The organism is Streptomyces seoulensis, from assembly GCF_004328625.1.
Taxonomy (GTDB): Bacteria; Actinomycetota; Actinomycetes; order Streptomycetales; family Streptomycetaceae; genus Streptomyces; species Streptomyces seoulensis.
In genome coordinates this window covers 1-54,137 of sequence record NZ_CP032230.1, presented here as the reverse complement: position 1 = coordinate 54,137, position 54,137 = coordinate 1, and the positions used below count along the sequence as shown (strand labels likewise).

Here is a 54,137-nt window from a genome sequence, read left to right as displayed (position 1 = left end):
GCGTGAACGAACCCTGAAGCAGAACGAGATGGAGGAAGCAGCATGAGTAACGGCACCGAGATCACACTGATCGGGAACCTCGTCGACGAAGTTGAGCTGCGTTTTACGCCGGGGGGTGCGGCGGTTGCGAAGTTCCGGGTGGCGTCGACGCCGCGGAAGTTCAACCGGGACACGAACACCTGGGAAGACGACAAGGACGGCAGCCTGTTCCTGACCTGCTCGGTGTGGCGTCAGGCGGCAGAAAATTGTGCGGAGACCTTGCAGAAGGGCATGCGGGTGATCGTGCAGGGCCGTCTGAAGCAGCGGTCGTACGACGACAATCAGGGAGTCCGACGCACGGTCTACGAGGTGGATTGCGAGGAAGTCGGTCCCAGCCTTCGCAGCGCGACGGCGAAGGTGACGAAGGCGTCGGGTGGCTCCCGTGGTGGTCAGGGCGGCGGCCAGGGCCAGGGTCAGGGTGGTGGCGGCTGGTCGTCTGGTGGCCGGCAGCAGGGTGGTGGGCAGTCGGAGGACCCGTGGGCGTCGTCGGCGCCGGCTGGGGGTCAGCAGGACGGTAGTTGGGATAGTCCGCCTTTCTAGCCTGCGGTGTTGTGTGAGGGGTCTGGCCGTGTGGTCGGGCCCCTCTTGTGTGTCTGCACCCAATCCGTCTCAAGCATTGTGACCCCATGCCTAAACCGGTATGGTGGAACCTCAGGCACACCCCCACCAACCCACCGGGGACACCCATGCTCACCTGCGACTGCGACGCCACCCCCGAAGAGCGGGCGGCAGGCATCCACGGCCCCGACTGCATCCACCACACCCTCCCCGCAGACGACCCGTCCGACCACTACGGCCAGTAGACCCGCCGCCCCTTCCCCCACGGGGGCTTCCTCGGGGCCGTGCAGCACACCCCCACCGCTGCACGGCCCCACCCACACCCCGAGGAGACCTGTGACCAGCCCGCTCACCGACCAGCAGCTCGACGGCATCGAAGCCCGCGCGGACGCCGCCACCCCCGGCACCTGGACAGCCGTCGAACTCCCGCCCAACGAGCACGATCCTCGCCCCGTCTACTGGGTGAAAACCGAGTACATCGACGAAGACGGCTGCACCACCCGCCAGACCGTCGCGGATGCGCCCTGGCGAATGGCTGACGCCGAGTACATCGCCGCGATGCGCCCCGAGGTGGCGAAGATCCTTGTCACCGAAGCCCGTCGCCTCCGTGCCGAGCTGGCCGCTACTCGAACGAACTCCCTCACCACCGAGGCTGACGAACTTGTCGCGCACTGCCCCGAGCACGGGAGCCGCGACACCGTCTGGATGAACTGCCACTGCGACGTCGCCGCCGACATGCGCCGCCGTGCCCTCGTTCCGACGTCCGTCGCTTCCGAGGGTGGCGCCCTGTGACCGCCCTCACCCTGCATCCCGACGCCCTCGCCGCCAAGCACGCCACCATCAAAGCCTGGCGGGACAGCCAGAGCCAGCGACCCGAAACCCTCACCGGCTGGACCATCACCCGCGCCCAGGACGGACTGCTCCACGTGTCCGCCCAACTCTCCGGCCCCGACCCGGCAGCCGCGTTGACCGCGTTCGCGGCCCGGCAGGCTTCGTTCCTGACGATCCGTGCGAACCCGTGCGGGGAGGATCTGCTGCCCGTCCTGGACTTCACGGTGCCGGGGCGTACGGCGGCGGTGTGGCGGCTGGACGGGGTGTGGGTGGAGGTGTGGCACCCCGACCCGGCCCCGACGGCTCACGGGCCCGTACAGGCCGTGCTACGGCCGGTGTCTGTGCGGCGCCCGCTGGGTCGTCCTGGTGCCCGGCTCCCGTTCACCCGCCGCAGCCGCAAGGAGACCACCGCATGAGCCCGACCCGTATCCAGCGCCGCCGTACGGCCGGGTGGACGGCGCCCCTCGACGCTCAGGGCCGCAAGCCGGTCTACGTCGGACGTGGCAGTCAGTGGGGTAACCCCTGGGTCGTCATCAAGACGGACACCGGCACCGGGTGGGCCGTGAACTGGGCAGGCCACACGCAGCAGCAGCGACCTAAGGGACTGCGGGACTTCATTCTCGCCAACGACCAGCGTGACGCCCACACCCTGGCGGTCGAGTTGTTCGAGATCTACGTCAACCACCGCCCGCAACTGTGGGTGGCGGTCCCTAAGCAGCTCGCGGGTCGGGACCTCATGTGCTGGTGCGCCGAGTCACTGCCCTGCCACGCCGCAGTCCTGCTCGCCCTCGCCAACGAGGGGAGTAGCGAGTGACCGCACCCGTTCAGGTGGGCCCGTCGCAGTCCAGTGACGGGCCCCGCCCACACCCCGACACACTCACACCCCGACAACTCCAAGTCCTCCAACTCGCCGCCAACGGCCACTCCAACCGGCTCATCGCCCACCACCTCAACACCAGTGAAAACACCGTCAAAACCCAGATGGCCGAAGTCTTCAAACGGCTCCACGTCAACGACCGCGCCCAAGCCGTCGGTGTCGCCAGCCAGGCCGGGATCGTCACCGTCACCACCTACCGCGAACCCAGCAGCCCGGCCGGCGGGCAGCCCACGCTGGAGCAGATGTTCAACCTGATCGGCCGGGCCGAACGCAAAGGCGGCCTCGACTACAGCGAGGGCGACCGGCTGCGGGAAGGACTCCGCGGGCTGATCGCCGCTCACTTGGAGACGGAAGCGCTGCTGGACGAGGAACGCCGACAGTGCACCAACCTCCGCACGTCTAGGCAGCGGTGGAAGCAGCGCGCCTTGCAGGCCGGGACCGTGCCGGTGGATGCGGGTGGGGTGCGTCGGGTGACGGAGCTGGCGAAACGGTGGCTGCACATTCCTGCGAAGCGGGCCGCGGGCCAGCAGGTCCTTGCCGCGCTCTCCAGCGTTCCCGACAGCCCAGCCCCGCAAAGCCGGGCGTCCTGACACCGAACAACGCCCAGGAGGGCCCGTGCGAATACCCCCGCTCCTCGCCCAGAGCGTCCTCGTCGGCGTCATAGCCGTGGGTACTGCCTGGGGATGGCTGACTCTGATCGGCGCCCGTGTGTTGTCGCCGGGTGCGGTCATCGTCTGCACGATCGTCGCCGTCGCTCTCGCCATGGCTGTGGAGGCGGGATGGCGGGCTGTCCGCTACCACCGGCGCCGCCGCGCCCACGCCCGAACCGTTAAGACAAGGAAGGCACTCTGATGCTGTCGTTCGTCCTCTGGGGAATCGGTATAGCTGTCGTCGTATGCGGCCTGGCCTCGCTGTTTACCCGACGCCTTCCCTTGCACAAGATCAACGGCCTGATGTGCCTGGCTAACAGTGTCATCGCGCTAGGCGGTGTCGTGGACGGGAGTCCAGTGTCCGCATCCATGTCGGCTGGCTTCGCTGCGGTGAGCGGCTGGCTGTGGTGGAAGGGCGGGGGAGGCGATGACACGAAGCGGCGGCTCCGGACCTGGGCACGCCGCTTCCAGGGCGTCCGCCGTACCGCTCCGAGTGCCGCGTGAGTGCGGCTGGTGGGTCAGTGTCCCGGTGGGGTGAGGAGCAGCGCCAGGCCGCCCGCAGAGGCGTGTGGAGGCGTTTCCTCGCCGCCCTGGGGCTCAGCCCCGCCGCACGGCGCGCGGACGCCCACGCTGCCGCCTGTAACGCCGGGGCCGAGGGGGAGCGGCGCACCGCCGCCCTGCTCCAGCCGCTGGAGGCCGTGGGGTGGAAAGTGCTGCACGACCGGGCGATACCCGGCGCCCGCAGCGCCAACGCCGACCACGTCCTCGTCAGCCCCGGTGCCCGTGTGTTCCTGGTCGACTCGAAGCTGTGGTCCAGCCGGTACCTCGTCCACGCTGCGGGCGGCACGCTGTGGCATGGGGAGGCCGGTCACAAGCCGGCGAACCGCAGCAGGGACCTGCGGAGCGTCCTGTACGAGACGGATCTGATCGCCCGTGCTCTTGGGGTGCCGGTGCAGCCGGTCATCGCCGTGCACAACGCTCCGGTGGCCGGGTCCGGGTTCACGGTGCGGGAGGTGCCCGTCGTGCCTACCGACCGGCTGGTGGAGGTGCTGCGGGTGAACGACGGCCCGCCCGCCCGGCGGGAAGCTGCCGCCCTGGCCCGGCGCGCAACCGTAGTCCTCCCGTCGTACTGAGCGTGCTCTCGAGAGCCTGCCGTCCTGGCGTTCGTCCCAGGTGGCGGGCTCTTTTTTCACACCCATACAATCGGTCATGTGTTCGACGACCTGCCGGAGGATGTGCCCCGCCTCGAAACCCTGCGGACCTGGCACGCCATGTGGGTCACCCGGATCGACGCCAAGCTCACCCAGGCCCGCCAGCGAGAAGCCGAGCAGGCCCGCGCCGCAGCCGTACGGGAGGCAGAGCGGCCGGCGTGGCTGCTGGACTACGGGCTGAATCGTGACCGGCCGCCGGTCGGGGTGCATGTGGGGGACTGCCGGATGGCCGGGCAGCGGTCGAAGGGCATCGACGCCGACGTGGCCCGGCAGGCGTTGGCGGCGGGGGTGTCGGCGTGCACGGTGTGCCGTCCGGACACCGAGCTGGGGATGCTGGAGCAGTAGACCGGGCCGGAACGTACGTCCGCCCTGCCACGACGGGGGACGTGCGTGGCAGGGCGGAAGGCGAACACTGGCTAGCTAGGCCAGCGAAGGCCCGGTGCCGATCGGTGGGTGGCCGGGGCCACCCCCACCGGGTTGATCTCACGCCTACCTCCGGCAAGGAGGCCGGGATCAGCGCGCGTATCCAGTGTGGCATGCCGGTCTGACAACGCTCCTTGGGTTACGTGGTCTGCCGTAGGTAGTAGTTGGCGAGCATCTGCCGCAGGCCGGGTAGGTCGTACTCCGTGGTGAACCTGCCGCCGTCCGTGGCGGCCGGGACTCCACGGTTCGGTGAGCACAGGATCGGCTTGCGGCCGGCCGTGGACTTCACGCACTCGCCGTTCTCCACCACTCCGTCCTTGTCCAGGTCGGTGTTGGGGTGGTCCAAGCCGAGGATGTGCCCGAGTTCGTGGGTGACGGCGTCCTTGCGGCGGGCTTCGTTCGTGGTGACGTTCGTGGAGAACCACGTGCTGGACGTCCAGTACTCCGAGTCCATCAGGATGTGGCCGCCCCACGCGGAGCCGTCACCGGTGTTGTGGCAGGGCAGGGCCTGGCTCATGCCGCTCACGTTCATGGGCCGGTACAGGTAGTGGACGACGATGCGGTGCCGGGCCGGACAGGCGCTGGTGGGTGTGGTGTCGAGGCTGGTCGACACGGTGACGGGGACACCGACGCTGCCGGTGACCTGCGCGGCCGGCGCTGTCAGGTAGCTGGTGAGCTTGGTCCGGGCTGTGGTGTCGGCGAAGACGATCGTGTATGGGTCGGGCGAGAGGCTGAAGATGCCGCTGCCGGTCTCCGCTTTCCAGCCGGTGCCCTTGTAGACGGGTGTGGTGGTGGCGGCGCGGGTGTCGGTGGCGGAGGCGAGGAGCAGCGCGGCCGCGGTGAGGTCGGCTGCCGTGAGGGCGGTGAGGGTGCGGCGTATTCGTGCGGGTTTGGGCTGAGGCATGCCCTTCAGTGTGGGCACGAAACGCCGCCGTGTTCCCTCTGCTCAGATCGGCAGCCAGCCGCCGTTGCCATCACCACGGAGGACGACAGGGCAGCACTCGCAGATGCCAGTGCCATAGCCGGGCTTGTCCCGCAGTTCGGTGGTCTCGACGATGTTCGGGTGCGGGCACCAGTTCTCGAGGACGTGCCACACCAGTTGCCCGTCGGGAGTGATCGCGGTGCCCTTGTAGCCGGCATGGATGTAGAAGCCGAGGTGGGTGGGGATGGGCTGGCCGGTGCCGACGACTTGGAAGCTGCGCCGCATCGGGTCCATGCCGGCTGGGCGGGCCTGGTACCAGACGTCCACGACGTTGGGGCGGCGGATGGCGGTGTGGAGGATCTCGCCGGTGAGGTCGATGCCGTGGGGGCGGTCGTCGATGGGAAGTTCTATGCGGTGGATGATGGCCTGGGGCGGGGGCGTGGTCATGCCTCTACGGTGCCGCTGATCCGGCCGGTTGTTCCCTCCGCTGGATGCCGGCGCGCATGCCGCCAGGCAGCGCGCCAGGCTGGCTACCTCAGTTGGTCCAGGCGCCGTGGAGGGCGGACACGGTGAATCCTGGCCCGTACGCCACCACCAGTGCCTGCGCCCCGGCGGCGGGCGGGTCGTCGTGGGTGCGTTCCAGGACCCGGAGTACGGCTACCCCACCCAGGTTGCCTTCGGTGGTGAGGGTGTCCAGGGAGTGCCGTGCATCGTGCTCGGTCATGCCGAGCGCGGTCGCGGTGTCGAGGATGATCGGCCGGGAGCCGGGGTGGATGACGGGTGTGTCGACGGTGCGGCCGTCGAGCCAGTCGATGACGGCGGGCATCGCCTGCTTCGCGCCGCCGGAGGCTTGCTTCGTGGAGTCGAAGTGGAGGCCGGTGCTGTCGATGCGGCCGGCGTAGTAGTCCAGTGAGCCTGGCATGGCGTACTCGAACAAGCCGTCAGCGTCGACCTGGAGGCCGGGGCCGTGCGGGTCGGAGGACACGATGGTCGCGGCCGCGGAGTCCCCGAACAGGGCTTTGTAGATCATGTGCTCGATGCCGGTGTCGGCATGGTTGTAGGAGGTGGAGAGGACTTCGGCGGCGACGACGAGGACGTGGGAGCCGGGGTGCAGGAGGGCTTGCTCGGTGGCGCGGATGAGGGCGTGGGCTCCGCCGGCGCAGGCTGTGGTGGTGAGGGCGGTGCGGCGGATGGTCGGGCTGAGGCCGAGCCGGTGCACCAGGTGGACGTCCAGGTTGGGGACGGCCCAGCCGGTGGCGTGTGTGGTGATGAGCCCGGTGACGTCTGCGGGTTGGAGGCCCTGCTCGTCGAGGATGCGGCGGGCGGCCTGCTCGGCCATGGCCAGGCCGTCGGCGAACGCGCGGCGGACACGGTCGGCGATGGGGGCGGTGCCGGTGATGGTGTCCGCGGTGAGCGGCTGCGTGAAGTAGCGGGAGTCGACGCCGCAGTTGTCGATGACGCGGAGGATCGCGCCGAGCCGCGGATGGTCCGGGTGGTGGGCGCGGATGTCGTCGGCTATCTCCGCGGTCGTGACTTTGTGGGCGGCGAGGATGGTGACGGGCTGGCTGATACGGACGGGCATGGGTCCCCCCTTGGACACACGTGACCTGGTCCGGTCAAAGTACGGCAGATGGCTTGAACGTTTCCCTCTGCCGTACTGGCATGGTGCCCGACTGCCCGTCGAATCGGGGCATAGATGGGTGGACTGGCTGCTCAGGGGGCTTTCAGGAGCGGCGGCCGGTCCATGGGGGGCTGGGTGTCCGGCCGAAAAATGAGGATCATGAACCGGGCGCCGGGGGAGGCCATGGGCTGCGCCGCGCACATCGTCACCCAGCCATCGCCCTCCACGGCGTGCCGGATCGGCCGTTCATGCCCGTCCGGGTGAATCGACGCCCCACCCTTCTCGTACAGGGCTCTGGATGCCGGGTCGGCGCAGACGTCGGTTTCGATCCCGCGGAGGACCTGATCCTGGGGGCGTTGGGCGAGAGCCGCTTTGAGCTGGGGCATGACGAGCGGCGCCCACGCGCCTTCCCAGTCGATGAGTTGCTCCCTCCCAGAGACGAGCATCCACCGCATGGTGTTCGCTGGCGGCTCCCTGATGAACAGGTCCTCAAACGGCTGGTTGTGGGCGAGGACGGTCCAGGAGGCGTCGGTGACGTAGGCGGGGGCGACGACCCGGGTGACGGCGTCCTCCCAGGCCGCGGGTACGGCATAGCCGGTGGTGTCGTAGAGGGGTGTGGGCGGGTCCTCGCCGCGGGCGTACCGGCACAGCGCGGTCCACTCCTGCTCGTTGAGCTGGTAGAGGCAGGCGATGTCGCGGAGCAGGTCGACGGGCGGGTTCTTGTACCGGCCGGCTTCGAGCTTCTGGTAGGTGTTGCGGGCCCGGTTCAGGAGTTCGTCGACCTGGTCCTGGGCGAGGCCGAGGGAGCGGCGTCCCTGTCGTGCGGCGGGCCGGGTAAGGCCGAGGGATTCGGGTGCTATACCGTCGCGCCGTTCCTTGAGGAACTTTTTAAGTGCGTCCTTGTTCACTTTGCGGTATCCCCCCGATAGGCGAGTTGACTAAGAGTCAAGTGTAGGTAGTGAGCATAGGTTTACCCCTCAAAATCTTCCGTGGAAAACGGGTAGTTGTCCGGTGCATCATCGGTGTGCGCGGTCCTGGCCTGCCAGGTTGTTGGGGATCGTGTGCTGGCTCTTGTCTGGGGTTGTGGGTGCTGTGGCGGTGTTCGAATTACTGTCGGGGTGCTTCTCGGGTGGGGGTCTGCGGGTAAACCGGGTGGGTAACCGGTTTCGGTAGCCGTTTCCCTATGGGGAATCGCAGCGCGGCAATCGGACCGGCCCCCTACTGGTTGCTTCGCAACGTGTCTGACTGCGGCCGGTGTCCTCCCGCCCTACACCAGGGGCCCCGACACCGGCCGCCAGCACACCCGCGCCATCCCGGCCCGCCTGATGCCTTTCCGGCCTGCCTGCGCGTGCCGGGTAGTCTGCATGACGGTGCCCCCGCCTGTTTCCGTCAGGCGGGGGCACCGTGGTGTGTTGCCCTCAGATGAGCCTCTCGCCGCCCGATGCGATGAGGCGGAGGCGGAAGGGCTCCGGCTCTACGACCTTGCCGGGGAGCGGCCAGTCGTCCGCCCGCAGCCCGTACTTCTTGGGCGGCTCCCACCGCCTGTCATGCTTCCACTCGGCAGCCTCTCGGTAGAGCCGGGCCCACGCCTGCTCTTGCCCGTCGGTCATGAGGTAGGAGAGGTAGGCGTGCGGGTCCTCCTCGGTCGGCTCGTTCACTGCTCACGCCCGCCCGCGACAACCAGGGCGGCCATGAAGATCCAGCCCTTATGCCATGCCTGGTCCATCAGGTACCCGGCGTTCGGGTCTCGCTCTAGCCATTCTGCGTGCCCGGTGGCGGCGGCGAGGCGGACGATGCCGCGCGGCTGTTTGTCCTGCCAGTGGCCGCCCTGCCGGTCCGCGATGTAGTGCGTGACCGCGGACACGGCAAGCCCGAGGGCGGCCCGCCTCCACGACAGTCTTAATCCGGTGGCCCGGTGGATGGCGTACAGGGCGGCGGCCTGGGTGGCTGTGTAGGTGAGGACGTGCTCGGTGCAGGCGAGGGCGCCGTCACGGTTCGGTAGTCCCTTGGCGGCAGCCTGGGCGTCGACTTGAGTCCAATGGTCGCCGACTTCGTGGGCGGCGGTGAGGGCGGCGTAGGTGGCGGCGAACGCGGCAGCGGTCATGCCTTCTTCCCCTTCTTGCTGCTCTTGCCGGTCTTGTTGTTGGGGATGTAGTCGCCGGTGATGGTGACGTTGCTGACGTGCTGCCCGCCGTGGAGGACTCCGATGTTGATGTTGCGGGGGCTGTCGGTGTCACGGTTGGGGTGCTTGGCGGCCTCAGCCTTGGCCATGGCGACGATCTCGGCGATGGTCATGTCCTTGCTCATGGGGTTCTCCTTGGGTGTGTTGCTTCTACTGTCTCGGGGGTGGGGGGTTTCGTCTGGTCCGCAGGCCCACAACGGGCGTGACCGTGGTCACGTGTTGCTTTGGCTTGCTGTTCGAAGTCGGCAAGCCGGTCGATGTACGCCTGCACTTTGGCGAACGCCCATGCGAGGGCTTGGGGGGTCACAGTCGTAGTCGGCGGGGGTCATCGGAGTCCTTCCGGTCAGGGGCCGCCCCCGAGCACAAGGAGGCGGCCACAGGGGCGGGGTTAGGCGGTGGCTCCGCAGGTGCGACAGGCGAATCCGGGCGGCGGGCTGTCCATGCAGGCGTTGCAATTGGGCGTGGTGATGAGCTGCTGAACGGTGACGCCGAGGGCGGCGGCTAGGGAGACGACATCGTCAACGTAGACCGCTACGGGGGCGGCACCGGGTGCGGCGGCCTTCTCCATGCGGCAGATGGTGCTGAACCCGACTGACTTGCCTGTCTGTTCCGTGGTGCTGGCGAGCGTGCGCTGGGAGATGCCGCGCGTTCTGCGTAGTGCGGCAACGTTGGCGCCGACGGCCCGGGAGACGGCGAGGTTGTCGCTGCGGGGACCTTTCATAAGGTTTCCTATCTGTCGGAGCGCCGCGCGCTGGAGGTGTGGGTGGTCAGGCGGTGTAGCGGCGGACGGGGATGCCCGCCTTCTCGGCGAGGTCGGCGCAGTGTGTGGCGCCCCGGCTGCCGTCACGGATGAACGCCAGGCACAGGTCGGCACCGAGGCTGACCATGCGGGCGTTGCGGCGCGGGCCAGCCGCTCGGTCGAAGACACCGTTGGGTCGCCAGTCCGCAGCATGCCGCTCGATGGTGGCGCCGCACTGGCGAGCCCACAGATCGGCCATCGCGTCAGCACCACGCGGACAGTCACCGTGAACCACGACCAGCTCCCGGCCGGCGGGCACACCTTCGGCGGCTCGAGCGAGCGCCCGCTGGACGGCGCCCACATCGGTCCACGTGCGCGAGCCGGTGACGAGGACGCGGTAGGGGGTCATCGCGTCCCCTCGCTGACGCATCCGCAGCCGCAGGCCACGTCCGGCATGTCGTCGACCTGGTGCGGCCCGGTGGGGCAGTCGTCGGTCATGCACGGCCAGCAGCGGGTCGGGTGGGTGGTGACCGTGAGCGGCGTCTCCTCGCCGCCGTCTGCCGCAGGCTGGGACACGGCGGTCATCTCGTCGCCGCGCTTCAGCAGCACCTCCCTGTATTCGGGGTCGGCATCAGCGAGCTGCAGCAACGTCGGCACGCCAGTGCTGGGCGGCTCCACGCTGTAGGTGGTCGTCTCCCGGACGATCCGCCGCTGAACCGGGGTGTCGTCCGCCCACCGGGGGGCGCGCTCAGTCGCGGTGTCCCGCCGCTCGACAGCAGCCTCCCGGCACAGGAAGTGGCTCCCAGGCGCCCACTCGCCCGCATCGGGGTCATAGGTCTCGACACGCCACGACGCCTGCCGGGGCCGCGCCTCGGTGTCGGGCTGGGGTGCCTCGGCTCCGTTCAGCACGGCCCGGAGCGCGGCCAGCCCCTCGGGGGTGAGGCCGATGTCGACGGACCACACCTGGGTGTCCAGGTGCGTGATCTCCGGCAGGTGCAGGATCACACCACCATCAGTGTTGGAGGTGACAGTGGGCGCCTCCCCCGCCTCAGACTGCGGCATCGGTGTACCGGGGCAGCGGACGGGGTCCATGCCCGGCTGCACGACCCACAGGTGCGGGCCGTGGGTTGTGGCCAGGTTGCCGAGGCGATGCATCACGGCGGCGTTGCACGGCTGGCCAGGCGTGCAGGTGGGCGCCTCGGCGGCCAGACGGCGCAGCTGCTCGGCTACGTCCCGGCACGGACGGAACTTGTCCGGCTCCAGCACACCATCGGCCTTCAACTGTCGGGTCTCGGCGTCGATCGCCTCGGCTGCGTCGAGCAGGGTGGCGGCCCGGCCCGACTCGGGCAGCACCGCCAGGACCGCGTCGGCCACCATGTCGGCCTCGCCGCCAGACAGGATGATCGGTTCCCCACGCTCGGCCATAGCCAGCGCGTTCGGGCCCAGGCGCAGCGACACCGTGCGCGCAGCCGCAGCCACACGGTCTCGGAGGGGGGCGTGGTCCGGCGGCGGGGACACCAGCACAGGCGCGGCAGGCTCGTCCTGGTTCAGGATGCGCAGCAGCTCCACGGCTCGCGTCATACCGCGCCAGTAATCAGCGCTTTCCCCGGTGGACGCAGCATCCCGGTCCAACTCCAGGGCGAGGGCAGCAGCGAGAAGCGGCGGCCGGGCGGTCGGGTCGGTGTGGTTCACGTGGTCTCCAGTCGTAGGGTTTCGGCTGCCGGCTCGGCGGTGATAGCTCCACCGCCGAGCCGTGCGCGGGTCATGGGGTGCAGTCCCCGGGGCGCGACTACGCGGCGCCGTCGAAGTCGAAGAACAGCTGGTCCTGCGTGCGCTGGGGAAGCGGCACAACGTCCACCGGGCGGGCCGGGGTTGGCGGTGCGGGCCGTTCGAGGGCGGCGGCCACCTTCTCGAACTGGGCGGTGGCTTCCTTCAGGCTGGCGATGATCTCGGCAGCGATAGCGGCCGGGTCCTCGAACTCTGACTCCGTGGCCGGCGGCGTCTTGCGGGTGGGCCAGGTGGTGGGCTGCGCATCGGCCGGCCGGGTGGCGGGAATGGTGACGATGACGGTGGGCACGTCGGTGCCGGACTCCCGGAACGCGCCCTTGCCGACCGCCTCGACCGTGCCGCCTCGGGCTTCGACGAGCGTCCGGAACTTCGCGGTGGCGCGGGACTCGGTGGTCACTGTCCATGACATGACCGACACCAGCAGCCCGTCGGGCTTGAGGAACCTGAGCGCGTGCTCGACGTGCTGCATGTCGGCGCCCTTGGTGAAGGGCGGGTTCATCACCACCCGGTCGTAGGCAGCTTCGGCGGGCACGGTGAGGAAGTCGGCGGCGTGCACCTGGTGTCCGGCGTCGGCGAGGACGGCGGCGTAGCCAGGGTCGCGCTCGATGCAGTCCACGGTTGCGCCTGCCTCGGTCACGGCACCGGCTATGGCGCCCGAGCCGGCGGACGGCTCCAGCACCCGCACGCCCGGCGTGAGCTTGGCGAGGTCGATGAGCCGCTGGACGACGGGCTTCGGGGTGGGGAAGTACTGGGCGGACTGCCGCTTCTCCCGCAGGGTGACGACGCTGCCGGTGGCGTACACGGGGGCCAGGGCGGTGTCGGCGTCGGTGGGGAACAGGTGGGCGCCCTCGCTGGAGGTCCATCGGCCGCCGACGGCTTCAAGGATCTCGTTGATCTGCTGGTAGGTGCGCGGGTCCAGGCGGGGGCCGGTGAGGGTGAGCCGGTTGCCGTCGGTGTGGGCGCGGTCCTTCAGTGTGGCGAGGAGCGCGGGCGGGATCTTCACGGTTTCCTCCGGGTGTGTTGGGGTGGGGTGCGGGCGCGGAACCGCAGGTCAGGCGGCGGGGCGGGCGGGGCGTTCGTCGGTCCACTGGCCGCCGGGGGTGTCGCGGCGGAGGAGGGCTTCGGGAACGCGCCAGCCGTTGCCTTCTCGGGCTAGCAGGTCGGCGGAGAGCTGATCCCGGTACTGCTCGCTACCGCAGGTGATCACTTGGCCGTCGGTGCAGCGGATGCCGAACAGGCAGGCGTCCTCGCGGCGCTGGCGCTCCTCGTCGACGTGGGCGTTGTGGAGGTCGCAAGCGCGCTCCGGGCCGACCTGCTGGTACCAGGCGTCGATCTTCGGCTCGTGCTCCAGGTAGAAGGCGCGCAGCTTGCCGAAGTCGTTGGCGATGGCCTGGAGTTCGGGGCTTTCGAACTTGGGGCTGTACTCCTCGGCGGCGTAGGTGAAGCCTTCGTTCTCGACCTTGGAGACGAAGCCTTCGAACTCCAGGAAGTCGTAGTCGGACCAGTCGGTGGGGTTGGCGATGTCGGTCACGTGTCTGCCTTTCGGGTCTGTGCGCCTGTGTGGGGCGTGTTCACGGGGTGGGGTGGTGTCTGGGTCGGGGGTGGGGCTGTGCGGGCGTCTGCGGGTCGGTCAGGCTGACCAGAGGGTGGGCTGGTGGACGTAGAGCGGTATCTCGGTCTGGCCGGGCACGGTGTCGGGTGCGGGTGGCAGGCGCACGGGTGCTGGCCGGCGTCGGGTGATGCCTTGGCGGCGGGCGCAGACGGGCCCGAATCCGGTCGGGGACGGGCGGGACAGACGACGACCACACCCACGGCAGCGAGTCACAACGAGGGCAGGTAGTGGACCGGCAGGGCCTCGGGGTCGCGGTCAGCCCACTGCATGAGCCAGGCACACTCGGCGCCCTCGGGCTCCCACTCGAAAACGACCTCCTTCAACTTCAGCTCGACCAGTTCCTTGCCGATGGCGGTCTCGTCGAGGTCGTGTCGCTCGCGGAGGTAGGTGGCGACCGCGGCGACGGCCTTGATGCGGTCTCCGGTGATCGCGGCGATGTCACCGTCTTCGAACTCGAGGACGATGACGCCGTCGTACTCCCAGTCCATGGCGGGATGCCGTGTGCTGGGCTGGAAGCGGCCCATGGGCAGGTCGGGGATCGGGCCGACCTCGTTGAGGTAGCGGAGGCCGTCGTGGTCGGCGGGGATTGCGATGCTGGACCGGTGGCCGTCGAGGCGGACGAGGGTGAGCAGGACCCCGTTGGTGGTGGTCTCGGTTCGGGTGATGACACCGGGGTGTGTTTTGGGGTTGTTGGTGTAGTTGAGGGTGACGCGGCGGCCTTCGATGGCTTGGGTGGTGGGAGGTGTGGCGGTCATGTACGTCTCCGCGGTGTCGGGTCGTGGCGGGCTAGGCGGCGGGTTCGCGTAGGGCGGCGAGGAGCCGTTCCCGGTTGGCGCGCTGCTGGGCGGGGGAGAGCGGGGTGCGGCCGGTGGCGGGCTTCCAGTCCTTGACCCGGCCGGTCGGCAGGGCTTCGGCGTACAGCCGCTCGAGGGCGGTGGTGTCGCGGCGGGTGGGGGCGTTGGGGCGCTGGAGGCGGCGGCGTGCGGCGCCTATGGCCTGTCCGGAGAGTCCGGTGCGTTCACGGATCTCGGCGTTGTTGAAGCCTTGGTAGATGAGTTCGGCGACGTCGGCGCGGACCTTCATGGGTGGCCTCCCGGTGTGGGTGGGGGCGTTGGCTTTGATCGTGCCGTGGGGGTGTGGGTTTGTTCCCTCCGCCTGATTGCGGGTGGCCGCAGGTGGGGTTGGGTGGTGGGGGAGGGACTGCAACCATACCGCTCTAAGCATGGGGCCACAATGCCCATGCGGGGATGAGTGGGCAGGAACCCTCACCGCCCAACCACCAACACCCACCAGACAGGCCCTCACACCAGGCCAGTGAGACTCCAGACCACCAAAGTGCCGCCCTGCCCGACCCGCACACCCGTGCGCCCCACCACGCCCACTCCCACACCCCCGGCAGGCGACGCACCGTCAACCCATGGCAGACACACGCGAACGATGCCCCGGACGCGGAGACGGCACCGACTGCCCCAACGCCGAGGACGAGGTCCTCATCGACGGCGTCCGCTGCGAAGAATGCCTCCACTACTTCGAGCTGGACGCCACCGCACCCGAACGCCGGCTGCTCACAGACGACGCACTCACCCGGCCCATCGGAGACCCACGCGAAGCCGGACCAGGCACCGCGGCGTAGAGCGTGCGGGCCAGCCCGATCGCTCCGTGCCGTTCCTACTGGCCATTCCTGTCGTGGATGCCGAGGGCGAGACGCGGACCTGGGTAGCGGTCGTTGGCGACGCTCATGCGCTGGATCTGGAAGTCGACAGGGAGGCCGGTGCGCTGGCGGGCGAGTTCGGACAGGGCCGCGCACAGTAGGCCCCACCGGCCGTCAGGCTGTTCCGGATCAACGGCCGGGAACAGAGTGTCGAACTCCTCGTCGGGGAGGATGAGGCGGACGTCTACGTCGCGCCACTGCTTGCCGACGGCTGCAGTGCCGACGAGGTACGGGAGGTGCCCGAACGCGGCGTCGATCTCCCGGCCGAACGCTTCGAGGTGGAGGGCAGCCGGCATGCCGACGCCCACCATGGGGCGGCTGGTCATGGTTCGATCACCGGCCGCAGGTTGAAGGTTCCGTCTGTGGCGAAGATTGCCTTGATGTCTGCGGTGGTCATGTCGTTGAGGCTTGTCCAGCAGGAGCAGAGGGCCGTAGCGGAGCAGGTCGCTCCGCAGTCTTCGCACGTCCAGGGCGGGCAGTCGCCGCAGTGCTCGGATGGGAAAAGGTCGGTGGGAGTGCCGTCAGGTTCGGGCTTCGTAGCGCCGCAGCCCTTGCAAGCGAGGATCGGTGGGGTCATGTCCTCAGGGTCCCGCTGTTTCCGCCGGTCGTTCCCTAGGCGATGGGGGACCATGGCCTCGAGGACATGACGGTACGAAGTGGGGGACTGTCGGGTGGACTTCGTCTTCGTGTGCGGCTGGTGCGGGGAAGAGTGTGCCGTCTGGTGCGAGCCGGTGATGTCCTGGTGGACACAGAAGTATCAGGCGCCGGACACGTTCACCTGCTGGTTCTGTGGTGGGGAAAGCACCAGCCCCGCACCGCCGTGGACGCCGGCCGACTGAACTGTGCCTCGAACAAACGAAGGACCCCGGCTGCCGAGGGGGACGGCGGCCGGGGCCGGATCGGGGGGTGTGGGGGTCAGTGCTGCGGCGTGATGATGCTGGACGGAACGGTGCGGGTGTCACCCGCCTTCAAGTACAGGCCGCTGTCCTGGACGCGTACGACGGCGTGGGTGCCGTCGTCGGTGAGGACGGTGACGGGGAGAGTGCGGCCGATGCCGCCTCGCTGCACTGCGTCGGTCTCGTGGATGCGGCCGGTGCTCATGGCGGGTTCCTTTCGGCTAGCGGAGTTGCCGGATGGTTGCGAGGAGGGCGAGTGCTTCGGTGACGGTGGTGAAGGCTGGCGGGTGGATCAGACCCACTGAAGGTCATCGACAGCCGCGTAGTCGGCATGGCACAGGATCAGGAGTTGCTTCGCAGTCAGGCCCTTCTTGACGGCGCCTTCCCACACGAGCTGCGGGGAGACGGCGCCGGCGAGGATCTGGACGACGTCCTGGCACAGTCCGGCCATGAGGGCATCGCCGGGGGCGTGAGTGGCGCCCTTGGCGCGGCACGTCTTGAGGGCGGCAGCATAGGCGCCAGTGGGGGCGGGCCGCGCGATCTGAGGCTCCGGTGTGGCGGCTTGCGGCGAGGATGCGGTCGAGACGGTGGCGGGGGTCTCGGGGAACTCGTAGACGGTGCCTTGATCGGCCGTGGTGGCGATGACGACGTGTAGGGGGATGCCATCACGGTCGGTGGTGTCGTACTCGTGGATGGTGGCGCCACGGCGGAAGTGCTTGACGACGGCGTCTCCGGCCTCGTCTGCTTCGAGTCGCTGGGTCGGGGCTTGGTTCTTGATGTCGTAGGCGAGGCACGGGATTTCCGTGGCCTGCGTCTGTTCGTGAACCGTGGTGTGCATTTCCGACTCCCCTTCCGGCGGGACCTGCAACACTGACCATACCCGTGTAGGCATGGGGCCGCAATGCTTACGACGGGGTGAGTTGCAGACCGGCACCCCCAGACCGGAGTGCAGGGGCGCCGCGAGGGCGGTCAGGTCTGCGTCATGTCCACGAAGCGCGAGTAGTGGAGCTGCGCAGCCACGGTGACACAGGCAGTGGGCCCGAACCTGTTCTTCTCGACCACCAGGTCGACTTCGCCGGCCCGCGCTGACTCCGGCTCGTCCGCGTCCGGCCGCTCGACCTTGATGACAACCGAGGCATCGTTCTTGATCGCCCGAGACTCGCGCATCAAGCCGTCGTCGTTGAGCTGCGACAGGGCGATGACGTGGCAGCCCAGCTCCACCGACAGGTTCTTCAGACCGCGGGACACGGACGCCACGGCCTGCTCGCGGGTGATGCTGCGGGACTGCTCGACCTCGACGAGCTGGAGGTAGTCCACGACGAGGAGTTCCAGGCCGCCGTCGCGGGCGCAGGCCCGTGCCGCTGAAGCGATGTCGCCAAGGGACGCGCCGTCGGGCCGGTAGACCCGCAACGGCAGCGTCTGGAACAGCTCCGGACCAAGACGCCTCACCGTCTCCCAGCCCTCGGCTGTAAGCCCGCCCTGGTGCGTCAGGTGGTGCAGGGCGATCTTCCCCTCCGCGGCGGCGATCTTCTGCATGAGTTCGGTGCTGCTCATTTCCAGCGAGGAGAACATCACCCGCGCGCCTGTCTTTGCGGCGGCGACCGCGGCGTTCAGGGCGAACGTGGACTTGCCCACGCCGGACTGTGCCGCCACCACGCTCACGTTGCCCGGCCGCATGCCCGAGGTCAGGGTGTCCAGGTCCTCGAAGCCGTAGGGCAGGCCGATCTGCTGCCCGTTCTGGATGTCCTCGAGGTCAGACACGAAGTCGAGGTAGAGGTCACCGACGGTGGGGGGCGCCTCGTGCAGTCCGGAGATGCCCGAGATGATTTCGGTGAGCTGCCGCTCGACCAGGTCCCGGACTTCGTTCTCGTCGCCTTCCTCGCTGTACGCGTACTCCAGGACGCGCTGCGCCGCGTCGATGACCGCCCGCCGGTACGCCTTGGCCCGGACGATCTCGGCGTAGTACGGGCCGTTGGCGACCGTCGGAGCGGCCTGCACGCAGGCATGCAGGTAGGCACGCCCGCCGGCACGGGTGATCTCGCCGCGTTCGGTGAGCTTGTCGGCGACCGTGACCGGGTCCACGGCCTCGCCGGCCTGGTGGAGGTCACAGATCGCGCGGTGGATGGTCTGGTGCGCGGGCCGGTAGTACTCCTCGGCAACGAGACCGGTCTCGAGGACCTCGGCAAAGTACCGGGACGACGCGCTGCCGGGGCTCCCGGACAGCAGCAGGGACCCGAGGACGGACTGCTCGGCGTCCAGGTCTCGCGGGGGCGTACGGCTCCATCCGTCGGGCTTGGCGTCCCACGGTTCGGTGTCATCGGCAGGGTCGTGTTGCTGTGCGGGGATGCTGGGGGACACTGGAGGTCTCCTGTTCGGTCAAAGAGGCAGGGGTAACGCGGGCCGCTCCCCGGCATGGGAGCGGCCCGCACTGTGCTGTCAGACGGGCACAGCCATGGCGCAGATGACACAGCTGACCCGGTAGCGGCTGGGATGCTCCGGGCAGCGCTCACGGCCGTCAGAGCCCGGCTCAGCGCCCTTCCGGGCCCGCACGCGGTCGTAGAGCCTCAGGTCTTCGATCCATCCGGGAAGACACTTCACCCAGGACCGTGCGCCACCGGTGTTGCGGAAGATCTCCGCCTCGAGCTTGGAGCGCGCCTCATCATCCAAGTCGGCCAGCGCCGGCCACCCCTGAGTGCGCATCACCCGCAGCAGCCGCGGCGCGCACTTCCGGGCGGTCGCAGCTCCTGCTTGCCAGCGCTTCATCTGCTGCAGGAAGACCTCGGCTTGCCGGATCTCTTCTGGGAGGAACTCCGGCCCCTCCTCCGTCTGTGGCGGATGGGGCCGCGAGACCGTAGTGAGGGGGTAGGGGGAGGAGGTATCCACCTCCTCCGGGGGGTGTGGGGGGTGAACGCCGAAACCGGCGATTTCCCGATCCCGGCTCTGACCTGCATCAACGTGCGAATCGGCCGATCGGGATTTCCCGAAGTCGGGGATTCCCCGATTCCGGCTCTGACCTTGCGAAACAGGGGGTTCCCCGACTTCCCTCGGGCCCTGCTCATGCGAAACCGGGTTTTCCCCTACTTCGCCACTGACCTGTGACAACGCGGCAGTGCCTGCCGTGACGTACCCAGGGTTGTTCGCCGGGTTCCGGTACGCCCAGTACCGCCACTGAGGGCGCTTCGAGGACTGGTCGTACACCGACTTGCGGTGCAGGTGGCCAGCAGCCATCAGTCGCTTCGAGATCACTTCGAACCGGTCGACGCTCATCTTCCAGCCGAGTGCGCGCATTCCGGCCGCAAGTTCCTTGCCGGCAGTCAACTGGCCGGGAGGGAGGAGAAGCAGATGGATGAGTACACCCAGGTCCTCTGGCTGAAGTCCGTGGGTCTCAGCAATGCCGCGACCAACGATGACCTCCTCAGGAGCCTCGTCGCCACGCCCAAAAGCAGCACCGCTGAACTGATCGCTCATGCTTCCCCCAGCGTCCGAGTGGCCGGGGGAGTGCTTGCTACACCAACAACCTTGGGTACCCTCACTGCGAGGACCCTTTCGCTAGGTGGGACTCGGAGAACCAGCGGGGTGCAACCCGCTGTGACTTACTAGGACGGCCGGCTAGGGGTTGCTGCGACCCTGATGACCCGGCCGTTCTGCGTTTCCGGGCTGAGGCTGCTATCTCAGGAACCGGTAACGCGGTCATTCTTCCGCCTTCGTCCGCATGTGTTGCCCCTCGTTCGGACCTCGGCCGCCGCGCGTCGGCCCTGATGCGAAGTACCTCATGAACGCCTTCGTCTCCATGGTTCGGGCGTTGCCGACCTTCACGTACGGACGCTGGCTGGCTTTGTCGCCGAACGGCCAGTCCTTCGCGGTGCGGGCGATGTACCTGAGGCCATCGGGGGTGATGCTCTCGACCAAGCCCTTGTCGATCAGGAGTTGTGCGCCTGTCGTGAAGGTGACAAAAGGGGGTTCGTTGCGTGTCATCGGGCATCACCGAAGACCGTGAACTTCGATGTTCTCGGAGTTGTCGCTAGGGTGGGCAACGTATGGATCCTTCCTTAAGCAGGGGGTTCTGTGCGGGGCCGCTTTGTCTTCGCAGGGCAGCGGCTCAGGACGGTCGGCCGGTCTAGACCACCGGTCGGCCGTTCGTAAATTCAGGCGGATCCTCCCTCGTCGTCACGGATCTCCAGCGAGATCGAACTGCGCAGTGGCGCCGTGGTCACGGTTGCGTAGGCGACCTGCCCATCACCCCTGATCCCGCGAGACACGATCCGCAAGCAGGGCGTTCCTTCGGGCAGAGTCAGCGCTACTGCAGCGGCGCCTGACACCGGCGACGTGCAGATGTCGTAGACGACACGCTCCACCCCCATGCCGAGCCACTTGGCAATGCTCATACCGTCAGGCGGGATGACATCGCCCGGACTCATCATCGGCGGAAGTCCCGTCCAGCCCTGCGGAGTCAGCGTGGCTGCCTCGACGGTCACCAGGGTCCGCTTGTGCTGCATCGGGGCGCCGTCCGCAGCGAATCGCGTGCGCGCTCGCTCAACAACCTCCGTCCCGGCCGGGATACCAGTGTCGACATCGGCGTCCGTAGAGATGGTCTGACTGACCTGAGTCGGTCCCTCCTTAGCGCCTTCGCCAGCGTCCCTCGCCCAGGCGGTCATTCCTGTCGGCACCGTGCGGTTGGCGGACCGGTACGTGCCCAGCTTGATGTGCCCGCGCCGACCCGTGATGACCTTCGTACCGGCGCCGCGCTGCACCTGCACCATGCCCATGCCGGCCATGACCGCGAGCGCCGAGGCCACCGTCTGCTGGCTGGTGCCGTACTCGTCAGCCAGCTTCCTGGTGGACGGCAAGCTGTCGCCGTACTTGTAGATGCCTGAGTCGATCGCGTCGGTGAGCGCCTTGATGATCTCTGCCTGAGGCATCGCATCCTTCCTCTCTGATGTTCCGTCAAGTAGAGCCTATCTCATTTGCAAGTTACTTGACACGTCCAAGAGGTACCTAATAACGTGTCAGTTGTCGGAGATGACGGCGGCTCAGGAAGCCGAAGAGGCCCAGGTGTCCTACCACCCAGGCCTCTCGGGGGCCCCGAAGGACCCGGCAGATCGCTACCAGCCTCAACCAGGAGCGACCCATGGAAAACCGTAGCGGACTCGCGGCCACCAGCCGCACCGACACCAACCCGGCCGACGAGGCCCTGCGCCGGGTCACCGCGCAGCAGATCGGCCCGCGCAGGCCGGGCACGGTGTACGACAACGCGACCGGCCTGTTCCAGGTCATCGCCGTCGTCACCGACCCCTCCGAAGCCCGCCGCATCCTCCGCCGCAACGCCGCCCGGTTCGCGGTCCTCGTCCAGGACCTGCACACCAACGCCACCCACTACACCGGCGCCACCTGGACCGGCAGTGACCGCGTCCTCAAGACGGTGAACGTGTGATGGCCCGCGACCTGACCGCCGTCGTGAACACGGTCGGCTACCACCTCACCGACATCGTCCGCGCCTGGGCTGCCCGCAAGAACCGGATGCAGGAGCAGCCGGTCATCCGGGTCACGTTCACCCGCCTGGACGGCAACGAGCGGCTCGGGCACGTCGACTTGGGTCTGGCTGGGCTGCGTGCCCTGCGGGACCTGGTCCGCAACGACACCGCCCCCGCCCCCGTCGCGCCCGCCGGCCGTCCGGCTCTGCACGTGGTCGGAGGTGACCGGTGATGGACCAGCCCCAGTTCGAGGAGATCCCGTCGGGGGAGTGGTCGGCCGCCGCGGTCGCGCAGAACGACCCAGAGCTGTACGCCGACCTGGTCGACCTGCTGGACAGCGTCGACCCCGAGCCCCTGCTCCACGCCGAGATCGACGCCATGTACGCGGGCATCGACCCGCTCTCCTACCTGGACGACGTCCTTACCGCCGTCGACCCGGAAGGCGCGGCCGCCGCCTACGAGCAGATGGTCACCGGCGAGTGGGACGGGGACCTCTGATGGCCGCCACCGACCGCCTCGACGGCACCGAGCTCGGGGACTGCCTCGCCGACCTCACCACCGGCAGCAACATCCACCCCGGCGTCCGCACCATCGCCGCCGGCATCCGCACCATCGCCGAAGACCCCACCCTCACCCCCACCGACGTCCAACTCCTCCTCGCCCAGCTCGCGGCCAGCCCCGACGCCTGCGACACCGTCGGAGCCATCGCCGCCCTCATCGAACACCTCACCACCGCCACCCAGCCCGCCCTCAACCCGCTGCCCGCCCCTCTTAGGAAGGACATCCAGCACCAGGGCGAACTCGCCGCATGGCAGCTCCGCGACCCCGACCTCCGCACCCACCCCGCCACCGCCTGCGCCGCCCTCGACACCCCGGCCGCCAACTCCGGCCAGTGCTCCGTCTGTGGCGGCACGTTCCCCGACTGGAACGGCGGCGTGTGCGACGCCTGCAGGAACCAGTAACCCACCAGCCGCTGCCGCGCGGTCGCCCCCCAGTCCGCGCGGCAGCACCCCACCCGCCCAACCGAAAGGACACACCCGGCATGAGCGCCCTCCCGGCCCTCCTCACCCCCTACACCGACGACATCGCCACCGCCGCCGGCACCCGCCCGGCCGCGTCCAGCGCCGAGTTCGTCACCCAGCTCGGCCACGCCGCCGACAACCTCGACCAGGCCGGGATCACGGGCGCCGACAGCCTCAACACCGCCGCCACCCTCATCGCCGAAGCCGGCGACGACACCCACAACGACCACACCGCACTCCTCCAGCGGGCAGCCCGCCACCTGAACGAGGTGCCGTACATGGTCGACGAGTACCGCCTCATGGTCTGACCCCCGACCCCCTCCGCCCCCCCCTGCCGAACAGGACCTCGATGAACCGACAGCAGCTCCTCATCTGGGCCATCGCCCTCCTCGCCGTCAGCCACCCCATCTACTCCGCCATCCGCCACCACATGCCCGTCCTCGACATCGCCGCCATCACCCTCCTCTCCCTGTACGCCGCCAAGGCCGGCGCCGAACACGTCGTCACCACCTGGCACCGCACCCAGAACAGGAGCACCAACCGATGAACCGACCGATGACCGGACCCGAGTTCGCCGCCGCCCACGGCAACGACTCCAGCACCTGGACCACCGCCGACTTCGAGGCCGAGCAGAACCTCGCCGAGATCGACGCCCACACCACCCCGCCCACCACCGACAACCACGACCTCGCCGCCTGAACCCCCGAAAGGACACCGATCCCCGTGATGGACACCCCCGAACTCATCCGCCGCGCCGAGAGGGCCCTCGACGGCAAGCACCCCAAGCACGACTTCCCCATCCCCGACGCCCCCCAGGCCGCCATGCCCTACCTGCTGATGGCCCTCGTCAAGGAACAGCGCGCCACCAACTGGCACCTCACTGGCATCGCCGACAGCCTCTCCCGGATCGCCAAGGCCCTGGAACAGCAGCCCGAACCCGCCCAGGCGCCCCAGACCGAGCCACAGCCGAAGCGTCGCCTCTGGCTCCCCAACCGGCGCAACACCTGACCCCACCCCCTGAACCCCCGAAAGGACACCGAACCCCATGACCACCGTCCAGGCCACCAAGAAGCGGCTCAGCCCGCTCCTCTACCCGGCAGGACTCCTGTCCCTGGCCTCCCTGGCCTGGACCACCTGGAGCCTCGTCGACCTCCTCGGCACCGGACCCATCGGCGTCACCGTCGCCGCCGGCGCCGACATCATCTGGGGCAGCGTCATCATCGCCGAAGCCCGCGGCCTCCGAATCGCCGGCCGCACCTGGATCGTCCCCACCCTCGGCTGGGCCACCCTCCTCATCGTCGCCACCTTCCTCGCCATGCACGGCATGGCCCGCGAATCCCTCGCCATGGCCGCCGCCGGCCCCTTCCTCCCCCTCGGCGCCAAAGCCGTCTGGGCCCTCGCCCTCGCCGACATGCGCGACCCCGCCGCACTCACCCACGACGAACTCCACACCCTCGCCGCCATGGAACGCGGCATGGTCTTCGAAGAGGCGCAGCACCGCATCGAGATGAGGCGCCGCACGATGCACGCCGACCTCGTGATGCGCGAAGTGTCCACCGACTTCGACATCGAAGTGATGCGGCAGGACCGCGCCCGCGAGCTGCACCGGATGCGGCCCCTGGCCCTGACCGCCGCACCCGAACTCCCGGCCCGCAACGATGCGGCCGGTGAAACCGCTGATGAGCAGCGTGATGCGCCCCTGTCGCGCGTGACACCCGCCCCCACCGGCGCGCCGCGCATCACCCGCGATGCGGCACCGCAGCACCTCGGTGAGGCGCTGCGCAGCGAGGGCCTGTCGAAGGCCGCCGCAGTGCGCATCGTCCGTGACGCGGAGCCGACCGCATCAGCGCCGCAGATCGTGGAGCGCCTCGCGCATCACGGCATCGAAGCGGACGCCGCATACGTGCGCACCGTCCTGTCCCGCATCAGCAAGCAGCGCGCCACCACCGACGGCGGCTACCTCTAAACACGAAGGAGACCAGAACGATGGACATCGAAGCCCTGATGACGCAGAAGGGCATGCGGGACTTCACCGACGAGCAGCGGCAGACGTTCACCACCGACGCCACCCAGCTCCGTCAGCTCGCCCAGATCATCCAGGCCCGCCTCGCCCACACCCAGATCGACGGCGACCGCACCGGCTCCGCTGGCCGCCGCGCCCGCAAGGTCGCCCGCCGCCTCACCAAGGTCGCCCGCCTCGTCGAGAAGGCGGCCGCCGAAACCGAAGCCGTCAACGCCGTCTACCTGCGGGAAGTCGTCGAACTCCCCGCCCGCAGGGCCCGCGAACTCGAGAAGAAGAACGACCGCAGGCAGCGCCTCGGGATTGCCGCGGCCAGCGTCCACGACAAGGTCGGCAAGTCCCTCACCACCAGCACGAACACCCTCACCGGCGTGCAGCCGACCATGCCGGCCCAGCCCCCGACGGTCGGGCAGCCGGCCGTGCAGTACGTGAACCCGCAGCCGTTCCAGTTCCCCGGCCAGCCCAGCAGTACGGCCGCCCCGGTCCCGCACATCGGTGACTTCTTCGGCCAGCAGGAGGCGCTGTGAACGCCGCGCAGAAGGCCGAGCAGGCCCGCCGCGCCAACCAGGCCGAGCACTACAACGCGGCGCAGGCGAGGGCCGCCGCGGCCGGGCCGATGCACCTCGTCACGTTCTGGACGAACGTGTGCCGCAAGCTCGCCAAGGACGCTCTCGAGAGCGGTGACCCGAAGGTCGCCAACGGGCTTGCGGCACACCTCAACGACTTCTACCGCGCTCACAGCCAGTGACGGAATTCATCATCATCACCCGCCGGAAACGAGGGTGACGAGCCGTCCAATGCGCACGCGCAACGCGCACGCGCGAGGATCGCCCACCGACTACAGCCTGTCAACCCCTGAAAGGAGGCGACATGACCGACGACAACGTGATCAGCTTCCCGCGGATCGGGTTCACCCTCACCCCCGGCAACACCCCCGACGGGCCCGCCACCACGGCCACGGACACCCCCACCCCTGCCTCCCTCACCACCCCCGCCGGGAGCCGGCGCAGCCCCCTCGACCTCCTCACCGCACTGCCCTCCCCGGCCCTCCTGCAGCCCGCCATCCCCACCCCCGACCTGGCCGGCGACACCGTCCCCGCGACGTTCCGCAGCGACGGCTACACCCCCCACGACGACGACCTGATCGGCCCCCGGCTCGGCGCCCTGTCGCTCGCCGCGATCCTCGCCGTCGCCGTCGCCGCGCTCCGCGGTGCGCACACCGTCGGCGCCTCCTGGTGGGACCGCCGGCAGGCCCGCCTCACCGAAGCCGACCCGATCCGCGAGGCCCGGCTCAAGCACCAGCTCGCCATGCAGGGCATCCAGGACAAGGCCGCCCAGCAGCGCGCCAAGCAGATCCCGTCGAGCCAGGAGTACGGCCGTAAGACCCTGAACCGGTCCAAGTCCGGAGGGTCCGGCAGTGGGGGAGCGGGCGGCGGTCAGGGCGGCAAGAAGCCGTCCACCGGCAACACCTCAGGCCCCCGCAGTACCAGGCCCGCCGGGGGCAAGACCCGTCCCGCGGACCGTAAGCCCACCCCCACCCGCACTCCCAAGACGCCCAAGCCGGGCAGCACCACCCCCCGGAAGAACAACGGCAGCGGCGCCAAGCAGCCCGCACACCCCAAGGCGCCGCACCGCAAGCACCAGGGCGCCGCCAACACCCTGAACAAGCACAAGCCCCGCCCCACCAACGACCACGCAGGCGGCAAGCACACCCCCCACAAGCCCGGCAGCAAGAACAAGAAGCACCGCCCCGGCCACGCCGACTCCGTCGGCGCCGCAGTGCACAAGAACGCCGCCCGCCGGCTCAAGAAGCGCCGCAAGAACACCAGCGACAAGCCCCCCGTCTGGACCGACCCCAAGAACGCCAACACCAGCTCGAAGAAGCGCAAGAACCGCAAGGACGCACCCCCGGCCAAGCACACCGACAAGAAGACCAAGCCCACCGAACGGGACCAGGAGATGTGGAGGAAGCTCAAGCAGGCCGCCGCCCGCCGCTGGAAGCAGCGCACCCACCGCCCACCCCACGCCACGCACGGCCCGGCACCCAAGCCCAAGACCCCCCGCAACACCAGCACAGGCGGCGGCACCGGCCCGAAGGCGCGCCGCGACAACACCCGCGGCCCCCACAACCGGAGCAAGCACAACAGCAACTGGTGGACGAACACCCGCGCCCGCGCCTGGAAGTACGCCCAAACCCACCGCCCCACCGGAACCACCGGACCGACTACAGGACCCACCGGAACCTCCGGAACCTCCGGAACCTCCGGAAGCCGGCGCAGCCCCTTCGAGAACGCCGCCCACACCGAAGGCACCACCTGGACCGTCGTCAGCGAACACGTCCCCGGCAGCAGCAGGCGTCAGCAGACCGCGGCCGCCGTCACCACCGGCATCACCGCCCTCCCGGCCGCCCCCACCCCGCACACCCCGCGCCCCGGAACCAGCCGCCCCCAGGAGCCCAGCCCCATGCCCCCCAGCACCACCGGCCCGGACCCCCGCATCGTCAAAGCCCGCCACCAAGCCGCCCGCACCGCCAGCCAGGCCGTCGCCCACGGCATGGACGCCCAGCACGCCACCGAGATCACCCTCGACGACGCCTGCGACGGCCTCGACCAACTCACCACCGACGCGTTCGCCACCCACGACGAATCCCAGCGCCTCGCCACCAAAGCCCGCAGCCTCCGCGACACCTGCCTGACGTTCGCCGACTACCTGGCCGTCAACCACAACCTCATCGGCCCCCTGTTCACCGCCGCACTCGCCCGCTTCGCCGAATCCATGGACCTCGTCGCCCGCATGGCCGACGAGATGGAGACCTCCAGCCTCGAAGCCGCAGAGAAGACCGAGACGGCCAGCAACGAAATGAACGACGCCTACCGGCCCTACAACACGGCCACCGCCGACGCCGGCCTCACCACCCCGTCCGCGCCCATCCACAACGAGGAATGACCGCCATGAGCAGCGAAATCGAACCCGCCGACCCCACCCCGCCCGCACCGCCCGCCAGCCAGACCGACGGCAGCCAGCCGGCCGCCCCCCGCAAAACGTTCGGCGGACTCCTCTTCGGCATCCTCAACTTCGTCACCCTCACCGCACGCTTCATGGCCCTCGCCACTGCCGCGATGTGGCTCAAGGAGAACCTGCACCTCCTCAAGGACCGCATGCACCGCGACGCCGAACAGGCCCGACGCATCTCCGAAATGTGCGGTCAAGCAGGCGTCGACCCCTACTTCCAGGGCCTCGCCATCGAAGCCTCCCAAGCTCTCGACCGAGTCGCGGAAGCCTCCGGGGAACTCGCCGGCGCCGCCGACGGCATGGAAGCCAACGCCCGCGCCGTCGGCGACGCCCACGAAACCGAATACCGCGGCATCTACGAAGTCCGCCAGGCATCCCCCTACGCGCAGCCAAAGCCCGGCTTCAATACCGTCCGCTAACCCGCCCACCCCACGACAGCCAGCGAAGGAGGACCACCTGTGGCCACCGACCAGACCCCCGCTATCGAAGCCGCCACCGACGGCCCCCGGCTCGTACCCGCACACAGTCTGCGCCGTCGAATCCAGCTCGAGCGCCTCACCTACGGCGCCGCCACCCTCGGCATCACCATCGCCCCCACCCAGCCCGACTGGACGGCAGCCCACCTCACCGCAGGCGGGATCGCCGTCGGCGCGTTCTGCTGGCTGTGGAAGAAACTCGACCGCCGCGACGACGACACCACCGGTCACACCCTCGGCTTCCTCCAGGCCACCCAGCGCGCCCTGCCCTGGCTGACCGGCGCCAGCGTCTACCTCACCGACCTCCTCCACCCCGGCACCACCTGGTGGGAGTACCTCGCGCCCGCCGCCTGGGGCATCACCATGGCCGGCACCACCCCCATCACCCACTCCCTGAACCTCAAGGCCATCCTCCCCACCCCGACCACAGAGACGCCCACCCCCGACACCACCCCCGCCCAGCAGACCCCGCCCGCCCTGCCCGCCCCCCGCACCTACGAGGAATACCGGGCCTGGGAATGGGTCACCGCCCGAACCACCGGCAACACCCTCCTCACCAACGTCACCCCCTACCAGGACAACGCCCCCGACTTCTGGGGCATCGTCGTCGCCCCCCAAGGCGAAGCCGTCCCCGACCTCAACCCCACCACCCTCGCCGCCGTCTTCGACCTCCCCGCCGGCACCGTCACCCTCCAGCCCATGGACGGCTCCGGACCCGGCCGGAAAGTCCTCATCGCCCGCCCCACCCTCGACACCGCCGCCCAGGCCGAACAGGACCCCATCCACCGCATCTGGAACGAGAAGATCACCCACCCGCGCGGCGCCGCCCCCGGCATGCTCCTCACCGACTACCGCATCGAAGACAACCGGATCGCGCTACGCACCACCGCCCCCGACGGACACCTCATCCAGCTCAATCAGAAGATGCTCGCCCGCGCCTTCGACATCGCCGACGCCACCCTCCTCATGGTCGAAACCGACGGACTCGGAGAGGGCCTCATCAGCATCTACAAAACCCACCCGCTGATGAACGTCCGCGAAGCCACCATCGAAGACCTCACCATGCAGCCCGACGGCACCATCGCCCTCGGCCAACGCCCCGACGGCCGCACCGGCCGCGTCCCCCTCTACGACCCCCAGATGGGAGCCATCACCGACCTGTACGTCGGAGCCCCCGGCGCAGGCAAGTCCGTCACCCTGCTCCACGTCATCGCCGGCGAACGCATCAGCGGCATCGTCTCCATTGCCGCCGACGCCCAGGACGGCATGTCCCTGCCCGAGGTCGACGGCCGCGTCTACCACTTCGGCAAGGGCATCGCCGCCACCGCCGCCACTCTCGCCGCCGCCAACGACCTCAGTAAGTACCGCGAACAGGTCAGCGCCCAGAACGGCTGGGGCTCCTTCGACATCGGCAACCCCTGGCCACTGGTCAACGTCACCCTCGACGAACTCAACCGCATCCTCTCCGCCGACGCCGTCGTCCCCCGCCCCTTCCGCAAGTGGGTCACCGGCCTGGTCGGCGACACCCAGTCAACCGGCCGCAAGCTCGGCCTCGGCATCCGCTTCGCCGCCCAGTCCATCCACCTCGCCGACCTCGGCGACAAAGACCGCATCCGCGCCAACGCCAAGAACGGCACCGTCTGGCTCGGCCGCACCAACTCCTCCACCACCCAGAGCATGGCCCGCGACGGCGTCCTCCCGCCCGGCGTCCAGATCGAACCCATCCCCCGCTACTTCAACACCAGCGACGGCAGCAGTATCGACGCAGCCTTCCACGGCCTCGAAGCCCCCAAGGGGCCCATCACCGCCGGCATGGCCAACATCATCAACGGCGGAAGCCTCTTCCTGAACCGCACCTGGTACGCCCACAAGGAGAACAAGACCTACCCCGGCCTTATCACCCTCATGGAATCCGCGCCCATCCCACGCCTCACCCCCGACGAGGACCGCGTCTTCCAGGAGTCCTACGCCCGCTGGCTCGACCACGCCGAAGCCCTCCTCGCCGGAGAATGCGACGACGACACACCCGAAACCGGCCAGCAGGCATCCAACACGCAGGTCGTCCTCGACGACGAAGACGACCAGCCGAGCGCCGGCAGCATCAAGGACCGCATCCTCGACCTCCTCACCGACGGCCCCATGGCCCTCAAGGACGTCCGCCGCCACCTCTCCGACGTCGCCGCCGGCAGCGTCAACAACGCCATGGCCGAACTCCGCGACGCCGGCCACGTCACCGCCATCAGCCGCGGCACCTACCAGCTCACCGACTAACCCACCCCGACAGGAGACCGATCCCCGTGAACCGACTGCCCGAGCCCCCCGGACGGCAGCCCCACGCCACCCAGGCCGGGCAGCCCACCACCAACACCGCCGCCCAGGCATTCCTCGCCGACCTCGAATCCGCCTTCACCACCACCAACACCGCGAAGACCACGCCCACCGCCTACCGCGACGACACCCTCCCCGCCACCTACACCACCGGGCCGACCGCCCCCGTGCCCCAGCCCGGACGGCCCCCCATGAGCCAGCGCGCCGTCGACCTCAACACCACAATCCTCTGCACCGGCATCGCCTCACTCCCCATCGGCGGCATGACCAGCCTCGTCGTCTACACCCTCGGCCAAGTCGACCCGGCCGCCCTGGCCATCGCAGCGGCCGCGCCCGCCACCATCGCGCTGCCGATCCTCGCCCTCGCCCGCTTCCTCCGCCGCGCCCGCCAGGTCGTGGAAGCCGCACCGCCCGTCATCCACCAGCACTACACCGGCACCGTCCACCAGGACACCCGCACCGTGAACAGCACCAACCGCGGCCTGTGGGCCAGCAACCGCAACCAACTCCCCGCAGGCGACTAACCCGCAGGGGGAAGGCACCTCTGACAAACCCCGCCCCATACGCCACCATGAACTAGCACGGTCCCTGGGGGCGGCTTAGCACCCCCGCGCCAAGGCGAACTCAGGGACCGTGCCACAAGACCCGGCCCCGCCCCCGAAAACCCCCACGGAGGCGGGGCCGCCCCATACCCTCAACCCTCCGGATGCTCCCGGAACCACGCCACCATCCGCTGCAACGGCAACGACACCGCGAGGCTGTTGCCCTTCGCCCCCAAATTGCTCCGCCCGTAGTGGTCCGCCTGCCGTTCCGCCTCGTCCACAGCACCGATCGGCTCCGCGTACACGGCCGAGTCCTTCGCCTGCATCGCCTCCCGCACCTTCACCGCGGCCGCCAGCTTCCGCGTCATGAACGCCTGACAGTCATCCGCATCAGTGCACCCGGCCGCAGTCACCCCCTGATACACCTCAAACGCCGACCGCGGCTCCACCACCCGCGACGACGCCGACGGGCTCGAAGACGGCTTCGCATCCCCACCGCCGTCACCACAGCCCGCCAGCACCACCGCGGCCGCCACAGCCCCTACAACCCACCCCACACGCGCACGCTTCATGCCGCGCATCGTCCTCCCACACCCCCACCCGAGGGAACACACCAGCAAAAATCGGCGATCATCCGTGATAGGCGCGGGGCCTGACAACCACACAGCGGGAGCCCCACCGCCATGCCCTGGTCCAGACTCAAGCAGGACGAAGTAGCCGTCCGCCGCACCGCACTGCTCAAGCTGCGCCGCGAAGGCGTCCGCTACGACGACGAACGCATCCTCGCACTCGGCTACGCCAGCGCAGCCACCGCCCGCAGCGACCTCAAACGCGCCCTCGAAGCCCACCGCGACGAAGAAGCCGCCGAGATCAGCATCTACCGGCAGCAGGAGAACGAACGCCTCGACGCCCTCCTCGAAGCCGCCTGGCCCCGCGCCACCAAGCCTTCCCCGGTCCTCGACAAGGAAGGCAACGTCGTCGACCACGCCCTCGACATGCGGGCCGTCGACACCGTCCTACGCCTCATGGACCGGCGGGCCAAACTCAACGGCCTCGACATGCCCACCAAGGCCGAAGTCACCGGGCCTGACGGCGGGCCACTCCAGATGGGGCCCGTCACCAGCGCGGAACTTGAGACGCTCATGGGACTGGGAGCTTCTAAGGCCACCGAGGACAACACCGAGAATGCCGCAGCGGAAGACGGCAGTGACAAGTAACGCCGATCTGCTGGCGGCCTACCGGCAACTTCCCCGAGAACAGCGGCTGGAGATCGCCCGTGCAGCCTCTCCCGAGCTGCGTGCGCAGCTAGCTCACCTTGAGCGCGAGATGGCAATGGACCGCTCTCCAGGCGCCCTCGCGGCAGTCCTCACAAACGGTAAGGAGATGCAGGCACGGCACCTGGACCTGGTGGACCAGGCGTTCCAGCGCATCGCCGTGGGGGAGCGGGTCAAGGTGATGCTGACGATGCCTCCAAGACATGGCAAAAGCCGTCGAGCCTCACGTTGGGCCCCGGTGTGGTACCTGCGGCGCAACCCCGATCACCGGCTCATGCTCGCCTCCTACAGCGCCACTCTCGCCGATGACCACGGGCGATGGATCCGCGACACCATCACCGGCTACGCCAGCGTTCTCGGCATCTCCCTCAATCAGGGCTCGCGCGCTGCGAACCGATTCGATATCGACGGGCGCGAAGGCGGAATGGTTACCGCCGGCGTGGGCGGTGGCCTCACAGGAAAAGGAGCGAACTGTTTGCCTGATGAGACCTTGGTGACCACGGAAATCGGTAGAATTGCCATGTCAGAACTCGTGGCCATGAAGATGAAGCCGCGAGTTCTCTCCTTCAACCATGCGACCGGCCGACCGGAGTGGCGCCGGATTCTGGCAACGAGGACAACTACCGCCGATGGACTCATCGAAGTCACCAGCGCTCGTGGGCATACAGTACGGGCTACCGGAGATCACCCCTTCTATGTCCCTGGATTCGGTTACCGGCCGGCCGCGTCTCTACGGCCCAGGGACCGGCTTACAACGCACGTCCTCGAGGGCGAACCGACACTGCACACTGTGCGGCAAGGATCGGGGGAAGCCCAGGGGGACGCTCAGTCCCACATGCAAGGACTGCTACAACCAGGCTCGATACGTGAAGATCCTTCTTCGCTGCCTATGGTGCAACGAGGAATTCCTGAAGCCCCGGTACGAGTACAACAAGGCTCTTCGGCGCGGACACTTCTCGTTCTACTGCTGCAAGGACCACTCGCAGGCGCACCATGCGGTGAAGAACGCCCGCCGGTGCCAGCACTGCGACATCGCAATGCCAGGCAAGAGGAACAACAAGTTCTGCTCGATGCAATGCCGCATCGACTCTCGGGAGCATCCGGAAAAGCCGTGCACCATGTGCGGACTGTTCTTTCGACCTCTGAGCAGCCGAACCGTGTACTGCTCCCGCGTCTGCGCGGACAAGGCCCACTCGATACGCATGCTCGGCTGGGGAAACTCCCACTACAAGGACGGCACCAGCTACAGCAAGTGGTTCAAGGAGACACGTCCGCTGATCTTCGAGCGGGACAAGGACTGCTGCGTCGTCTGCTCCGCCGGCTTCAAGCCGGTCACGTTCATGCGGAACGGCGTGCCTGCTCAGCGGTCGAACCTGATCGTGCATCACCTGGACGAGAACCCGGCGAACAACCGCGTCGAGAACCTCATCTTGCTCTGCTACACCTGCCACGCCGTACACCACAAGTCCACGGAGACGCCGTATCCCTGGTTCGCCGAGTACACGCGCCAGGCGTCCGAGTCCATGACATCCAAGTGGAAGGAAACAGCAACTTCTTTGCTGACGGTCTACTCGTCCACAACTGCCTCATAGTCGACGACCCCTTCAAGGGATCCGAGGACGCAGAGTCCCAGACCCAGCGCGACCGAGTCTGGGACTGGTGGCAGTCCGTCGCCCTCACCCGCCTCGAACCCAACGGCAGCCTGGTCGTCATCAACACCCGCTGGAACCCCGACGACCTATCCGGCCGACTTCTCGAGACTGAGGGCGACGAATGGACCGTCCTGGACCTGCCTGCCCTGGCCATGGCGGAGGACGATCCCCTTGGCCGCAGCCATGGCGAGGCTCTGTGGCCCGAGCGGTACAACACCGAAGACCTCGCCCGCATCCGCAAGGGCGTCGGTGAACGTGTCTGGTGGGCCCTCTACCAGCAGCAGCCCCGACCCCTCGATGGTGGTGTCTGGCAGTGGGCCTGGATCACCGGCAACCGGTGCAGCCCCGTCGCGTTCCGCGGCGTCGACCTCAGCCGCACCCTCGTTGCTATCGACCCCTCGGGAGGCGCTGGCACCGCCAACGACGAAACCGGCATCGTCGCCGGCGGCCGTGCAGCAGACGGAGACCTCTACCTTCTCGCCGACCGCTCCGGACGCCACGGCGCCAACGCCTGGGGTACCGAGGCATGCCTGCTGGCCATCGAACTCGACGCCGACGCCTTCGTCGTGGAGACCAACTTCGGCGGCGACATGACCCGGCAGGTCCTCATCCAAGCCTGGCAAGACCTCCAACGATCCGGGCGCACCCAGGGGCGGCCCATGCCGCGGATCGTCGAAGTCAACGCCAAACAAGGCAAACGGCTGCGCGCCGAACCCATCGCTCAGCTCTATGAGCAGGGCCGCGTCCACCACGTAGGGGAGTTCCCCGACCTGGAGAGGCAGATGGTGACCTGGCTGCCCGGCATGGACTCACCCGACCGCATGGACGCCGCCGTCCACGCCCTCACCGAACTCGCCGACCCCGCCCAGCACGGACTCGGAAGCCACGCCTACAGCGACCAGCGGCTCCGCGGCCGCCGATAGCCGAGGGAACACCCCAACCCCACACCCGTACCCTGATGATCAGGCGCGGGGCCTGCAAGCAGAGGAGAAGCGGTGGGCCTCATGACCGGGCTGCGGCACGCGCTGCGCATCGACAACTGGTCGATGTTCAACTACAAGCCGCTGTTTGCCGACCCCACCACCGGCATGCCACAACGCCGCGCCTTCCCCGAAGCCGCCGCCATGTGGGTCCCCGCCGAAGACGAACGCCGGCTCGCCTCCTACAAACTCCTCGCCGCCTACGACCAGAACCAGGCCGGGGAACTCGCCGAGATCCGTGACGGGGCTGAGGCCCGCGAACGCCGCGAGTACGGCGACCCCGCCATGTTCGTCGACACCCTCGTCTCCCACGTCCTGGGCCGCGAGCAGTCCATCACCGTGCCCGGCGCCGAACACGCCGACGACGACCAGCCCGACCCGCAGGCCGTCCAGGCCGAACGCGTGCAGGAACTCCTCCGCGAGTGGGCCGACGAGGAACTCCTGCCCATGCGGCTCCTCCAGGCCGAACGCAAGGCCGTCGGCCTCGGCGACGGGGTACTCCACCTGTGGTGGGACGCCGACAAGCAGCGCCCCCGCATCACCACCTACGACCCCGGCTTCTACTTCCCCGTCATCGACGAGGACTCCGACGGTACCGACTACCCCACCCGAATCCACTTCGCGTGGGAACTCCCCGAGGACAAGAAACGCCGCCTGCCCGCCCGGCTGCGCCGCATCACCTACGAGCTGGACTGGATTAGGCCCGCCACCGCCTCCGGGGTCGACCGGCAAGGGCGGCCCGTCCGCGCCCCAGTCCTCACCGAAGCCACCGACGACGAACCCGCCATCCCGGTCCTCGGCCGCGGCGACCGGGTCGACCACCTTGGGGCGATCTCCCGCATGTACCCGTGGTCGGAACAGCCCTCTTACAAGACGTGCTACCTGACCGACGGGATCTGGCTCCTCGAGGACCTCACCGGTGACATCGACGTCGACTCCCTGCCCATGGAGAAGGCCCACTTCAACAGCAACTCCCAGGGCGAAGTGCTGGACCGGCTGGACATCTACCAGGACTTCATCTCGGTTATCCACCTGCCCAACACGGTGCCCGCCGCCGGCGAGCACTGGGGCCAGTCGTCGCTGGCGAAGGCGCTGCAGGTGTTCGACGAGCTTGCCGCGTCGGACACCGACTCTGCCCGCGCGTCCGGCACCACCGGCCTCCCGATGATCGCCATCTCTGGTGTGCACGACTCCAATCAGCGGTTCAACGTCGGCCCCGGCGCCCTGTTCACCCTCGGCGAGAACGGCAAGATGACCGCCGTCGACACTTCCGCCGCCCTCCGTGAACTCCGCGAACACGGCCACGACCTCCACGACCGGGCAGCCAACGTCGTCCGGCTCCCCGCCGTCGCCCTGGGCACCATGGACCCCTCCAAGGTGCCCTCCGGGTATGCCCTCGAACTGTCCCTCGGCCCGCTCGACTCCAACATTGCCGGGATGCGGCTCGCCCGCGACCACGCCGACCGGCTCATACCCAAGTTCGTGCAGCGTCTCTTCCACGCAGGCCAGCACCCCGACTGGGCCGGGCTGCCCGTCCTGCCGGCCAAGCTGACCCGCGGCCCCTACACGCCGACGGACAAGGCTGCCGTCCTCGACCAGGTCACCACCGCCTACCTGGCCAAGGTGATCAGCCTCGAGACCGCGATCCGCATGCTGCAGGACGCGGGCTGGCCCATAAGCGACGCTCAGGCAGAGGTCAAGCAGATCGAATCCCGCTCCTTCGAAGCAGCCCGGCAGCTCGCCGACGCCACCGGTGACACGAAGCTCGTCGCCGACTACCTCGGCGTCGACATCAACCCCGACCCCACCCCGCCGCCGGCGCCGCAACTCCCCGGTCTGCCCTCCGACAACACGCCCACCAACCAGCCGGACGCGCAGCCCGGAGGGAGCGGAGGGAACACATCGTGACTTCTGTGGTGTCCTTGATCTCAGGCGCGGGGCCTGAACTGTCCATGGGAGGACTGTCACCGATGCGTCGCCCCACGCAGCCGCCCCGCCCCGCCACCGCCTGGGCCCACCCTTACACAGGTGTGGACGGTCTCGCGGTGTTCTACAACGACGGCGGCACCCCGCCCGCACCGGCCGCGCCCACCCCGGCAGACCTCGCCGGCCGCCCGCAGGCAGTCCCCGCCATCCACGTGCCTCCCGTCAACCCGGCGGACCCGGAGGAGGAGAAGGTCTCCTTCACCCAGCGACGGCTGAACAAGATGATGTCCGAAGAGAAGGAAGAGGGCCGTCGCGCCGCCTTCCGCACCATCGCGGAAGCCGCCGGCCTCGACCCGGACTCCTTCGAACCCACCCAGTTCGGCAACCTGTTCAAGCAGGCCGAACAGGCACGCCAAGCCCAGCTCTCCGAGGAACAGCGGCGCACCGAGGAACTCACCCGGCGCGAGCAGGAACTCCAGGCCCGCATCGACGCCGCCGCCCAGCGTGAAGCCGATGCCGCCAAGCGAGACCGCGACACCCGCATACGGGCCGCGCTCGTCAAGCTCGGCGCGACCGGCGACGACCTCGACGACGCCACCGCCCTGATCCGGGTAGCGGACGACGCCGACGACGCCGCGATCAGTGAGGCCGCCGACAAGCTGAAGGAACGCCGTACCGAACTCTTCGGCGGCACAGTCCACCAGGCACTGCCCCCGGCCCCTTCCGGAGGCCCCGCCGCCGGCGGCCCCCCGCGCCCGCCCACAGCCGGGAAGGACGCAGTCAAGGACGCCGCCCGCGCCCGCGCCGAAGCCATGGGCCTGCGCACCGCAAGCTGACCAGCTCCACCGAACGACTTGGGACCACGCCCGCACCCCCCGTGGACGGCACCACCACCTGGTGCCCTCACCACACACCCGCGTGACATCGCGAAAGGGGCTACGGCGTGGACATCCAGCCGTACACCAGCACCGAGACGCTCGCTGTCGGCCGCCCGTGGCTCATGAGCATGCTCGGCATCGAAGCCAACCAGACCGTCACCCTCGACCTCACCCAGTTCGACCAGAACCTGCACTGGCTCGAGGCGTCCGCCTACCAGCCGGAGCGGAAGCTGAAGTCCGGCATCCCCCTGGCGCAGAACGCCACGACCAAGCTGTTCGAGCCGTACAGCCCGGTCACCAACGAGGTCCAGACCGCCACCATCACCGGCGGACCCACCGGCGGCACGTTCACCCTCACGTTCTCCGGGCAGACCACCAGCGCCATCGCCTACAACGCCACCGCCGCGACCGTCCAGGCCGCACTTGAGGCGCTGTCCAACGTCAACCCCGGCGACATCAAGGTCACCGGCAACGCGGGCGGCCCCTACACCCTCACGTTCGGCGGCCAGTACCTCGGCGACAACGTCGCATCCATCACCGCCACCGCCTCCCTCACCGGCGGCAGCACCCCCGGCGTCACCATGGCCACCACCACCGCCGGCGGCACCGCCACCGCCAGCGACGGCACCCAGACCTTCCGCGGGTTCCTGTTCACCGAGGTCGCCTTCCACCCCGGCTCCACCAAGGTCGCCGCCCCGCTGATGGTCCACGGCCAGATCGACGTCGCCAAGCTCCCGGTCGCCTTCGACCCCGCCGACGCCCCGGCCGGCTCCAACACCCAGTTCGTCTACAAGGTCTGATCAGGAGACACCGCCATGCCCAATGACATGCTGGAGCTCCTGCTCCGCGACCTGAACCCGACGGAAATCCAGGCATTCGTCCGGGAAATCCAGACCCCGTCGGACTACGCACTCACCCTGTCGGTGATGCCCGAGCGAACCATCAACTCTGTCCGCTGGGAGACCCGCGGCAACCGGCGACGAGTCGCCGCCGCGAACTACCGCGCATGGGACGCCCAGACCAAGGTGGCCACGCGTGAGATCACGCAGTTCGCCACCTCCGGCAAGCTCCTCCCGCTCGGCCAGAAGTACATCGTCGGCGAGTTCGAGACCATCCTGGAGAACCTCGACCGCGGCATGGACAGCCGCGACCTCGTCCAGGCCGTCTACGACGACGTTGCCGCGCACGTCCTGTCCATCAAGAAGCGCCTCGAACTCGCAGCCGGCGACCTCCTCACCGACGGCAAGTTCACCCTGGTCGGCGAGAACAACCTCACCCTCGAGGCCGACTACAAGGTGCCGGCCGCGAACATGCCGACCGCACCCACCGCGTGGACCGACCCCACGGCCGACATCCTCGGCGACGAGATGCGCTGGATCGAAGTCCTCCGCTCCTCCGGCGCCCCCGCCCCGGCCCGCGCCCTCACCTCCTACAAGGGGTGGGCGCAGATGATGGCGAACGACTCCTACCGCGCCGCCTACTACGGCTCGGTCAACTCCGCCAGCACCATCCCCACCGCCGTCCTCGCCCCCAACGAGGTCGACGTCGTCCGCGCCCGCTACGGCCTCCCCCCGATCGAGCGCTACGACGTGAAGATCGAGCTGGACAACGGCACCGACGTGAGGGCCCTGCCGGAGAACATGTTCTTCCTGCTGCCGCCCAACCCGTCCCAGTGGGCCGAGACCCAGTACGGTCTCACCGCCGACGGCCTCATCCTGTCCCAGGGCGCCAACCCGGCCATCCTCCGCGAGGAGGCCCCCGGGATCGTCGTCACCCGCGGCTACCAGGACGACCCGCCGCAGGTGTACACGAAGTGCTCCGCGGCCGCGCTGCCGGTCATGTACACCCCGGACATCCACATCGCCGCGACGGTGTGGTGACCTATGGCCGCCCAGCTCGCATCCACGGTGTACGTGAACGACCCGGAAACCCATCAGACGGTCGAACTGGCTGCGGGCACCTGCCCGGAGCCGGAGCTGGCCGCCCTGGTGACGAACCCGGCCGCCTGGGTCGACGGCGAGGTCCCGAGCTCGTCCAAGCCCGCTAAGAGCGACCACAGCCCTGCTGGCGGCGACCAGGACGACGCCAGTCAGGACACCAAGGCCGCCCATTCGGCCAAGAAGACCGCCGCACGCAAGAGTGCGGCCACCAGCCGGTCCGGGGGCCGGGACGCCGCTGACGAGGGCAGCAGCGGCAACTGAGGGAGTGTGCGGGCCCGCCCCCTGGTGGGGCGCCAGAGCGGGCCCGCACACCCCAACCCCTTCCCACCCCCACACGCCCGTGAAGGAGCCACCTGATGGACAGTGCAGTACAGGCGTGGCTGCTCTCCCAGCTCGGCAGGGCCACCGACCTTTCCGACCTGAACACCCGGTATCTACGACTCGGGACCGCCCGCGCAGTAGCCCTTGAGGTGTTGCGGGAACGGTATGCCGACATGCTGGCTCAGCCGACCGGGGTCACTGTCACCAACGTCGTCGCCGTGAATTTCACCGCGAACCTGGCCGCACTCGAACGGAAGATCACCGCCCTCGAGGCCGGGGAACCCCCCGCACCCGACGACCCCACCGCGTCCGACACACGCGACCACATCGGCGTCATCCTGCTGCAGGAACGGCCCCGCCGATGAGCACCCCCACCCAGCAGACCCGCGACGACCGCAGCGAACTCACCACACTCATCACCGCCGCCGTCCTGGAACTTACCCGGCAGTGGAACCGGCTCACCGTCGCCCAGGACAGGCTGCTGCGCACCCTGGAACGGATACGGCCCGGCCTCGGCGCCACCACCCGCATCAACAGCTACATCACCGCGTTCCACCACGAGGTCGGCGAGTTCGACCGCCTCACCCGCGCGGTCGCCGAACGCTGGGCCGCCCAAGACCTTCCCACCGCCTACCGCGACGGCGCCCTCCGCGCCCTGCGCCGCGCCAACCGGGACATCACCCTGTTCCGGTGGACAGCCGACCACCAGGCCGCCCTCACCGGGCTCACCAGCATCTTCTACGTCGATCTGGTGGCCCGTATCCAGGAGGCGGTACGCCGGGCGCAGGCGTTCGCCCGCGCCGCGCAGGAAGCCACCCGCACCGTCACCCTCGGCCGCAACCACGCCGGGATCGACGCCCCCCGACTTGCTGCTGATCATCCGCTGTCCACCGTGGTCTACAGCGACCAGGCCCGGCACCCGGTGAAGGACTGGGCACGGTCCGCGCTCACCTATCAGGGCGCGGTCACCGCCAACCATGGCGCCATCAACACCGCCCGGCTAGAGCTGGAGGCCGAGTGGATGCAGGTCCGGGACGGCGACGAATGCGGCTGGACTGGACATCAGGACACCGATCACGCTGACGGCACGATCCGATCCATCGACGACTGCGCGGCCTACCCCGTGGCCCATCACGGGTGTGTACGCGAGCTGATTCCCCGCCCCGACCTCAACGGCCGCCGCGGCCTTGTCTCAGGAGACCCAGCATGAGCAAGAAGAGGATCGGCTCTGAACTAGACGCTCTCGGACTCGAAGTAGAGGTGCCAGACGGCATGTCGGTGGTTCGGGCATCAGTGGAGACGTGGGTCGGAGCAGCCGATGGAAGCAGTGGCTTCGAAGTCTCCTCCACCAGGGTCTCCCACAAGATGCTGGAGGAAGACTGGCATGTGCCTCATCCGGTGGTGAACTGCTCCATGAGGGTCACGCAGAAAGGTGTCCCCCTGACGGCAGAACAACGGGACCGCGTGGCGAAGTGGTTGAGAGCCAACGGAGTTGATCCCCGCCTCGTTGAACGAGGAGATATCCGCTTGGAGTGGCGGGATCGAGGAGGCCACATCGGGAACCAGATCATTTGCTTCACGCAGTTCTACGTCGATGAGGCAGGAAATAGGGCGTTCGATGAACGGACCTGCGAAGCTGTGCGGTTTGAGCGAGCCGTCCCACAGATCGTCGAACTTGAGCCCGACCCTGCTTGGGAAGGATGGGATTCCTACCTGGCACACCGAAGCGGTGAGAGCGAGTGACCAAGCCCGCCGAGCCGTCTGCGCACGGTGTCCGGATCGACGCCCAGCCCGGTGACGCCACCGTCCGAATCGACGGCACCCCCCTCCCGCGCGGCCAGGTCGTTGGCTATCGGCTAGAGCACGACATCGCCAACGCGCTGCCCATGCTCGTCCTCCACGTCCGGGAACCCGCCGCCGCTACGTGGGAGGGGCTCGCCCGCGTCACGGTCGCCGACCAGCAGCAGGACATCGGCGAGGAGATCGCCGCGTTCCTCGCCAGCATCAACCCGGCCGCCGTCCAAACAGCCGCCCTCGACCGGCCGGACCTCGGCGACGGCAAGACCTCCGTCACCGAAGCGATCCTCGCCACCCTGGCCGACTGGGCGCAGGGGAGGGGCGTCTGATGCCTGGGCTAGACGACATCCTCGCCCCCGCCCGGCGATGGATCGAAACCAACCTGTGCGTGGACACCGTCCGGATTACGCTCCCGCCCACCGAGGACGCGGTCCTCAACGAGACCACCGGCCATCTCGAATACCCGCCCGGCGACGTGCTCTACGAGGGGCCTGGTGCTGTGCAGGGCGGTATCGCCCAGTCCGAGGTGTCGTCCATACCCAACGCGGGCCAGCCGTGGGCGCAGGAAACCCACTCCCGGTACCGGCTCATGACCCCGCTCACCGCGCCGATCGCCCCCAAGGACGCCATCGTCACCGTCGTACAGGTCCACAACCCCCAGCAGGCCGACCTCATCGGCCGGTCCTGGCTGTGCCAAGACCCCGGTATCGCCGCCACCACCGAAGTCATCCGCATCACCGCCCTGGACCAGAACCAGACCGCCGGATCGAGACTCCCGTGACCCCCGACGAACTCGCCGAACGCCTCGAGGCAGCCGCCAAACGAGTCGGCCCCGCCGTGCAGCGCGGCGTCACACACACCGGAACCCTGGGCATAGCCAAGATCCGGGGCAACGCGTCCGGCCGGCCCGGTCCGAACGTCATCACGGGCGCCTACCGGAACTCGTGGAAGTCGGTGGACCGCCGATGGGTGAACAGTGCACTGTGCACCATCGGTACCGAACTTCCCTATGGTCGCCGGCTGGAGTTCGGCTTCACCGGCACGGACAGCCTGGGCCGCTCCTATGCGCAGCCTCCGTTTGCCCACGTGCAGCCGGCGCTGCCGTTCATCGAGCAGACGTTGAAGATGCAGATGAAGTTCGCGGTCATGGAGGTGTTGCAGTGATCAGCAGGCTGGCCGCCAGCCGGGCGGTTGCCGCTCTCCTCGCAGAGGCCACTGGACTGCCCGTCGGGCGAGGGCACGCACCCAATGGGGCGCAGGCGCCCTACTACCTGCTGTACAGCGTCGACACCAGCCTGTCCGGCGCCCCCTTCGCCGACCTGAATGAGGACGCACTCACCGTCTACCAGGTCACCTCTGTGTCCGGGCCCGACCCCACCGTCCTCAGCTCCGCCGGCCTGGAAGACCAGGCCGAGTGGATGGCGGACAAAGCCCGGCAAGCGTTCCTGCTCCGCGACTCGGTCACGGGTCGCTGGCGGTATCCGCTCACCGTGCCCGGCTACAGGGACATGGCCCGGACGCTGGACACGGAACCGGGGGGAACGAGTGACCCCGCAGATGGGATCATCAGCTATGTGCAGCGGTTCAGCATCGCCTGGACCCCGGCCTGACCTGTCAGGCACTGCACGGACCGCACCGCGGCGGGACCCCACGCGGACGCCACCAAGAGGTGGCCGACCACACATCACGTGTACAGGGGCTGACCGCACCACGCGGAGCAGGCCCCGGACGTCAAGGGGCCCCAATGCTGCTCGCCAAGCCGAAAAAGTACATGAGGCGCGGCACGTCGAAGTTCTACTTCGTGCCGACCATCGCCGCCACCACGATGATCCCGACCCGCAGTGAACTGGGCGCGGGCACCGACTTCACCGCCTTCATCGCCGCGATGGACGGGTGGACGGTCACCAATCAAGAGATCGACACCCCGGACATGGCGGACACCTACGACGCCACCATCCCCGGCAGCGACAAGGCCGACTCGAGCTCCTTCACCTTCTACGAGGACGAGGAGGACGCCGACCTCGAGCAGCTCTTTGCCAAGGGCACCACCGGATACGTCGTCATCCTCCGCAAGGGCGACATCCCCGGCAACAACTCGATGGACGTGTTCCCGATCCGGGTCGCCTCTCAGTCGCCGCAGTACACGGCCGACAACGAGGCCGCGAAGTTCATGGCGACCTGCTCCATCACCTCCCGCCCCCTGCAGGGTGCCCCCGTCCCGGCGTCGGGCACGGACGAGGTGCAGACGGTCACCATCACCGGCACCCCGACCGGCGGCACGTTCACCCTCACCTTCAACGGCCAGACGACGAGCGCGATCGTCTACAACGCGACCTCGTCCGCGGTGCAGTCCGCGCTCGAGGCGCTGTCGAACATCGCACCCGGCGACATCACGTGCACCGGCGGGCCGCTGCCCGGCAGCCCCGTCACGGTCACCTTCAGCGGCGGCGCCTACGACGGCACCGACGTGCCGCAGATGACCGCCGCCGGCAGCTTCACCGGCGGCACCAGCCCCGCCATCACGGTCGCCACCACCACACCCGGCGGCTGACCCCCCGCACCCTCTCAGCTCCCGGCCGGACACCCCTGGCGTTCGGGAAGGGGCGCCTGCGGGCGTCCGGCCGGGTCTCCCTTCCCCTGACGGAGGACCAACCCCATGACCAGCACCACCCGCACCAAGCCCCAGCCGCCCGCCGCCGCAGTCGCCGCCGACGCGCACTGGGCCGCCAAGATGGACCGCCTGCGTAGCCGGGCGCTCGCCGAGACCGTGTTCGTGGTCTGCGACGACCAGAGCGTCCGAGACCGCTACCTGCGCGCCCAGAGGGACTACGACCTCGCCGCCCAGTACGCCAAGGCCAACCCCAAGGACACCGAAGCGGCCAGCGACCTCACGCGCGCCACCGAGGCCCGCGACGACGCCAAGCAGGCGTACGACGAGGTGTCCATCCCGATCCGGTTCCGCGCCCTGCCCCGCCAAGCCCTCGAAGCGCTCTACGAGCAGCACGCCCCGTCGGAAACCGACACCGAGGACGGCAAGCGATGGGCCGACTCCTTCCCCGCCGCACTCATCGCCGCCGCCTGCGTCGACGGCATGACCGAGACCGAAGCGCAGGAACTCCTCAACTCCTGGTCCCTCGCCGAAGCCGACGCCATGTTCAACGCCGCATACGGCGTGCAGAACACCACCCGGACCGACCTGGGAAAAGGCTGACCCAGGATGCCCGCCTCCGTGACGAGCTCGCCCTGTGCCGGCAGTACCAGATCCCGCACAGCGCCTTCCGTGGCGGTGACGGCACCTGGACGGCCCTCGACCGGGAAAAGGCCCTCGCCTACGAAAACCACCTTCGCGGCACCTGTCCCCAGTGCGGAACCCGCGACTCGGACTGGACCGACGAGGCCGGCGAATACCAGGAGGCGTACATCGCCGTCTCCCACAAGTGCTTCGGCTGCGAGGAGATCGCAGCCAAGCAGGGAGAGATCCCGGACGGGAAAGCCGGCGCCGGGATGAAAGTCCTTCTGCTGCCCGCCTCCGTACACGCGGCGCAGCAGGCCCTCGCAGAACTCACCAGCAGCCGGTAGCGGCCACAACCAGGGAAGGGAGGCAGGACTCAGGTGGCGAACTGGAACCTCAGTGTCGATCTGAAGGGCAACGGGAACGACCTGTCCCAAGCCCTGAAGTCCTCCGCGAAGCGCGCCCGGTCCCTGGGGACGGCAGCGAAGACAGCCAAGACCGAGGTCAAGGAACTTGGTCTTGCCGCCGAGGCAGCCGGCAAGCACATCAAGACTCTGGGCACCGAGGCACGTACCGCTGCCCGCCGCCTGAACTCCCTCGGTGACAACGCGCAGACCGCCACCCGCCGCCTCAACCGGTACGGCGATGCCGCGCAGAGCGCGCACCGGCATGTCACCTCCCTCGGTGAAAACTCGCGCACTACCGGCCGGCAGTTGGCTCGCATGTCCGGGCAGATCGACACCGCTGTCCGTGACCTGGCCCGGCTCGCTACTGCCGCGCAGCGTGCGGACTCCCGAATGGCTCGCATGGGCCTCAGAGGGTCCGGCAGCTTGCGGCGCTACCGGGATGAAGCCAGCCGGGCCCACAGCGCGCTGAAGTCCCTCGCCGGAGTAGGTGCCACCCTCGGCCTGGCCCTCGGTGTGCACGAGGTGATTGAGGAGGGCGGCCAGTACCAGCAGGCCATGAATGCGTTCGGTGCCACCACCGGTGCCACGCAGATGCAGATGAAGCGAGCGTCCGCCACCGCCAACCAGCTCGGCAACGACCTGAAGCTGCCGGGTGCCACGGCAGCGGACGCCGCCGAGGGCATGGTGGAGCTCGCCAAGGCCGGTTTCCGCACCGACCAGGCCATCAGCGCCACCCGCTCCTCGGTGATCCTCGCCTCGGCAGCCCAGGTCAATGCAGCCGACTCCGCGAAGTACTTGGGCGACATGATGGACCAGTTCGGTATGGGCGCCGACCAGTCCGCCAAAGCCGCCGACACCCTCGCCGCCACCGCCAACGCCGCATCTGGTGAGATCATCGACATTTATTACGCCATGAAATATGCGGGTCCGGTCGCGCACGGGCTCGGTTTGTCCATGCAGGAGACCGCCGCCGCAGTCGGCATGCTCGGTAAGGCGGGCATCCTCGGCCAGACGGCCGGCACCACCCTGCGCGGCATGATGGCCAACCTCGCCGCCCCCACCCCGCAGATGATCGAGGGCCTGAAGGCCATGGGCATCGAAGCGTGGGACGCCCAAGGCAACTTCAAGGGCTTGCGGAACGTCATCGACGGCCTGTCCAAGGCCCAGCACCACATGACCCAGCAGGACTTTGCCGCCGCCGTGAAGAAGTCCATGGGCAAGCCGGCCATGTCGGGTGCTATCGCGCTCGCCCACCAGGGCGTCGAGTCGTACGACAACATGTTGCAGGCCGCGCACCAGGTCGGCGCCGCTACTGACATCGCCGCCGCCAAGGGCAAGGGCCTCGCCGGTGCGATGCTCCAGCTCGGGACACAGGCGAAGCAGACCGGTCTCACGATCTATCAGGGGATGGCGCCGGGCCTTGAGTTCCTGACGCGCGGTGTCACGGCTGGCCTGTCGGAGGCGACGCCGAAGATCGAGCACTTCTTCAACTACTTCAACGACCTGGCCACCCTCTTCGGCCCCGAGGTGTCGGCGGCCGCAAGCCGGGAGTTCGCCGGCATCGCGGACGCCGCAAGCAACCTGGCCGGCCCGCTGAAGGACCTCGGAGAGGAGGCCCTGGCGGACTTCCTGCACGTCCTGGTGAACGTAGGCGGCGCGGCCGTGCACGTCCTGGAGAACCTGGCGGCCGGCGTCCAGCCAGTGCTGGGGGCGTTCAGCGGTGTGGCGGGGGAGTCCGATGCGGTGTCCTCGTCTCTGGACATCGTGGTGGCCGCCCTGGATCTCGCGGCCACGGCGGCGGAGGACCTGTCCGGGGTGCTGATCCCTATCGGGCAGGTCGTGGGCGGTCTGGTGTCGGCGTTCGGGAGTCTGCCGGGCCCGGTGCAGCAGTTCGTCCTCGCCGCGCTGCTGGTGCGCCGCATCCAAGGGCCGATGGTCGGCCTGGCGAACACGGTGAACGGCCGGGTCCGGGGGGCGTTCCAGTCCCTGAACCAGCAGATGGCCGTCCAGCGCTCCCTCGCCGGCGCTGCGGGCATGTCACTGTCCCGGTACGGGGCAGCCATGGCCACGCTCCAGGCCCGTGTCCCGATCTTCGGGCAGATGGGTGCAGCGTTCCGTACTGCCTCCGCTCAGGGCGCCGGATTCGCCGGCACACTGCGCGGGGTGGGCGCGGCGTCGATGACCGCAACCCGCGCCATCGGCTCCGGCCTCATGGGGGCCCTGGGAGGCCCGGTCGGGCTGGCCATCACCGCGGCCACGGTCGGGCTGGGCTACCTGGCGTCCCGGCAGCAGGCCGCCGCCGCGGCCGCCGCAGAGCACCGGCAGCAGGTCAGCGCCCTCTCTGAGGCACTACGCCAGTCCAACGGCGCGGTGGACGACAACGTGCGAGCCGTAGCGGCGCAAACCCTGATGTCGCAGAAGGCCAAGAGCTGGTACGGCGACCAGAAGCGCCTCGTCGACCTGGCCCGCGAAGCGAAGGTGCCGTTCAGTCAGCTCGTCGACGCCTACACCGGGCAGGGAACCTCCCTCAGTGCGCTCCAGCGGGAACTGTCGGGGGTCGTCAAGGAGCACACCAAGTGGACGACCGACCTGGAATCTGGTGCGGCGGTCAAAGCCCCGGACCGGATCGGTAAGGCGGCCCAAGCCCTGAGCCAGGGCCTGGGAGGTCTCTCAGGGGACTTCAGTAAGGCTGCGGCGGACGCCAAGTCGTACAACGAGGCAGTGAAGGGCGCGCAGGGCGGCGAGACGGCCTACGGCCGGCTCAAGGACGCCGTGGCCGCGCTCGCGGACAAGACAGGGGACGCCGACCAGCGGACGCGTGCCCTGCGAGACGCCCTTGACTTGCTCTCTGGTGGTTCCGTGTCGCTGCAGGCCGCTCAGGCCCGCGTGAACGAGGCCATCACCCAGGCCAACGAGGCCATGCAGTCCGGCATCAACAAGGCGGACGGCTTCGGGAAGGCCCTTGTCAACGCGAACGGCACGCTGGACACCACGACGAAGAACGGGCAGGCCCTGTTCTCCACGTTCAACACGATCGCCGACGGCGCGTCGAACGCGTCGATAGCCGCCTACGACTTCGCGCAGTCGCAGGGCAAGAGCCTCCCGCAGTCCCTGGCGGCCGCCCAGAAGGAGATGCAGACAGCGCGGGACTCGGCGGTGAAGCTCGCTCAGGGCTACGGGCTGAGCGCCGACCAGGCGGGGAAGGTAGCCGACTCCCTCGGCCTGATCCCCGGCCAGGTGTCGATCCTGCTCGAGACCAAGGGCGTCGACTCCACGCTCGCCGAGCTCCTCGCGGTGCAGGCCGAGTTCCAGAAGATGCCGACGGCGAAGACCATTCGGGTCGATGCCCTGGGCGAGGAGGCAAAGAGGGAACTTGAGGATCTCGGCTACAAGATCAAGCTGATTCCCGGCACCCGCGAGTACAAGATCACCGCTCCGACGAAGGCGGCCCGGTCTCAGCTCGACCTTCTCATCAGCGAGATGGCCAAGGTTCCGCCTGGCAAGGACGTCCGGGTGGACGTCCACAAGGTCCAGGCGGTAGCCGGACTCAATGAAGTCCAGGCACAGATCAAGAAGACCCCCAGCGCCAAATCCGTGAAGGTCAGCACACTGAACAGCGCGGCCATAGCAGCGCTGAATGCCGTGGGCCTGAAGACCAAGCAGCTCCCCGACGGACACACCGCGGTCTACACAGCCAACGGACAGGCCCTGGGCAGCATCAACTCCGTCGCCCGCGCGCTCGCCAGCCTCAACGGACGCACTGCCAGCACCACCATCACCAACACCATCATCACCAACAGCAAGACCTACCGAAGCGTCCACGACATCACCAAAGCCAACGGCGGCATCGTCAACTTCGCCGACGGCGGACTCACCGGGCGCCCGGCACACCGCCAGCACTTCGCCAACGGCACCGAGAACCACCTCGCCGAAATCGCTCCCGCCGGCGCCTGGCGGATCTGGGCGGAAGACGAGACCGGCGGCGAGGCGTACATCCCTCTCGCTCTGTCCAAGCGGCGCCGCTCCCGCGCCATCGCCGAAGAGACCATTCGTCGTCTGGGCGGTGACCCGCGCACCGTCCAATGGAACGCCGACGGCAACGTCACCGACTGGCGGTATGACCCCACCACCGGCTCCCTTTACTCCGCTTCCGACGCCGGTCAGGCCGGGCACAAGACCAAGAAGGTCAAGGTCAAGGGGAAGCACGGCAAGACCACCACGAAGGAAGTCGACTACTTCGATGTCGGCGCCGTCGAGAAAAAGATCAAGTCTGCGGCGAAGGCCACCACCGCGTGGAACAAGGATCTCGAGAAGGTCGCCGACCGGGCCGGCGGGGATGTGGCCGAGGCACTCGCCGCGATGGGCGAGGACGGCATGAAGATCGCCCACAAGATGGCCACCGGCTCCACCAAGTACATCAACGACATGTCCAAGGCCCTCAGGGACCTGCAGAAGACCGCCAAGGCCAGCCTGACCGACTACACACGGCAGCTCGGCAGCGCCAACACCCTGAACAAGAAGTTCTCCGACAACCTGGCCAAGCTCGCAGCCGAGGGCTACGGCGACCTGGCGCAGCAGCTGGCCGCGCAGAACGACGAGGCGGCGCAGCAACTCGCGGACGCCGCGGTGAAGGACCCGAAGAAGGCCGGGCAGGCCAACAAGGCAGCGAAGACGGCGAACACCGCACTCACCGCGGATGAGGTGTCCGAGCTGGTCAGCATCATCGCCGCGATCAAGAACCCGACCACGGGCATCCATCAGGTCGCGGCCGCCACCAGCCTGGGCGAGGACGAGATCATCAGCGTCGCCAACAAAGCGAAGGGTCAGATCAGCAAGTCCCTCGGGACGCGGGCCGTCAAGTTCCTCGCGGACCTGGGCAGGGCGAACGCACACCTGTCGTACGCGGACGGTGGTATCCGGGCCGGCATGTACGCCGCGCAGGGCAGCATCATCCGTTTCGCCGAGCCCAGCACAGGCGGCGAGGCATACCTGCCGCTCGGGGCCGGAAAACGCAGCCAGGCCATGCCCGTGCTCCAGGACGTGGCTCGCAGGTTCGGAGTCGGTCTGACCGACGCATCCGGGGGACGACAGGTCGTCATCGTCCGCTCCGGCGACACCATCAATGTGCCGGTGACCGCCGTACGCACCGGAGCCACGGCATCGGACATCGGATCGCAGGTCGGCCGTAGCTACCGCCGTGCCCGCAGGGGAGGGGTGGCCGCCCGTGCCGCTTAGCCTGAACGACTGGCAGTACGACATCGGCGGTGTCATCATCGGCGCCGGCACGCCTGTGCAGGTCATCGAGACCACCGGCCTGGGACGGCCCCCGGTCCGGGACAACGACGTCGACCAGCCCTCCGCAGACGGCCAGTTCGCCGGCCCCGACTACTGGGCTGGCAGGCAGATCCAGTTCGATGCCGCGATCCGGGTCCCCGGTGATCCGGCCGCCTGCCATGACGTGGTCGCCGCCCTCCAAGCGGCCACCGACGGCACCGCGGTCCGGCTGGTCGGCGGGCAGGGCATGACGCTGCGGATCAAGCGACCCGGTCGGCCGGTGAAGTCGCTGACCGTGCGGGCCCGGAAGCTCGACCCGGAGTACAAGCAGGTCGTCCACGGCTATGTGCCGCTGGACATGGAGTTCCTGGCTCACGACCCCACCTTCTACGCCGACACCGACAGCACGACGGAGATCCCGCTGGGCTGGCTGACCGGCGGAGGGTTCGCCGCCCCCATCGCCGCGCCGATCTTCGTGCAGGACGGCACAGTCGCCGCAGACCGGCCGGGCTGGGTGACGAACGCGGGCACGGCACCCGCCTGGCCGGTGATCCGGATCAGCGGGCCGTGCGCGAACGTCACCGTCATCCACGCCGACTCCGGACGCACGCTCGCTATGCCCACCCTGAACCTGGCGGCCGGCCGGTGGATCGAAGTCGACACCCGGCCCGGCGCCCGCACCGTCACCTGGGACAACGGCGGCAACGCCTCCACCTACCTTTCGCCAGCCTCCCGGATCGACCTGTTCTCCCTGCCGCCCGGCCAGTCCGAGATGCGGTGGACCGCATTCGACAACACCAACACCGCCCGCATGCGCCTGACCTGGCGCGACGCCTACACCGCCCTCTGAGGAAGGCCCATCGTGAGCTTCTTTCCCCGGCCCATCCTCACCAACGGGGCCACCCACTCGGCGCAGCAGTTCCGCATGCTGGTGCGCGACCTCGCCCGCGGAGCCGAGGGCATCACCCAAGGCGACGACCTTAAGGTCACCCAGCGCACCACGCCCGGCGGCGGTGTACTCCTCGCGGACGGTTCCGGTGTCATCCGCGGCCGCGACAACGTGTTCCAAGGGACCTACGCGTTCTGCAACATCGGCGCCGTCGACGTCCCCATCGCCGCGACGGGGGCTAGCGCCCGTTCCGACATGCTCATCGTCCGGGTGGAGGACCCCGAGTACGGGTACAGCCGCAACCCGCAGACCGACGACATCGTCTTCCCGCAGATCATCTCCGGCGTCTCCTCCAGCGCCACCAGCATCCCCGACGGCCGCACCGGCATCCCCCTCGCCCGGATCGACATCCCCGCGAACAGCGGCACCATCACCAACGCCATGATCACCGACCTGCGCAAGGTCGCCAACCCCCGCCGAGACCGACGCCTCTACACCCAGTCACCCACCGCCGACAGCTCCCTCATCGGCTCCTCCACCAGCTACAGCTACTTCTCCACCGCCGCCGGCTGGAACATCGCCATCCCCGACTGGGCCACCACCGTCCGCCTCCGCGTCGACGTGTCCCCGCTGCGCTACAGCGTCAACGACTACGTCGGAAACCTCCGCGCCACCTTCGGCGCCTCCCTCACCCTCCAAGCCACCGGCCTCGACGACAACCAGGGCAACGTCGTCCGGAAGATCCCCGCGATCTGCGCCGACACCCTCACCGTGCCCGCCGCCTACCGCGCGACCACGCAACTCCTGCGCGCCCAGGCAAACGGCGGCACCGGCAACGCGGGCCGCATCAACGTCACCAGCGTCACCACGCTGATAGCCGACGTCGAGTTCGAGGAGGCCCCCCGATGACCGGCCCCCACATCCCGGACCGGATTCTCACCCAGAACATCGTCACCGGAGCCTGGCTGGCCACCGCCCTGCCCGTCATCGAACCCGAATACGGCGACGAACTCTGCGGCCCTGGTTCCTTCACCGGGCGTCTCTCACCCCGCCTGTACTCGTCTAACCCCAACGTGGTCGACCCCGGCAACACGTTCCTGTTCGTGGAATCCGCTGGTCAGCTGCAGTGGGGTGGCATCGTCTGGGACATCCGGGCCAGCGGCTCCGACTACGCCATCGAAGCCGCGTCCTGGTCGTCGTACCTGCAGCACCGCTACGACCTGGACGATGAACACGGCGGCCGCGGCCCCTACACCTACGCCGACCGATGCCAGGTCATCCGGAACATCTGGGCCTACGCCCAAAGCGCCGCAGACGGCGACCTCGGGGTCACCGTGGACGCCACCACATCCACATCCACCATCGGCACCCCCGCTGATCCCTACCAGTCCAACTGGTGGGAGACGCCCTGCCTGGGTGACCAGATCGACGACCTCGTCTCCGGGGACTCCACCCCCGACTACACGTGCAGCACCGCCTGGAACACCGCCAAGACCGGAGTGGTGAAACGCATCCGGCTGGGCTGGCCCCGCCTCGGCGCACGCCGCACCGACCTTTCCTTCGCCAGCGGCGTCAACATCATCGACGAACCCGAAGACGCCCTCACCGGAGACGACTACGCCCAGGTCGTCGTCGCTGCAGGCGCGGGCGAGGGACGCTCCCGGCTCCGGCAGACCTCCGCCGTCCGCAACGGCCGGCTCCGCATGGAGTACGTTCTCGACCTCCCCGACGTCAACGGCATCGACATCCTCCGGGCCCGCGCGGACCGGGAGCGGACGTGGCGGCAGACCACGGTCCGCGGCAGCGTCGACCAGATCACCGTCCGCGACACCCCGTCCGCGCCGTTCGGTTCCTACCAGGTCGGTGACGACGTGATGGTCCGGGTCAACAACCCGTGGACCTCCTATGCGGGCTGGTGCCGGATCACAGGCTGGACCCGGAAACCGCAAGCCCAGGGCGGCCCCCAGACCGTGCTCAGCCTGAAGCCCGCCGACTCCTACCAGTACGGAGGTGTCTGATGGACCTCGGCCGCGAACTCAACCTGCACAGCCAGCGCCTGGACCGCCTGGAACGGGCCTCCCGCCTCTCCCACGCCTCGATCGAGAACACGGCGATCCAGGTCAACGACGGCAACGGCAGCCTCCGCGCCATCGTAGGCGTCCAAGGGGACGGCACGACCGCCGTAAACATCGTCAACGGTGGCCCGCCTCCCACACCCTCCACACCCACAGTGTCGTCCGGGCTGGGCGGGCTGGCAGTTGGCTGGGACGGCACCTCCGCCGACGGCTCCATAGCGCCCATGGACTGGTCACGAGTCGAAGTCCACGTCTCCCCAACCGCGGGGTTCACCCCCACCACGGCAACGCTGCGGGCCACAATCGAAACCCCGCAGGGCGGCATCTGCTACATCCCTGTCACGGGCGCCTCCTACGTATGCCTGCTGGCACGCAACACCTCAGGTACAGCATCCACCGCCACCACCCCGGTGGGCCCGTACTCGCCTCGCCCCGTAGCTGGAGACATCGGAATCGGAGAAATCATCAACACGATGATCTCCGACGGCGCTGTCACGACCCCGAAGCTCTACGCCAACGCCGTAACAACACCGAAGATCCAAGCTGGCTCAGTCGATGCGA

At 68.8% G+C, this 54,137-nt stretch carries 68 protein-coding genes and 2 pseudogenes (1 of these 70 running past the window's edge); 48 read left to right on the top strand and 22 right to left on the bottom strand.

All coding sequences use genetic code 11. The annotated features are described in order from the left end of the window. From D0Z67_RS29350 to D0Z67_RS29320, 9 genes are all read left to right on the top strand, one after another. A protein-coding gene (locus D0Z67_RS29350; protein ID WP_131589743.1) for a hypothetical protein crosses the window boundary here: on the top strand, positions 1 to 46 show its end. The gene continues 881 nt to the left of window position 1, outside the view; only the last 46 of its 927 coding nucleotides appear in the window; the start codon falls outside the window, past its left edge; it ends in the stop codon at positions 44 to 46. Beyond that, positions 43 to 579 carry a single-stranded DNA-binding protein gene (locus D0Z67_RS29345; protein WP_031182974.1) on the top strand — a complete coding sequence of 179 codons (537 nt, stop codon included), beginning with the start codon at positions 43 to 45 and terminating at the stop codon, positions 577 to 579. The genes D0Z67_RS29350 and D0Z67_RS29345 overlap by 4 nt, the downstream gene beginning before the upstream one ends. Positions 580 to 665: 86 nt before the next feature. Further along, entirely contained in the window at positions 666 to 842 is a 177-nt protein-coding gene (locus D0Z67_RS29855) for a hypothetical protein (protein ID WP_158713902.1), read from the top strand. A 91-nt stretch (positions 843 to 933) separates the two neighbouring features. Further along, positions 934 to 1,389, top strand: coding sequence for a hypothetical protein (locus D0Z67_RS29340; protein ID WP_031182973.1), 456 nt, complete (start codon positions 934 to 936; stop codon positions 1,387 to 1,389). Next, entirely contained in the window at positions 1,386 to 1,844 is a 459-nt protein-coding gene (locus D0Z67_RS29850; RefSeq protein ID WP_031182972.1) for a hypothetical protein, read from the top strand. Before D0Z67_RS29340 ends, D0Z67_RS29850 begins: the two co-directional genes overlap by 4 nt. Continuing rightward, positions 1,841 to 2,242, top strand: a complete 402-nt coding sequence (locus tag D0Z67_RS29335; RefSeq protein WP_037775735.1) for a DUF4326 domain-containing protein — start codon at positions 1,841 to 1,843, stop codon at positions 2,240 to 2,242. Before D0Z67_RS29850 ends, D0Z67_RS29335 begins: the two co-directional genes overlap by 4 nt. Further along, complete coding sequence (locus D0Z67_RS29330) at positions 2,239 to 2,895, top strand: response regulator transcription factor (protein ID WP_078873544.1); 657 nt, start codon at positions 2,239 to 2,241, stop codon at positions 2,893 to 2,895. Before D0Z67_RS29335 ends, D0Z67_RS29330 begins: the two co-directional genes overlap by 4 nt. A gap of 581 nt (positions 2,896 to 3,476) precedes the next feature. Further along, positions 3,477 to 4,088 carry a nuclease-related domain-containing protein gene (locus D0Z67_RS29325; protein WP_158713901.1) on the top strand — a complete coding sequence of 204 codons (612 nt, stop codon included), beginning with the start codon at positions 3,477 to 3,479 and terminating at the stop codon, positions 4,086 to 4,088. Between the two features lie 78 nt (positions 4,089 to 4,166). Continuing rightward, positions 4,167 to 4,511, top strand: coding sequence for a DUF6233 domain-containing protein (locus tag D0Z67_RS29320; protein WP_031182967.1), 345 nt, complete (start codon positions 4,167 to 4,169; stop codon positions 4,509 to 4,511). Positions 4,512 to 4,728: 217 nt separating this feature from the next. Here the strand turns inward: D0Z67_RS29320 and D0Z67_RS29315 are convergent, their stop codons facing one another. The 14 genes from D0Z67_RS29315 to D0Z67_RS29250 all read right to left on the bottom strand — a co-directional run bounded on the left by D0Z67_RS29315 (position 4,729) and on the right by D0Z67_RS29250 (position 14,536). Further along, complete coding sequence (locus D0Z67_RS29315; RefSeq protein ID WP_037775732.1) at positions 4,729 to 5,493, bottom strand: zinc metalloprotease; 765 nt, start codon at positions 5,491 to 5,493, stop codon at positions 4,729 to 4,731. 42 nt (positions 5,494 to 5,535) lie between these two features. Continuing rightward, a complete protein-coding gene (locus D0Z67_RS29310) occupies positions 5,536 to 5,958 on the bottom strand; it encodes a DUF7352 domain-containing protein (protein ID WP_031182965.1) in 423 nt (140 codons plus the stop codon). A gap of 88 nt (positions 5,959 to 6,046) precedes the next feature. Further along, the gene (locus D0Z67_RS29305; RefSeq protein WP_031182964.1) at positions 6,047 to 7,093 is read right to left on the bottom strand and encodes a beta-ketoacyl-[acyl-carrier-protein] synthase family protein; all 1,047 of its coding nucleotides are present in this window, start codon (positions 7,091 to 7,093) and stop codon (positions 6,047 to 6,049) included. A gap of 131 nt (positions 7,094 to 7,224) precedes the next feature. After that, the gene (locus D0Z67_RS29300) at positions 7,225 to 8,040 is read right to left on the bottom strand and encodes an MmyB family transcriptional regulator (protein ID WP_031182963.1); all 816 of its coding nucleotides are present in this window, start codon (positions 8,038 to 8,040) and stop codon (positions 7,225 to 7,227) included. Between the two features lie 510 nt (positions 8,041 to 8,550). Beyond that, a complete protein-coding gene (locus tag D0Z67_RS29295; RefSeq protein ID WP_031182962.1) occupies positions 8,551 to 8,790 on the bottom strand; it encodes a hypothetical protein in 240 nt (79 codons plus the stop codon). Next, complete coding sequence (locus tag D0Z67_RS29290) at positions 8,787 to 9,236, bottom strand: hypothetical protein (RefSeq protein WP_031182961.1); 450 nt, start codon at positions 9,234 to 9,236, stop codon at positions 8,787 to 8,789. Before D0Z67_RS29290 ends, D0Z67_RS29295 begins: the two co-directional genes overlap by 4 nt. Further along, positions 9,233 to 9,439, bottom strand: coding sequence for a hypothetical protein (locus D0Z67_RS29285; protein WP_031182960.1), 207 nt, complete (start codon positions 9,437 to 9,439; stop codon positions 9,233 to 9,235). Before D0Z67_RS29285 ends, D0Z67_RS29290 begins: the two co-directional genes overlap by 4 nt. A 263-nt stretch (positions 9,440 to 9,702) precedes the next feature. Next, positions 9,703 to 10,035, bottom strand: a complete 333-nt coding sequence (locus tag D0Z67_RS29985; protein ID WP_031182959.1) for a helix-turn-helix domain-containing protein — start codon at positions 10,033 to 10,035, stop codon at positions 9,703 to 9,705. A 46-nt stretch (positions 10,036 to 10,081) separates the two neighbouring features. Continuing rightward, positions 10,082 to 10,462, bottom strand: coding sequence for an SLOG family protein (locus tag D0Z67_RS29275; RefSeq protein ID WP_031182958.1), 381 nt, complete (start codon positions 10,460 to 10,462; stop codon positions 10,082 to 10,084). Continuing rightward, positions 10,459 to 11,745, bottom strand: coding sequence for a hypothetical protein (locus D0Z67_RS29270; protein WP_031182957.1), 1,287 nt, complete (start codon positions 11,743 to 11,745; stop codon positions 10,459 to 10,461). The genes D0Z67_RS29275 and D0Z67_RS29270 overlap by 4 nt, the downstream gene beginning before the upstream one ends. A gap of 97 nt (positions 11,746 to 11,842) precedes the next feature. Continuing rightward, on the bottom strand, positions 11,843 to 12,844 hold the full coding sequence (locus D0Z67_RS29265; RefSeq protein WP_078873540.1) for a methyltransferase: 1,002 nt from the start codon (positions 12,842 to 12,844) through the stop codon (positions 11,843 to 11,845). A gap of 48 nt (positions 12,845 to 12,892) precedes the next feature. Then, positions 12,893 to 13,372: a hypothetical protein gene (locus D0Z67_RS29260; protein WP_051887985.1), complete on the bottom strand. Its 480-nt coding sequence runs from the start codon at positions 13,370 to 13,372 to the stop codon at positions 12,893 to 12,895. Between the two features lie 290 nt (positions 13,373 to 13,662). Then, the gene (locus tag D0Z67_RS29255) at positions 13,663 to 14,208 is read right to left on the bottom strand and encodes a hypothetical protein (RefSeq protein ID WP_031182954.1); all 546 of its coding nucleotides are present in this window, start codon (positions 14,206 to 14,208) and stop codon (positions 13,663 to 13,665) included. Between the two features lie 31 nt (positions 14,209 to 14,239). Then, complete coding sequence (locus D0Z67_RS29250; protein ID WP_031182953.1) at positions 14,240 to 14,536, bottom strand: hypothetical protein; 297 nt, start codon at positions 14,534 to 14,536, stop codon at positions 14,240 to 14,242. Positions 14,537 to 14,870: 334 nt separating this feature from the next. On the opposite strand from D0Z67_RS29250, the gene D0Z67_RS29245 reads away from it, so the two are divergent. Continuing rightward, positions 14,871 to 15,086, top strand: a complete 216-nt coding sequence (locus tag D0Z67_RS29245; protein ID WP_031182952.1) for a hypothetical protein — start codon at positions 14,871 to 14,873, stop codon at positions 15,084 to 15,086. 35 nt (positions 15,087 to 15,121) lie between these two features. Here the strand turns inward: D0Z67_RS29245 and D0Z67_RS29240 are convergent, their stop codons facing one another. From D0Z67_RS29240 to D0Z67_RS29210, 7 genes are all read right to left on the bottom strand, one after another. Next, positions 15,122 to 15,490, bottom strand: a complete 369-nt coding sequence (locus tag D0Z67_RS29240) for a hypothetical protein (RefSeq protein ID WP_051887984.1) — start codon at positions 15,488 to 15,490, stop codon at positions 15,122 to 15,124. A gap of 589 nt (positions 15,491 to 16,079) precedes the next feature. Beyond that, the gene (locus D0Z67_RS29235) at positions 16,080 to 16,265 is read right to left on the bottom strand and encodes a hypothetical protein (RefSeq protein ID WP_031182949.1); all 186 of its coding nucleotides are present in this window, start codon (positions 16,263 to 16,265) and stop codon (positions 16,080 to 16,082) included. 87 nt (positions 16,266 to 16,352) lie between these two features. Further along, complete coding sequence (locus D0Z67_RS29230; protein WP_031182948.1) at positions 16,353 to 16,898, bottom strand: hypothetical protein; 546 nt, start codon at positions 16,896 to 16,898, stop codon at positions 16,353 to 16,355. A gap of 131 nt (positions 16,899 to 17,029) precedes the next feature. Beyond that, positions 17,030 to 18,418, bottom strand: a complete 1,389-nt coding sequence (locus D0Z67_RS29225) for a replicative DNA helicase (protein ID WP_051887982.1) — start codon at positions 18,416 to 18,418, stop codon at positions 17,030 to 17,032. A gap of 78 nt (positions 18,419 to 18,496) precedes the next feature. Further along, entirely contained in the window at positions 18,497 to 19,528 is a 1,032-nt protein-coding gene (locus D0Z67_RS29220) for a hypothetical protein (protein ID WP_131589742.1), read from the bottom strand. A gap of 222 nt (positions 19,529 to 19,750) precedes the next feature. Further along, complete coding sequence (locus D0Z67_RS29215) at positions 19,751 to 20,035, bottom strand: hypothetical protein (protein WP_031182945.1); 285 nt, start codon at positions 20,033 to 20,035, stop codon at positions 19,751 to 19,753. A 170-nt stretch (positions 20,036 to 20,205) separates the two neighbouring features. Further along, the gene (locus tag D0Z67_RS29210; RefSeq protein WP_031182944.1) at positions 20,206 to 20,979 is read right to left on the bottom strand and encodes a GntR family transcriptional regulator; all 774 of its coding nucleotides are present in this window, start codon (positions 20,977 to 20,979) and stop codon (positions 20,206 to 20,208) included. A 209-nt stretch (positions 20,980 to 21,188) separates the two neighbouring features. Between D0Z67_RS29210 and D0Z67_RS29205 the strand changes: the two genes are divergently transcribed. From D0Z67_RS29205 to D0Z67_RS29140, 15 genes are all read left to right on the top strand, one after another. Beyond that, a complete protein-coding gene (locus D0Z67_RS29205) occupies positions 21,189 to 21,491 on the top strand; it encodes a hypothetical protein (protein ID WP_051887980.1) in 303 nt (100 codons plus the stop codon). Next, on the top strand, positions 21,491 to 21,763 hold the full coding sequence (locus tag D0Z67_RS29200; RefSeq protein WP_031182942.1) for a hypothetical protein: 273 nt from the start codon (positions 21,491 to 21,493) through the stop codon (positions 21,761 to 21,763). The genes D0Z67_RS29205 and D0Z67_RS29200 overlap by 1 nt, the downstream gene beginning before the upstream one ends. After that, positions 21,763 to 22,029, top strand: a complete 267-nt coding sequence (locus D0Z67_RS29195; RefSeq protein ID WP_031182941.1) for a hypothetical protein — start codon at positions 21,763 to 21,765, stop codon at positions 22,027 to 22,029. Before D0Z67_RS29200 ends, D0Z67_RS29195 begins: the two co-directional genes overlap by 1 nt. Then, positions 22,029 to 22,493: a hypothetical protein gene (locus D0Z67_RS29190; protein ID WP_031182940.1), complete on the top strand. Its 465-nt coding sequence runs from the start codon at positions 22,029 to 22,031 to the stop codon at positions 22,491 to 22,493. Before D0Z67_RS29195 ends, D0Z67_RS29190 begins: the two co-directional genes overlap by 1 nt. Before the next feature lie 80 nt (positions 22,494 to 22,573). Then, positions 22,574 to 22,861, top strand: coding sequence for a hypothetical protein (locus D0Z67_RS29185; RefSeq protein ID WP_031182939.1), 288 nt, complete (start codon positions 22,574 to 22,576; stop codon positions 22,859 to 22,861). 41 nt (positions 22,862 to 22,902) lie between these two features. Next, positions 22,903 to 23,100 (top strand): hypothetical protein, encoded by a 198-nt coding sequence (locus tag D0Z67_RS29180; RefSeq protein ID WP_031182938.1) that lies wholly within the window; start codon positions 22,903 to 22,905, stop codon positions 23,098 to 23,100. Further along, positions 23,097 to 23,252: a hypothetical protein gene (locus D0Z67_RS29840; RefSeq protein WP_158713899.1), complete on the top strand. Its 156-nt coding sequence runs from the start codon at positions 23,097 to 23,099 to the stop codon at positions 23,250 to 23,252. The genes D0Z67_RS29180 and D0Z67_RS29840 overlap by 4 nt, the downstream gene beginning before the upstream one ends. Positions 23,253 to 23,276: 24 nt before the next feature. Continuing rightward, on the top strand, positions 23,277 to 23,561 hold the full coding sequence (locus tag D0Z67_RS29175) for a hypothetical protein (RefSeq protein WP_131589741.1): 285 nt from the start codon (positions 23,277 to 23,279) through the stop codon (positions 23,559 to 23,561). 37 nt (positions 23,562 to 23,598) lie between these two features. Continuing rightward, positions 23,599 to 24,519 (top strand): hypothetical protein, encoded by a 921-nt coding sequence (locus D0Z67_RS29170; protein ID WP_031182936.1) that lies wholly within the window; start codon positions 23,599 to 23,601, stop codon positions 24,517 to 24,519. Positions 24,520 to 24,539: 20 nt separating this feature from the next. Then, positions 24,540 to 25,100 (top strand): hypothetical protein, encoded by a 561-nt coding sequence (locus tag D0Z67_RS29165; protein ID WP_031182935.1) that lies wholly within the window; start codon positions 24,540 to 24,542, stop codon positions 25,098 to 25,100. Further along, positions 25,097 to 25,321: a hypothetical protein gene (locus D0Z67_RS29160; RefSeq protein ID WP_031182934.1), complete on the top strand. Its 225-nt coding sequence runs from the start codon at positions 25,097 to 25,099 to the stop codon at positions 25,319 to 25,321. The genes D0Z67_RS29165 and D0Z67_RS29160 overlap by 4 nt, the downstream gene beginning before the upstream one ends. Positions 25,322 to 25,443: 122 nt before the next feature. After that, positions 25,444 to 27,519 (top strand): selenoprotein S family protein, encoded by a 2,076-nt coding sequence (locus D0Z67_RS29155; protein ID WP_031182933.1) that lies wholly within the window; start codon positions 25,444 to 25,446, stop codon positions 27,517 to 27,519. Positions 27,520 to 27,524: 5 nt separating this feature from the next. After that, the gene (locus D0Z67_RS29150) at positions 27,525 to 28,004 is read left to right on the top strand and encodes a hypothetical protein (RefSeq protein WP_051887978.1); all 480 of its coding nucleotides are present in this window, start codon (positions 27,525 to 27,527) and stop codon (positions 28,002 to 28,004) included. A 39-nt stretch (positions 28,005 to 28,043) separates the two neighbouring features. After that, on the top strand, positions 28,044 to 30,332 hold the full coding sequence (locus D0Z67_RS30370) for a hypothetical protein (protein ID WP_244942383.1): 2,289 nt from the start codon (positions 28,044 to 28,046) through the stop codon (positions 30,330 to 30,332). Positions 30,333 to 30,358: 26 nt separating this feature from the next. Next, positions 30,359 to 30,913 (top strand): hypothetical protein, encoded by a 555-nt coding sequence (locus D0Z67_RS29140; RefSeq protein ID WP_037775746.1) that lies wholly within the window; start codon positions 30,359 to 30,361, stop codon positions 30,911 to 30,913. Between the two features lie 170 nt (positions 30,914 to 31,083). Here the strand turns inward: D0Z67_RS29140 and D0Z67_RS29980 are convergent, their stop codons facing one another. After that, positions 31,084 to 31,503 carry a hypothetical protein gene (locus D0Z67_RS29980; RefSeq protein ID WP_131589740.1) on the bottom strand — a complete coding sequence of 140 codons (420 nt, stop codon included), beginning with the start codon at positions 31,501 to 31,503 and terminating at the stop codon, positions 31,084 to 31,086. Between the two features lie 111 nt (positions 31,504 to 31,614). On the opposite strand from D0Z67_RS29980, the gene D0Z67_RS29130 reads away from it, so the two are divergent. The 23 genes and pseudogenes from D0Z67_RS29130 to D0Z67_RS29025 all read left to right on the top strand — a co-directional run. Then, positions 31,615 to 32,148, top strand: a complete 534-nt coding sequence (locus tag D0Z67_RS29130) for a hypothetical protein (RefSeq protein ID WP_031183041.1) — start codon at positions 31,615 to 31,617, stop codon at positions 32,146 to 32,148. Then, positions 32,117 to 32,893 (top strand): annotated as a pseudogene (locus tag D0Z67_RS30635) (Hint domain-containing protein); the annotation flags it as partial. The gene D0Z67_RS29130 and the pseudogene D0Z67_RS30635, both read left to right, overlap by 32 nt. Before the next feature lie 178 nt (positions 32,894 to 33,071). Beyond that, on the top strand, positions 33,072 to 33,797 hold the full coding sequence (locus D0Z67_RS30365) for an HNH endonuclease (protein WP_234312890.1): 726 nt from the start codon (positions 33,072 to 33,074) through the stop codon (positions 33,795 to 33,797). Next, positions 33,740 to 34,780 carry a phage terminase large subunit family protein gene (locus tag D0Z67_RS30360; RefSeq protein WP_234312889.1) on the top strand — a complete coding sequence of 347 codons (1,041 nt, stop codon included), beginning with the start codon at positions 33,740 to 33,742 and terminating at the stop codon, positions 34,778 to 34,780. Before D0Z67_RS30365 ends, D0Z67_RS30360 begins: the two co-directional genes overlap by 58 nt. 72 nt (positions 34,781 to 34,852) lie before the next feature. Next, the gene (locus D0Z67_RS29120) at positions 34,853 to 36,745 is read left to right on the top strand and encodes a hypothetical protein (protein WP_031183038.1); all 1,893 of its coding nucleotides are present in this window, start codon (positions 34,853 to 34,855) and stop codon (positions 36,743 to 36,745) included. A gap of 62 nt (positions 36,746 to 36,807) precedes the next feature. Continuing rightward, positions 36,808 to 37,599 (top strand): phage scaffolding protein, encoded by a 792-nt coding sequence (locus tag D0Z67_RS29115; RefSeq protein WP_031183037.1) that lies wholly within the window; start codon positions 36,808 to 36,810, stop codon positions 37,597 to 37,599. 107 nt (positions 37,600 to 37,706) lie between these two features. Continuing rightward, complete coding sequence (locus D0Z67_RS29110; RefSeq protein ID WP_031183036.1) at positions 37,707 to 38,441, top strand: hypothetical protein; 735 nt, start codon at positions 37,707 to 37,709, stop codon at positions 38,439 to 38,441. 15 nt (positions 38,442 to 38,456) lie between these two features. Next, positions 38,457 to 39,521: a major capsid protein gene (locus tag D0Z67_RS29105; RefSeq protein WP_031183035.1), complete on the top strand. Its 1,065-nt coding sequence runs from the start codon at positions 38,457 to 38,459 to the stop codon at positions 39,519 to 39,521. A gap of 3 nt (positions 39,522 to 39,524) precedes the next feature. Next, positions 39,525 to 39,842, top strand: a complete 318-nt coding sequence (locus tag D0Z67_RS29100) for a hypothetical protein (protein ID WP_031183034.1) — start codon at positions 39,525 to 39,527, stop codon at positions 39,840 to 39,842. A gap of 95 nt (positions 39,843 to 39,937) precedes the next feature. Next, the gene (locus D0Z67_RS29095) at positions 39,938 to 40,267 is read left to right on the top strand and encodes a hypothetical protein (protein ID WP_031183033.1); all 330 of its coding nucleotides are present in this window, start codon (positions 39,938 to 39,940) and stop codon (positions 40,265 to 40,267) included. Next, positions 40,264 to 41,112, top strand: coding sequence for a hypothetical protein (locus D0Z67_RS29090; RefSeq protein ID WP_051888012.1), 849 nt, complete (start codon positions 40,264 to 40,266; stop codon positions 41,110 to 41,112). The genes D0Z67_RS29095 and D0Z67_RS29090 overlap by 4 nt, the downstream gene beginning before the upstream one ends. Then, positions 41,109 to 41,645: a hypothetical protein gene (locus D0Z67_RS29085; protein ID WP_131589739.1), complete on the top strand. Its 537-nt coding sequence runs from the start codon at positions 41,109 to 41,111 to the stop codon at positions 41,643 to 41,645. Before D0Z67_RS29090 ends, D0Z67_RS29085 begins: the two co-directional genes overlap by 4 nt. Further along, positions 41,642 to 42,028, top strand: a complete 387-nt coding sequence (locus D0Z67_RS29080; protein WP_031183031.1) for a hypothetical protein — start codon at positions 41,642 to 41,644, stop codon at positions 42,026 to 42,028. Before D0Z67_RS29085 ends, D0Z67_RS29080 begins: the two co-directional genes overlap by 4 nt. Further along, positions 42,028 to 42,480 (top strand): DUF6093 family protein, encoded by a 453-nt coding sequence (locus D0Z67_RS29075; protein WP_131589738.1) that lies wholly within the window; start codon positions 42,028 to 42,030, stop codon positions 42,478 to 42,480. The genes D0Z67_RS29080 and D0Z67_RS29075 overlap by 1 nt, the downstream gene beginning before the upstream one ends. Beyond that, positions 42,477 to 42,863: an HK97 gp10 family phage protein gene (locus D0Z67_RS29070; protein ID WP_031183029.1), complete on the top strand. Its 387-nt coding sequence runs from the start codon at positions 42,477 to 42,479 to the stop codon at positions 42,861 to 42,863. Before D0Z67_RS29075 ends, D0Z67_RS29070 begins: the two co-directional genes overlap by 4 nt. After that, positions 42,860 to 43,309 carry a hypothetical protein gene (locus tag D0Z67_RS29065; protein WP_031183028.1) on the top strand — a complete coding sequence of 150 codons (450 nt, stop codon included), beginning with the start codon at positions 42,860 to 42,862 and terminating at the stop codon, positions 43,307 to 43,309. The genes D0Z67_RS29070 and D0Z67_RS29065 overlap by 4 nt, the downstream gene beginning before the upstream one ends. 134 nt (positions 43,310 to 43,443) lie before the next feature. Further along, positions 43,444 to 44,250 carry a phage tail tube protein gene (locus tag D0Z67_RS29060; RefSeq protein ID WP_031183027.1) on the top strand — a complete coding sequence of 269 codons (807 nt, stop codon included), beginning with the start codon at positions 43,444 to 43,446 and terminating at the stop codon, positions 44,248 to 44,250. Positions 44,251 to 44,355: 105 nt separating this feature from the next. Then, the gene (locus D0Z67_RS30465; RefSeq protein WP_031183026.1) at positions 44,356 to 44,910 is read left to right on the top strand and encodes a hypothetical protein; all 555 of its coding nucleotides are present in this window, start codon (positions 44,356 to 44,358) and stop codon (positions 44,908 to 44,910) included. A gap of 401 nt (positions 44,911 to 45,311) precedes the next feature. Beyond that, positions 45,312 to 50,573, top strand: coding sequence for a phage tail tape measure protein (locus D0Z67_RS29045; RefSeq protein WP_031183025.1), 5,262 nt, complete (start codon positions 45,312 to 45,314; stop codon positions 50,571 to 50,573). After that, positions 50,563 to 51,462 (top strand): phage distal tail protein, encoded by a 900-nt coding sequence (locus tag D0Z67_RS29040; protein WP_031183024.1) that lies wholly within the window; start codon positions 50,563 to 50,565, stop codon positions 51,460 to 51,462. The genes D0Z67_RS29045 and D0Z67_RS29040 overlap by 11 nt, the downstream gene beginning before the upstream one ends. 12 nt (positions 51,463 to 51,474) lie before the next feature. Beyond that, positions 51,475 to 52,410, top strand: coding sequence for a hypothetical protein (locus D0Z67_RS29035; RefSeq protein ID WP_031183023.1), 936 nt, complete (start codon positions 51,475 to 51,477; stop codon positions 52,408 to 52,410). Continuing rightward, complete coding sequence (locus D0Z67_RS29030) at positions 52,407 to 53,519, top strand: hypothetical protein (RefSeq protein WP_031183022.1); 1,113 nt, start codon at positions 52,407 to 52,409, stop codon at positions 53,517 to 53,519. Before D0Z67_RS29035 ends, D0Z67_RS29030 begins: the two co-directional genes overlap by 4 nt. Continuing rightward, positions 53,519 to 54,137: pseudogene (locus D0Z67_RS29025) on the top strand (hypothetical protein); the annotation flags it as partial. The gene D0Z67_RS29030 and the pseudogene D0Z67_RS29025, both read left to right, overlap by 1 nt.

Excerpts from the sequence above, each read along its gene's own strand:
- D0Z67_RS29345 (WP_031182974.1), top strand. The coding sequence starts at position 43 with ATGAGTAACGGCACCGAGATCACACTGATCGGGAACCTCGTCGACGAA.
- D0Z67_RS29855 (WP_158713902.1), top strand. The coding sequence starts at position 666 with ATGCCTAAACCGGTATGGTGGAACCTCAGGCACACCCCCACCAACCCA.
- D0Z67_RS29335 (WP_037775735.1), top strand. The coding sequence starts at position 1,841 with ATGAGCCCGACCCGTATCCAGCGCCGCCGTACGGCCGGGTGGACGGCG.
- D0Z67_RS29315 (WP_037775732.1), bottom strand. The coding sequence starts at position 5,493 with ATGCCTCAGCCCAAACCCGCACGAATACGCCGCACCCTCACCGCCCTC.
- D0Z67_RS29310 (WP_031182965.1), bottom strand. The coding sequence starts at position 5,958 with ATGACCACGCCCCCGCCCCAGGCCATCATCCACCGCATAGAACTTCCC.
- D0Z67_RS29305 (WP_031182964.1), bottom strand. The coding sequence starts at position 7,093 with ATGCCCGTCCGTATCAGCCAGCCCGTCACCATCCTCGCCGCCCACAAA.
- D0Z67_RS29290 (WP_031182961.1), bottom strand. The coding sequence starts at position 9,236 with ATGACCGCTGCCGCGTTCGCCGCCACCTACGCCGCCCTCACCGCCGCC.
- D0Z67_RS29285 (WP_031182960.1), bottom strand. The coding sequence starts at position 9,439 with ATGAGCAAGGACATGACCATCGCCGAGATCGTCGCCATGGCCAAGGCT.
- D0Z67_RS29985 (WP_031182959.1), bottom strand. The coding sequence starts at position 10,035 with ATGAAAGGTCCCCGCAGCGACAACCTCGCCGTCTCCCGGGCCGTCGGC.
- D0Z67_RS29275 (WP_031182958.1), bottom strand. The coding sequence starts at position 10,462 with ATGACCCCCTACCGCGTCCTCGTCACCGGCTCGCGCACGTGGACCGAT.
- D0Z67_RS29255 (WP_031182954.1), bottom strand. The coding sequence starts at position 14,208 with ATGACCGCCACACCTCCCACCACCCAAGCCATCGAAGGCCGCCGCGTC.
- D0Z67_RS29250 (WP_031182953.1), bottom strand. The coding sequence starts at position 14,536 with ATGAAGGTCCGCGCCGACGTCGCCGAACTCATCTACCAAGGCTTCAAC.
- D0Z67_RS29245 (WP_031182952.1), top strand. The coding sequence starts at position 14,871 with ATGGCAGACACACGCGAACGATGCCCCGGACGCGGAGACGGCACCGAC.
- D0Z67_RS29240 (WP_051887984.1), bottom strand. The coding sequence starts at position 15,490 with ATGACCAGCCGCCCCATGGTGGGCGTCGGCATGCCGGCTGCCCTCCAC.
- D0Z67_RS29235 (WP_031182949.1), bottom strand. The coding sequence starts at position 16,265 with ATGAGCACCGGCCGCATCCACGAGACCGACGCAGTGCAGCGAGGCGGC.
- D0Z67_RS29230 (WP_031182948.1), bottom strand. The coding sequence starts at position 16,898 with ATGCACACCACGGTTCACGAACAGACGCAGGCCACGGAAATCCCGTGC.
- D0Z67_RS29220 (WP_131589742.1), bottom strand. The coding sequence starts at position 19,528 with ATGAGCGATCAGTTCAGCGGTGCTGCTTTTGGGCGTGGCGACGAGGCT.
- D0Z67_RS29215 (WP_031182945.1), bottom strand. The coding sequence starts at position 20,035 with ATGACACGCAACGAACCCCCTTTTGTCACCTTCACGACAGGCGCACAA.
- D0Z67_RS29210 (WP_031182944.1), bottom strand. The coding sequence starts at position 20,979 with ATGCCTCAGGCAGAGATCATCAAGGCGCTCACCGACGCGATCGACTCA.
- D0Z67_RS29205 (WP_051887980.1), top strand. The coding sequence starts at position 21,189 with ATGGAAAACCGTAGCGGACTCGCGGCCACCAGCCGCACCGACACCAAC.
- D0Z67_RS29200 (WP_031182942.1), top strand. The coding sequence starts at position 21,491 with ATGGCCCGCGACCTGACCGCCGTCGTGAACACGGTCGGCTACCACCTC.
- D0Z67_RS29195 (WP_031182941.1), top strand. The coding sequence starts at position 21,763 with ATGGACCAGCCCCAGTTCGAGGAGATCCCGTCGGGGGAGTGGTCGGCC.
- D0Z67_RS29190 (WP_031182940.1), top strand. The coding sequence starts at position 22,029 with ATGGCCGCCACCGACCGCCTCGACGGCACCGAGCTCGGGGACTGCCTC.
- D0Z67_RS29185 (WP_031182939.1), top strand. The coding sequence starts at position 22,574 with ATGAGCGCCCTCCCGGCCCTCCTCACCCCCTACACCGACGACATCGCC.
- D0Z67_RS29180 (WP_031182938.1), top strand. The coding sequence starts at position 22,903 with ATGAACCGACAGCAGCTCCTCATCTGGGCCATCGCCCTCCTCGCCGTC.
- D0Z67_RS29840 (WP_158713899.1), top strand. The coding sequence starts at position 23,097 with ATGAACCGACCGATGACCGGACCCGAGTTCGCCGCCGCCCACGGCAAC.
- D0Z67_RS29170 (WP_031182936.1), top strand. The coding sequence starts at position 23,599 with ATGACCACCGTCCAGGCCACCAAGAAGCGGCTCAGCCCGCTCCTCTAC.
- D0Z67_RS29165 (WP_031182935.1), top strand. The coding sequence starts at position 24,540 with ATGGACATCGAAGCCCTGATGACGCAGAAGGGCATGCGGGACTTCACC.
- D0Z67_RS29155 (WP_031182933.1), top strand. The coding sequence starts at position 25,444 with ATGACCGACGACAACGTGATCAGCTTCCCGCGGATCGGGTTCACCCTC.
- D0Z67_RS29150 (WP_051887978.1), top strand. The coding sequence starts at position 27,525 with ATGAGCAGCGAAATCGAACCCGCCGACCCCACCCCGCCCGCACCGCCC.
- D0Z67_RS29980 (WP_131589740.1), bottom strand. The coding sequence starts at position 31,503 with ATGAAGCGTGCGCGTGTGGGGTGGGTTGTAGGGGCTGTGGCGGCCGCG.
- D0Z67_RS29130 (WP_031183041.1), top strand. The coding sequence starts at position 31,615 with ATGCCCTGGTCCAGACTCAAGCAGGACGAAGTAGCCGTCCGCCGCACC.
- D0Z67_RS29115 (WP_031183037.1), top strand. The coding sequence starts at position 36,808 with ATGCGTCGCCCCACGCAGCCGCCCCGCCCCGCCACCGCCTGGGCCCAC.
- D0Z67_RS29105 (WP_031183035.1), top strand. The coding sequence starts at position 38,457 with ATGCCCAATGACATGCTGGAGCTCCTGCTCCGCGACCTGAACCCGACG.
- D0Z67_RS29100 (WP_031183034.1), top strand. The coding sequence starts at position 39,525 with ATGGCCGCCCAGCTCGCATCCACGGTGTACGTGAACGACCCGGAAACC.
- D0Z67_RS29095 (WP_031183033.1), top strand. The coding sequence starts at position 39,938 with ATGGACAGTGCAGTACAGGCGTGGCTGCTCTCCCAGCTCGGCAGGGCC.
- D0Z67_RS29090 (WP_051888012.1), top strand. The coding sequence starts at position 40,264 with ATGAGCACCCCCACCCAGCAGACCCGCGACGACCGCAGCGAACTCACC.
- D0Z67_RS29085 (WP_131589739.1), top strand. The coding sequence starts at position 41,109 with ATGAGCAAGAAGAGGATCGGCTCTGAACTAGACGCTCTCGGACTCGAA.
- D0Z67_RS29075 (WP_131589738.1), top strand. The coding sequence starts at position 42,028 with ATGCCTGGGCTAGACGACATCCTCGCCCCCGCCCGGCGATGGATCGAA.
- D0Z67_RS29060 (WP_031183027.1), top strand. The coding sequence starts at position 43,444 with ATGCTGCTCGCCAAGCCGAAAAAGTACATGAGGCGCGGCACGTCGAAG.
- D0Z67_RS30465 (WP_031183026.1), top strand. The coding sequence starts at position 44,356 with ATGACCAGCACCACCCGCACCAAGCCCCAGCCGCCCGCCGCCGCAGTC.
- D0Z67_RS29030 (WP_031183022.1), top strand. The coding sequence starts at position 52,407 with ATGACCGGCCCCCACATCCCGGACCGGATTCTCACCCAGAACATCGTC.